Here is a 57,671-nt window from a genome sequence, read left to right as displayed (position 1 = left end):
CCCGGACAGAGGCTGCGGTATCTTGGTTTATTTCACGCCATCTTTACGAATTCGATTACAGAAAGGCTTGGTGACTATAGCAGGATAACGTTTACAATAGGCCGTGCCTCTGCCTTCGGTGAGGATATGGCCGTGGAGACTGTTATTACGCGCCCCAATCAGCCTGGTGCTAAGGTTCTGTGGATTGTCAAGCAGGCGAATGGCGATCCGAAAGTCGTGGATATGATCGCTGAAGGTGTAAGTTTGCGCTTAACGGAGAGACAGGATTATGTCTCTTTTATTGAACGGAATAACGGCAATATAGATATTCTGCTTCAGACATTGGCGCGCCAGCTCGCCCGGCACGGATAAGCTGGTCTGTCTGCACCTTCGGCGTGCCAGTGATGACTGGTAAGGATTATCGTGTAATCCCGGGGAGTCAGCATACGTGGCTTATCGTGTTGACCGTCTCGATAGCCAGAAATTCGAAAACGTTGCTGACGAGCTTCGGGAAAGAATGCGGACACTGAAGACCATTGCATCAATCCCTTACCGAAAGCAGAATGACGGCGATTATCAAATTCCAACGATGGAACTGAAGCCGGGCCTGGAAAAGCCAGAGGCGAGTGGCTTTGCACTTCATGTTCAGGCGGAATAAAGTTTTTTACTCGCGGTATGTTCTGTGAAGGCCGCTTTCGGACGGCCTTTTCTGTAAAACCGCCTGTCACGTCTTCCGTGTCCGGCATCGCCTGTCTGCTTCACGAATGTGAAGCAGAGCGGTGCGCTCTGGTGTTGTCAGGAAGCGGGGTGGTGGGAAGGGAGGGCTCTCTTGACTTACCAGCAGGCCCGCGCTTTGCTTTGACAAGGCATCGGGCATGAGCAGGGCTGGGCGTCTAAATAAAAAGAAAATCTATTTCAGTGCCTGAATTATTTTATGGCGATGTTCTAATGGAATTGATAATTTTAGGAATTCAATCGTGAAAGTTCCTGCCTTGTCCGGACTGGTTTCCTCATCACCCCTGAAATGGCTGGTTGCGGCAATCGCGGGATTGATTGTCGTGCTGCTTATCAATCCCTTTTATCAGATTTCCTCGGGATATTGCGGCATTCGCCTGAACTTTGGTTCTGTGCAGCCTGTGGCTCTCGACCCGGGGCTACATTTTGCCATACCGGTGTACCAGCGGATTGTGGCGGTTTCTACACAGCCGCAGACCATGTCTTCTGATGAACGGGCGGCAACGCATGACCTTCAGGATGTGCATACAACCGTCTCGGTCACGTTTCATATCAACCCGGTCGATGCGCCGGGCTTCTACCGCGATTTCCGTAATCTGGAGACACTGGGGCGGCGCATTGTCGGGCCAACAGTCTCGAATGATGTCAAAGCCATTACCGCCAACTATAATGCTGAGGAGCTTATCACCAAGAGAGATCTGGTGGACGGTCAGATCAAAGATCTGATTATCAAATCCCTGCTGCCGTATCATCTGAGCATTGAAGCCGTGAATACGGCCAACTTCGAGTTCTCTCGCGCTTATGCTCAGGCCATTGAAGCAAAGCAGGTTGCGCAGCAGCAGGCCTTGCAGGCACAATATACGCTTCAGCAGACCAGAATTTCCTCGCAGCAGCAGGTTGTTGAGGCGAAGGCACAGGCGGATGCCGCCGTTGCAACCGCTCAAGGGCAGGCGCAGGCTCTTCTGGTGACCTCGCAGGCGCAGGCCAAGGCAAACAGCGCATTATCACAATCCTTGACCCCGGCGCTTCTGCAACAGAAGGCGCTCGACCGGTGGAATGGAACGCTGCCGACTTATCTCAGTCCGGGCGCGCCGTTACCGTTTATCAGCAGCAACCCATTACAGGAAAAGTAAGCCGTATACGGGGTGTGGCCGGCAGGGGGGCGGGGATATCCCGCGCTCCACGTTGGACAGAACGGTCTTCGAAGGTGCTGGCCAAAGTGGCTGCTCTTTTATCAGGTGCATGAAGCCTCTCGACTTCTGGTGCGGATACTTCAGCCTGGCGCTATAGGCACGCGGGACGATTTCGGTCATCACGGGGGTGATGCAGCCCGGAAGCTGTTCATCTGACGCCATAGAGAGCGTGTTGTCTCAGATTATTTTTCTCTCATTCTGAAGGAGAGGAAAGAAGATCCCCATTTTTCTCATGCTGCCGGTTATGTTCTTTCATGATATCCGGGCGATGAGACACGCCCCAATCAGCCATTGACTGCATGACGGGGCGGAGTGTGTTGCCAAGTTCTGTCAGGCGATATTCTGTTTTTGGGGGAATGACGGGGTATTCCTTGCGGGAAATCAGCCCCCACGCTTCCAACTCGCGCAGTTCTTTTGTCAGGATACGATCGCTGATAGGGGGGCATGCCCTTCGTATTTCAGAGAAGCGCAGCGGTTCCTGCCGGATGATGGCCCATACGATACGGGCTTTCCAGCGGCCACTGAGAATTTTCGAGGTAAACGCGACAGGGCAGGGTGTGGTGAGTTGCATCATGAAACACTAACAAAAATATCCGCACTTGCAAAAAAGTAGGTCTGGCCACCTTGATACGTTCGGATTTTGACCCGGCAAGGGTCCTGTATGGGGAGAGAGTGTGTGATGAAAGCTGTTTGCGTTACGGAAACCCGTCAACTTGAAGTGCGTGATGTGCCAACCCCTGTGGATGTTCCGGAAGGGCATATTCTGGTGGATGTTGTTGCCGCGGCCATCAATCATGGGGACCGGTTTTTCCTGTCCGCGCCGATGAACAGTGCTGTGCTGAACGAGCGCCTTTATGGCATTTGGGGGGCTTCCGCTTCAGGCGTGGTGCGTTCCATCGGTCATGGCGTGCCGACCGAAGTTCTGGGGAAAAATGTGGCGCTTTATCGGTCGCTAACGCAGAGCCCCCATAGTATCGGGCTGTGGTCTGAGCGGGTGGTTGTCCCGTATACCTGCGCCCTGCGTCTCCCTGATACCGTCGATGCTGAAGAGTATTCAGGCTCTCTGGTCAATGCCATCACGGGCTATGCCTTTCTGGAAGAGGTGCTGGGGGAAGGGCATAAAGGTGTGATTGTTACGGCAGGGGCTTCCGCGACCGGGCGCGCCCTTGCGGCGATCGCGCAGCGGAGGAACATTCCCTTTATCTCTCTGGTGAGATCAGAAAAGGCGCAGGAAGAGCTGCGTGCTTCTGGTGTTGAACATGTGCTTGTGATCGGCTCGGAAGGGTTTGAGAACGATTTTGCCGTGCTTGCGGAACAGCTTGGTACAACTGCCGTTTTCGATGGTGTTGGCGGAGATTTGATAAATCGGATTGCCCCACTCCTGCCTGCCAGCAGCAGCATCTCGTTTTACGGGTTTCTGGGGGGTGCTGTGCCGGTTTCTGTATCGTCACGCCTGTTTATAGCAAAAGGCCTTTCCATGAAGGGTTTCAGTAATTTCAGAAGTGAAACAGTGAGGGACGTGTCAAAACTGCGTGCCGCGTTGGATGCTCTTTCTGCAATGATTGACGACCCCATGTTCAGGACGCGGTTGGGGCAGAGATTTACGTTTGATGAGATTGGAGAGGCAATGGCGTATGAACCGGCCTCTGGCGTAAAAGCGGTTTTGACGCCATCGCATGACCCTGCTGTAAACTGAAGAAACAGGATTTTCTCAGACACTTCCGGCAGGGATGAGTGCGGCGCGCGACAGAGATTACCCGGAAAACATGTTGTCTTCCACATTTCTGAGCCGTTGTGCATCCCGTGCCGGAGGCACACCGAACATGCGCCGGTATTCGCGGCTGAATTGGGATGGGCTGTCATATCCGACAGAAAAACCCGCTTCAGCGGCATCTACCGTGGCATTGAGAAGCTTCAGGCGCGCTTCCTGAAGGCGCAGGCGTGTGCGGTATTGCAAGGGGCTCATCATGGTCGCGGCGCGAAAATGCCGATGGAATGATGATGGGCTCATGCCCGCAATTTTCGCAACAGACGCAATATCGAAGGATTCCGCGTAATGGGTTCGGATCCACCCTATGGCCCGGTTGAGTTGGGAAAGGTTGGTACCCGCTGTGGCAATCTGCCGGAGCACATAGCCTTGTGGGCCGTGTAAAAGCCGGTACAGAAGCTCACGCACGAAGGCGCGCTGAAGGATGGGAATATCTTCCGGGTGTTCAAGCAGCCCCACAAGGCGGCTCACGGGGTCCAGAATCTCGTGAGTGAGCGCACTGACGGTCATGCAGGATGGGCAGGCCGCGTTATGGGAGGGAGGAACATCTTTCATTTCGAGCAGCAAGTCTGCAATCTGGGCGGGGTCCAGTGTCAGGCAGAGGGCCAGATAGGGCTTTTCCTGCGTTGCCTGAGTAATCTGCCCCGTCACCGGGAGGTCAACAGCGGTGACGAGATATTTGCTGGCATCGTAATCGAACAGCTTGTCACACAGCATGACCTGCTTTGAACCCTGCACGATCACACAGAAGCGGGGGTCGTAAATCACGTCCATGGGTGTTGTGGGGGCTTCGGCCCGAAACAACATCAGGCCCGGCACAAGAGTGCGGGTTGTTGGCGCAACGCAATGGCGGTCAATCGTGTTGCTAAGCCGTGACAAAAGATCCTGCATGAGAAGTGTTTCCGGTTTTTCGGTCAGTCACATAATCTATTGCATAGTTATGATCATGCCTGATCCATTCAGGGGTGCAAGAGGGGAGTTTGGTCGGATTGTGCAAGCATCTGATCGGATTGGGCATGTTTGGGCAGTTTGGTGCAGGTTCGTAGCGCTCAAAAGAGGCGGTTTAGCAGGGGCATCCCACGCTTTTTTGGAGGCGCAGAGTGGGGCTGCGTTCCTGCCTGGCAGGATTGTGCAAGTATCTGATCGAATTGCTCTACCGGTTGGGGCGTACAAAATTGCATGATCCGACCAAGCCCCGCACAGCGTTGATGCTCCCTCCCTGAGAACACTGGTCCCGGAGGAGCTGGAGCAGGCGTGGCGCGGTATCTTGTCATGGCGAAAAGCTTGCCGATTTGTCCGATGCACCCGGGTGCGCCGGACAAGCGGGGTACGGGTTTCGTGCTCCAAAGCCATCTGAAACAGAGACATTCAAATGGGGATCGTCGTCCTTGCGCTTCGACGGCCTTACACATTCCTTGTCGCAGGGATCCTGATCCTGCTTCTGGGCATTACGGCCGTCTTTCGAACATCTACCGATGTGTTTCCGAATATCGATATCCCGGTTGTGACCGTCGTCTGGTTTTATGACGGGCTGGACGCTGCTGAAACCGAAAAACGTATCAGTACTTATACAGAGTTCTCAAACAGCTTTTTCGTCAACAATCTCAGGACAATCGAGAGCCAGACAACGCCTGGCCTCGTTGTGGAAAAACTGTATTTCCAGCCCGGGGTTAATGTTGATCTGGCAATGGCCCAGACTGTTTCTGCAACAAACTCAATCCGGGCTTTTCTGCCGCCAGGAATTCAGCCCCCCATCATCATGCAGTACAGCGCATCCAGTGTGCCTGTTCTCCAGCTTTCCCTCTCTTCTGATAAACTGACGGAAAGTGATCTGTATGATTACGGGATCTATCGTATTCGCCAGCAGCTTGCGCCCATTCCCGGCACATTGTTGCCGCCGCCCTTTGGCGGCAAGATCCGTCAGGTCATGGTGGATATTGATGCCAACAAGCTTGCAGGCGTGGGGCTGACACCGCTGGATGTCTCCAATGCGATGAATGTCCAGAATCTGACACTGCCGGGTGGAACGGTAAAATTCGGCGCCACCCAGTATGATATCAGAATGAATGGCATGCCGGATGTTGCGGCGCGCCTGAACAGTGTTCCCCTGAAGCGTGATGAGAAAACAGGGGCGATAATCCGGGTTTCAGATGTGGCGCAGGTGCGCGATGGCACCGCCGTGCAGCAGAATGTCGTGCGTCGTGAGGGGCAGCGTTCGGTGCTACTGTCCGTCATGAAGGCAGGCAATGCCTCGACACTGGATGTGGTGAACGCCATTCGGAACGAGGTTCTGCCTGTTACGCGGGCGGCAGCTCCGGCGGGCATGAAAATCGAGGAACTGTTCGACCAGTCCCTGTTCGTCAAGGCGGCCATCAAGGGTGTTGCGTCTGAAGCCCTGATTGCAGGTTTGCTGACAGCTGCGATGATTCTTGCGTTCCTTGCAAGCTGGCGTTCGACCATTATTGTCGCCGTCTCCATTCCGCTGGCCATTCTCTCCTCCATTGCCGTGCTTTCATGGACCGGAGAGACACTGAACCTGATGACACTGGGCGGGCTGGCACTTGCTGTCGGTATTCTGGTGGATGATGCGACGGTCACGATCGAGAATATCCACCGTGTGCGTCACGACGGCGTGGAACTGCGGCAGGCCGTGCTCAGGGGGGCTGCGGAAATTGCTCTTCCGACACTGGTTTCGACGCTGGCCATCTCCAGCGTGTTCGTTTCGGTCGAATTTCTGGTTGGCCCTTCGCGCTTTCTTTTTACGCCCATGGCGCTTGCCGTTGTGTATGCCATGCTTGCGTCCTACGCCATCAGCCGGACACTGGTGCCGATTTTCGCAGCACTTTTGCTGCGTTCTGAGGAAGAGCATGCCGCACGCCGCCGTGAAGCGGGCCTGCCTCCTGGTCCAATCGCGCGGTTTGGGGTGGCTTTTGACCGCCAGTTTGAACGCCTGCGCGAGACTTATGTGCGCACCCTGCGGGGTCTTATTGCGAGCAGATGGAAAGCCCCCGCATTCGCCGGGATTATCGTTGTGGTTGCCGCTGGCCTTGCAACGCAGGTTGGTCAGGATTTCTTCCCGACAATCGATGCAGGTGAGTTCAAGCTGCATGTTCGTGCGCCCGAGGGCACGCGTATAGAAAGCACCGAACATCTGTTCGATCAGGTTGAAGATGTGATCCGAGAAATCGTGCCTGAGAACGAACGGGCTCTGATGCTTGATAACATCGGCATTCCTTTCCGGTATTCCATGCCTTTTGATGATGGCACCACGGTTGGACCGAATGACGGGCAGATCATGGTGGAGCTGAAGGAAGGGCATCGCCCGACCGGAGAGTATATCCGCACCTTGCGGACGGAACTGGCCCGCCGCTTCCCGCAGTGCGTGTTCTATTTCCAGCCCGCCGATATCATCACCCAGATTCTGAACTTTGGCCTGCCGGCACAGGTGGATATCCGTATTTCCGGGTATGATGCGGTCAATAACCGCAAGGTCATGCAGGAAGTGCGGGAGGAAGTCGCGCGTATTCCCGGCCTGGTGGACGTGCATCTGCACCAGCAGATTGCGGCACCCGAACTTGCCGTGGACATTGACCGCGAGCGCGCTCTGGATCTGGGCCTGACGCTGAATGACGTTGCGCGTAATGTGATGGTGTCTCTGGCCTCATCCAACACGGTGACACCGAATTTCTGGGTTGATCCGGCTTCGGGTATTCAGTATCCGCTTGCAGTGCAGACGCCGCAGTATCGGGTCAATAACCTTGGGGACCTGCGTAACACGGTTATTGCGGATGCAAGCGGCAGCCAGCATTCCTCCATCCTGCTGAACAATGTTGCCACCATCACGCGTGGCACGGCCCAGAATGTCATTTCACACAGCAATATCCAGCCAACGCTGGATGTGGACGCCAGTGCGGAAGGGCGTGATCTGGGGAGCATCGCCCGGGCGATTGATCAGGTGATTGCGCGCCATCGCGGTGAGCTTACAGCCGGAAACACGATCTCCGTTCAGGGGCAGATCGAGAGCATGCATTCCGCGTTTACCCGGCTGGGTATCGGTCTGATGGTTGCGGCTGTTGCGGTCTATCTGCTGATGGCGGTGAACTTCCAGTCCTTCATGGACCCGTTCGTGGTCGTGCTCGGCCTCCCGGGGGCGATGTGCGGGATTGTGTTCATGCTGTTTGTTACGGGAACAACCTTCTCTGTTCCCTCCCTGATGGGCGCGATCATGAGTGTGGGGGTGGCCAGCGCCAATTCGATCCTGCTGGTGACTTTCGCCAAGGAACGGCGCGCGGACGGGCTGAGTGCCGCCGAGGCTGCCATCGCGGCAGGGCAGGCACGCCTGCGCCCCATTCTGATGACATCCCTCGCGATGATTATCGGCATGTTGCCCATGTCTCTGGGGCTTGGGGACGGAGGCGAGCAGAACGCACCGCTTGGGCGCGCCGTGATTGGTGGCCTGATGGTGGGCACCTGCGCCACGCTGTTCATTGTGCCCTGGCTCTATACGCGCCTGAGAAAACGAGAAAGCCGCATTCTTGAGGAATACAGTCATGTCTGAACCCCACCTCTCTTCGCCCGATATCCATGAAGAACGGCGCGGCCTGCCGGTAACACCCCTTATCGTTCTGGGGGCTGTTCTCCTGCTGGGGTATGGTGTTTATGCGCATAGCGCGCGGGGCAATGCCGTCCGTGCGCTGGCGCAGACCCGCCAGAACCAGACCCCTGATGTCAGTTTCATGATGGTTCACAGGGAAGCAAAGCCGGTTATCCTTGATCTTCCGGGGGAGACAGTTCCCCTCGAAACAGCAGCCATCGGCGCGCGGGCCTCGGGCTATATTGCTGAGCGGCGCGTGGATATCGGGGCGCATGTGAAAGCGGGAGACGTTCTGGCGATCATTCGTGCGCCGGAACTGGACCGTCAGGAAGCGCGCGCAAAAGCCACCCTTGAGCAGGCCCGCGCCAATCTGGAACTTGCCCGGGTTACGGCACGGCGGACTGGCGGGCTTGTGGGCGGAGGGGCTGTCAGCAAGCAGAATTTCGATGCGGACCGTATTACCCAGCAGGCGCAGAATGCCGCACGTCTCGCGGCAGATGCGGCTTTGGCGGAAAGCGCACAGCGGCAGGCGTACACAACGGTAACATCCCCGTTCGATGGGGTGGTGACGGTGCGTAATGTTGAGGTGGGTGATCTTGTGAGTGCGGATAACACGCAATCCGCTCCGCTGTTTGTTGTGGCCCGCACCGACCGCCTGCGTGTTCGCGTGCCGGTGCCGCAGGAAGAGGCCGGAGCCGTGCAGGTGGGAACGCCCGCCAGCTTGACTGTTCCAGATCGCCCCGGAGCAAAATTTACAGGCACCGTGACGCGGACAGGGCACGCGCTGGATCGGGGGAGCCGCATGCTTCCGGTGGAAATCGAACTGGATAACCGGGACGGAAAGCTTGCCGCGGGGGTCTATGGAGCCATCCACTTTGAGCTGCCACGTCTGGTTCCAACCATTCTCATCCCAACGGAAGCCTTGATCTATAATGCGCATGGCTTGTCCGTCGCGACGGTGGAGGGGGAGAACCGCCTGCGTTTTCATGCGGTTACGGTCGGGCGCGATTATGGAGACCGGATTGAAATCCAGACCGGCCTGCCCGATGACAGCCGGCTTGTCCTGCATCCCCCTTCAGCCCTGAAGGATGGCCAGACGGTTGCCCCTCGTGATGTCAACGCTGCGAAGGGGGCGTGAGGATGCGTTTTTCCATCAGCCCGCTGACGATCTTGGCGGCCCTGCTGCTCAGCAGTTGCACGATGATCCCCGATTATCACCGGCCCGCCGCACCGGTTGCAAAAGCATGGCCGAATGAGGGCTCTGCAACGAAAGGGGCAGAGACGGCCAGCCTTGATAACTGGCGGACATTCTACCGGGACCCGGTTCTGCAAACGCTGATCGAGACGGCACTGGCGAACAATCGGGATCTCCAGATTGCCCAGCATCAGGTCGAGGCGTCCAGCGCACAGTTCGATATTGAAAATGCGGCACTTTTCCCTGCCCTGAACGGAACCGCGGGCGCGAATGTCCAGAAAATGAACTCCCGGATCTGGAGCCTCTCTCAGGGCAATGGTCCGTTCTATATGCGGCAATATGCGGTGGGCTTCGGTATTTCGGCTTACGAGGTGGATTTGTGGGGGCGGATCAGGTCCGCTTCCCGTGCATCGTTTGATCGGTACGTGTCTGACGCATTGGGGCGTGAAAGCATGCGCCTGAGTGTCATTGCGAGTGTTTCCACGGCAATGCTCAACTGGGTGGCCAATAATCAGGCGCTTCAGGTCACGCGCAATGTGCTTGAAAACCGGCGGCACACCTATGCTCTGGTGCAACAGACAGCGCAGGTCGGCACCGGCACCCAGCTTGATGTTGCCGAAGCGGAAGCCGCACTGCGGGATGCCGAGAGCACGCTTCAGGTCTATACGCGCCAGCGGGAGCAGGCGATGAACCAGCTTGAACTGCTGGTTGGCTCTCCCCTGAGCCCGACCACGCGCGCGGAGCTGGAGCGTAAGTCTTCTCTTGAAGATGTTGTGCCTTTTCCGGATGTGCCGGAAGGGCTGCCATCTGACATGATTGCCCGTCGGCCTGATATCCTCTCGGCCGAGCAGGCGTTACGCGCGGCCAATGACGATATCGGTGCGGCCCGCGCCGAGTTTTTCCCAAAAATCCAGATCACGGCGGCAAACGGCACAGCCAGCAACAATATCACCCGGCTTTTTCAGAGTGGCATGGGAGCCTGGAACGTTGCCCCCCAGATCACGGTGCCGCTCTTTGATGCAGGGCGTCTGACAGCGGAGCTTCATCAGGCGAAAGCCCGCAAGAAGGAAGAAATCTCCCGTTATGAGAAGGCCGTGCAAACAGCCTTCCGTGAAGTGGCGGATGCCCTCTCCGGACGCGCTACCTATCTGGGGCAGCTTGCGGCACAGGCCGCGCTTGTACACGCCAGCACACGCCAGTACGATCTGGCTCTGGCGCGGTTCCGGGGCGGGTATGATCCTTATCTTGAAACACTGGTCGCGCAACGCACACTGTACGATGCCCAGCTTGGCGCGATTACAACCCAGCTTCAGCAGATGTCCAACACAGTGACACTTTACAAAACACTGGGTGGGGGATGGAGCGAGACACTTGCCCCCCGGAAGGATGCTATCGTCAATCACCTGCTGTGAGGTGTGGCTGTTCATCCGCCGCAGTGACAACAGGTGTGAGTGAACGGAGGTGGGTTTCGGCCCACCTTCAGGCTCCTATACGCGCTAATATAAAAGATGCGTCTGACGCAGCGCGCGGAAGCGAGTCAGGTCTCTCGCCCAGGTGGCTTCCAGTGCCGGGGCGTCCGCCCCTTTATCCAGCAGGGGGCGGAGCAGATGGCTGCCGCAAAGCTGGTCGAATGTCTTGCCGTCTCCCCGCCAGAAGGAGGGGCCTGCCAGCCTGCGTGCGGTGCTCAGCAGGGTCATGCCTGTGGCTACGGGGTCAAACTGCGCGCGGTTCATAACGGCGCAATGAAGCCCGTGCAGCAATGTGTTTTTGAACGGGTCGGCCAATGGGGTGAACCACACATCCTGGAAGGCAGCGCCCGCACAGCCCGCGGCTGTGGCCTGCTCCGCCCAGATGCGGCCATCCACGCCAGAACTGCCCAGATACTGGAACGGCATGGTGGTGCCACGCCCCACGGAAAAGGATGTCCCTTCAAACAGGCAGGTGCCCGGGTAGGAGAGCGCTGTCAGAGGAGTGGGCATATTGGGGCTTGGCGGACACCATGTGAGGCCGGTGTCTTCAAAGAACATCTCGCGCGTCCAGCCTTGCATGCGCACCACGTCCAGTGTGGCGGCTTTGTCGGCCAGTGCGGGAATGAAGGCGGCATTGAACAGCAAGGCCAGTTCCGCCACGGTCATGCCGTGGCGCAGGGCAATGGGGGCTCGCCCCACGAAGGAAGAAAGGGTCGGGTCCAGCACCGGGCCTGATGCATCCCTGCCGGATATGGGGTTGGGGCGGTCCAGCACCAGCATTGGCAGGCCAAGCTGTGCGCTGGCGACCATACAGTCGAACAGGGTCCAGATATAAGTGTAAAACCGGGAACCTGTATCCTGAATATCAAAAACAAGGAGAGTAATTCCAGATTTTTTCAGGATGGTTTTCAGGGGCTCTCCAGTCTTGGCATAGATATCATAGACCGTGCAGCCCGTTTGCGGGTCCTGCGCTTGCGGTTCGGAAAATCCTTCACGCATGGAGCCGCGAAAACCGTGCTCCGGCCCGAAAACCGCCTGCATCTGCACGGAGGGGGCTTCATGCAGGCAGTCTACAATAGAGCGTAGGCTGGCATCCACGCTGGCCACGTTGGCAATAACCCCGACCCTGTGCCCTTTGAGGGGCGCATACTGGTCTTCACGAAGCTTTTCGAAGCCGGTTTTCACAGGACGAAGACGCTGTGCCGGGCAGGGGGTGGCATGCGCTGTGCTGCTGCCGGCGAGAAATGCTGCGCCAAGCCCTGTGGCAGCCTGAGATGCGCGGAGAGCCAGAGTGCGGCGGCTGAGAGAGCTCAAGATTTCGGCCTTATTCTGCAATACGGCACCAAGTATGCCGCCACGCGGGCAGAGGGACAACACGGGAGAGGGGCGTCTGTCTTTCAATTTTGTTGTGGTGTGTTAACAGTGTGTTGTCACATCATGACGACTCTCATCCTGTTGTGCCGTATGGATTGCATGGTGCACCCGAACAGTGCAGGCCGTGTGCGCTTCAGGAACACCGTGGTAACAGGAAGGATGAAACGCCCATCATGCGTTTACGTCAGATCGAAGTTTTTTATGCGATCATGTCCACGGGCTCCCTACGTCGTGCAGCCGAGGTTTTGCATGTCTCACAGCCTGCGGCCAGCAAGGTGCTGCGTTATGCGGAGCAGTCTCTGGGGTTTGCGCTGTTTGAGCGTACGGGGGGCAGGCTGGTGCCCACGCGGGAAGCACGGATCATGCTGCCCCACATCAACACAATTTTTGAAAAAATTTCCGATCTCAAGAGATTAACGGAAAACTTGCGTTATGCGCGGGATGGGCACGCCATCAGTATCGGGTGCGTGCCAAGTCTAGGGTTGAGTGTCGTGCCACGGGTAATCCAGCGGTATCACGCTGCGCACCCGGGGAATGAACTCACAATTGATACCCTGCACGGGCCGGAGATTGTCTCCCGTATTCTCAATCATGATCTTGATCTGGGGATTGTTTTTGGCACGTATGAGAAGCAGGGTCTTACCGCAAACCACATAGCGGATGTACCCCTTGTGCTGATAGATCTGAACGCCACGCAAGGCCCGGTGGCGTTGGAGGATATTGATCCGGCCCGCTATATTGGCCTCAGCGAGAATGACCCTACCGCCCGTCTGCTGGATATGGCGTGGGAGGAAGCAGGGCTTGCAACCGTGCCGGTTCTACGGGTGCGCACGCACTACATGGCGGCAGAACTGGTAAGGCTTGGAGGAGGCTGCGCCATTGTGGACGGGCTGACAGCCCGGCACCATCATGGTCTGCCTGCCCCCGTTTCGCTCAAGCCCGCTCTGGGAATGGCCTGCACGGTGCTCTTCAGGGCAGATTATGCACTCTCGCATATCTCACGCGATATTCTCGCACTTCTTAAAGAAGAGATCAAAAATGATCTCGCAGGGCTGCCTGCCCTGTAGTGCGCAGGGCAGGCGGTCTGGCATGGTCAGGACAGCCCCTTAACCGTTGGCTAATGTCGTGTGACGTTTTTGACATGGACAACCCCCATTTTTCTTCAGACCATTGCGAAATCGTATTTACATGGCAATGCGGGCTGGAAAGGGGCGTGGTATGCGTGGGTCAGGGGCTTACAAAAAGAGGCTGCTTTTTCTTGGTATTTCAGCGTTCTGTTACGGGTGGACGACTGAGGCCCACGCGCAGATCATTTCCCTGCCTGGTACCACCACGGGCAAAGCCATTACCAACAAGACATCCAAAAATTCCGTTTCTTCCGTAAAAACAAACGGGAAGGATGAAGCGATTACAGTAGTGGGCACGCATCTTGGCGCCGCGGAAACGGCCGAGGTTCAGCCGGTTACTGTCATTACGAGCGAGCAGATCCAGCAATCTTCCTCCATGACGACCGGCGATATTTTCGCACACATTCCGTCTATGGGATTTTCGGGGAACACCTATAGCAACGCTGGTGGCTCATGCCTGAATATCCGCAGTCTTGGAACAGCCCGCACGCTGGTTCTGGTTGATGGCCACCGTATGGTCAATGGCAATGGCGCGGTCGATTGCCCGGACGTGAACAGTATTGTTCCTGCCATGATTGATCGTATTGAAATCCTGAAAGACGGGTCTTCAACAACATATGGTTCTGATGCAATTGCAGGTGTTGTCAATATTATTCTGAAGAAGAATTTTACAGGCACAACACTGACCGCGAATGGCGGAATCAGCGAGTATGGAGATGATCAAACCACGGCACTCACCGCAGCGCACGGGTTTAATTTCATGCATGACCGAGGCAATTTCACGATTGCCGGGTCCTATAACTATCAGGCTCCCATGGCGGCTGATCAGCGCAAATGGGCCATGCAGGAAGCGAAAGTTAATAACCCGCCGGGTGAAGACCAGTATTACGGGTCCCAATATGGCGCACTGCCGGTCTATGCGGCCCTGAATGGCGGCCATCCCCTCGCTGCGTCCAGTGATGGTGTTGCGCACTCCGTTATTTCTGACGGAAACGGTGGATACAGGCCGTACAAATGGAGTGATAACTACGATTACTCCAAAGATAACCAGATTATAGCGGAACAGCAGGTCGGTTCTTTGGCCTCAACAGGGCATTTTGACGTCAACAGCAATCTTCAGCTTTATATGACGGCAAACTATAGCCATACGCATACGGCAAGCACGGGCACGCCGATGTATATCGCGACACCCGCCACAACGCTCACCGGGAATTCAGGCGCCATGGTTGTGCCGGCCGGTGTTCCGGGAAATCCGTTTGGTTCAGATGTGGCGCTATATCAGCGCATGTTCGGTATTGGCCGTGAATATGGGTACGAGAACATTGATTACTACCAGTTGACAGGCGGGGCGCGGGGAACATTACCGCACACGCATGGCTGGACGTATGACTTCTTCTTCTCCTACGGCAAAACCACGACAGAGGATAAAGGAACCGGGAGAGTGAACTGGCGCAATATGGAAAATGCGCTTGGCTTTCATCAGACAGGTGGCGCGGGATCCACTGAAGGATATTATGATCCCAACCTGTGTACCAATACGCCCGGTTGCGCGCCGTATAATCCGTTTACAGGCAGCATGACGCGTGCGGCGGCAAATTATATCGGGTTTACAGACGTCTATCCGTCCGCTCAGGAAATGCGCGATGTGCAGTTTACGGTTGCCAACAAGCATCTGGCGCGTCTGCCCTATGGTCCTCTGGGTATTGCACTGGGTGTGGAGCACCGGGGTCTGGATGGCTATTGGCATTCTTCCTGGCAGGACAGGCAGGGTTTGAATTCCAATCAGGTCCGCGGTGATACAGGGGGTGGATACAATGTTACGGAAGTGTTTGGTGAGCTGAGCATTCCCCTGTTGCGCAATCTGCCTGCGGTCAAGGCTCTGAATGCCGAGGTGTCAGGAAGATTTTCAAATTATAATACATTCGGGCAGGCCTATAACTGGCATGCTGGACTGATTTATGCACCGACGGATGATATTAAATTCCGGGCCAATATCGCAACGGGGTTCAGGGCGCCGACCATTCAGGATCTTTACAAGGCAAAAGTCATCAGCCTGACTGGCACGCGTGATCCGTGCGCGTATATTTCCACCTATCCAAGTGCTGTTCAGGGCGTGATAGCCTCAAACTGTCAGGCACAAGGGATTAATCCCAACACATTCAAGCAAACGAATGGCTCCCTGAAATATGAAACGGGGGGGAATATCAACCTTACACCCGAGATGTCGAGAACCTATACGATCGGTTCTATCCTTACGCCCCGATTTATACCGGGCTTTACCGCAACAGTGGACTATTTCCATACGCATATTACGGAAACAATCGGCTATCCCTCGCTCTCTACCGAACTCAACGGGTGTTATGAAAGCACGGGTCTGTCCAGCAGCTACTGCTCCATTCTCAATGGGCGGGATGTGAACGGGCAGCTGTATCCAGTAGCGCGTCTGCATGAAAATACCGGGGCGTTTATTGAGGATGGTCTTGATATCAATGCCTCCTATCAGGTTCCGATTGACTATAATAATGCATTGTCATTTGGGGCGGATATTCAGGACATCATGTCCTACAAGGCGCAGAGTCAGGATGGCCAACCCCTCATCTCCTATTTGAGCACGGATGCGGGGGTGCCCAAGTGGGTTGCCAATGGTTCAGCAACATTCACGCACGGACCTTGGAGTGTAACCTACATGCTCCGATTTATTGACGGGTTCACATATTATCCGGGCACGTCTTACGGGCCTACAGTTTCGGAATGGTGGAAAACCAATCAGGCATGGTACCATGACCTTATGCTGACGTATCATGGAGACATGTATAACGTGACAGCCGGTGTCAAAAACCTTGCTGGCCGTGATCCGAATTTCTACGCGAATGGCGATTATAATACATCTCCCGGCATGTATGATTATACAGGTCGCTATGTTTATCTGAAGGCACAGGTTCATTTCTAGGTCTGGAATAGAGGCGGAGGCCATCCAGCCTTCGCTCTCCTCCCGCATTGTGTCTGTTGACATCCTGCGGGGGGTGACTGTCGTCTTCATGATTATTGTCAATAATCCGGGAGACTGGAGCAAAATCTGGCCTCCTTTGGAGCATGCTGCATGGAATGGGTGTACTCCTGCGGATCTTGTTTTTCCGTTCTTTCTTTTTCTCATGGGATGCGTCATTCCGTTTGCGTTTGACAGACGCCTGAAGGAAGGAGCGCGGCGCGGGCAGGTGATGGCTCATATCGCCTGGCGTGGTCTCGCACTGGTGGGACTGAAACTCCTGCTTAGCCTGTATCCATTTTTTCATTTCAGCCATTTGCGCTTCTTTGGTGTTCTGACACGCATAGCCCTCTGTTATGTCACGGTGGCGGGGCTTTATGTCTGTTCACGCAGGACCGGCTTTCTCTTGTCCGTTATGGGTGGCTGCCTGCTGGGGTACTGGGGCATGCTGTATGCCATTCCTGTTCCGGGTCTGGGGTGGCCGGGGCATGATTTTGCGTTTCTTGACCCTGAGAAAAATCTGGCGGCGTGGCTGGACCGGGAATTTTCCGGGTGGTGCCAGGCGTGGCTGCATACGGGAGTTTTGTACGAGAAAACATGGGACCCGGAAGGATTTCTGAGCACAATACCGGCTGTTGCCACCACCTTGTCCGGCGTGATGGCGGGCCAGATTTTCAGAAGGCGGGATATCCCCGCAGCCCGCAGGCCCTGGCTGTTTATGTGTGCCGGGATGTGCAGCACTCTTCTGGGAGTGTTGTGGGGAACTGTTTTCCCGCTTAACAAATCCCTGTGGACAAGCTCTTTTGTGCTGTTCACATCCGGGATTGCGCTGTGCAGCCTGAGCCTGTGTGACTATGCGTTCGATGTGCGGGAGATTCAGAAAAGCAATGTCGTTGCACGGTATGGTACGGAATTTTTCAGGATATTCGGCATGAATGCAGTCTTTGCCTTCCTCTTTTCAGGGGCTGTGGCAAAAACGCTCCTCGCGCTGCCATCTCCCTCTGGCGGGAGTGTGTCCCTGCAGGGGTGGCTCTATCAGGCTGTACGGGCAGGCTGTCCGTCTACCGCATTTACCTCCTTTCTGTTTTCCGGCGCTTTTCTCATGGTTGTTTTTGCGCCACTTTATGTTCTCTCTCGTAAAAACATCCTTATCAAACTCTAGTTTCCTTCAAATGTTCTTCAGGCTTCCCTCACAGGTGTTCATCACAATGCGGCAAAAACAAAAAAAACCGAACCATCATGCAGGCGTTGTTGTGCAGTGCGGCACGGTTGCGGCAGTGCTCATGGCGCTGGCGGGAGCGCCTGCTCACGCAGCGACAACGGCTCTGCCCGAAGGCCTGTCAGAACAGCAGATTGATGATGTTGTGAGCAGAACACAGAAGGTGTTTGGTGTTCCCGGCGTTGCGGTTGGTGTCATCCATGATGGCAGGATTGTTTTTGCCAAAGGATATGGCAGCAAGGCGGAAGATGGGAAAAGTGGGAAGGTGGATAACACAACCCTGTTCGCCATTGGCTCCAACAGCAAGGAGTTTACGGCCACAGCACTTGCCACCCTTGTGGATGAAGGCAAACTGCACTGGACTGACCGTGTCAGTGATGTCATGCCCGAGTTCAAGGTGTCTGACCCATGGATCACGCGGGAGTTCCGCGTGAGTGATCTGCTCACGCATCATAGCGGCATGGGGCTGGGGGCGGGAGACCTCATGCTGTTCTCCCACAGCACATTCACGCGCAAGGATGTTCTGGCGGCACTTCCCTATATGCCGTTTACCGGCCGCTTTCGGTCAGACTATGCGTATAACAATCTGCTGTATGTGGTAGCGGGCGCGCTGGTGGAAAAAATTTCCGGCCAGACGTGGGAACAGTATGTGCAAACTATGCTGATTGACGCCGCGGCTCTTCCGGCGTGCCAGAGCACAGCCCCTGTGCGGGGGCAGATGGATGTTGCCACAGGGCAGGGGGGAGACGGTGCCCTGCCTGAGCGGGCGACGCTCAAGCCTGACGCCATGGCCCCGGCGGGTGGCGTGTGGTGCAGTGTTAACGGGATGAACCGCTGGGTGCAGACCCTGCTGAACGGGGGGAAGACGGTCGATGGTCGGCAGATTATCAGCCTTGCCCAGCGTGATGCGCTCTGGAGCCCTCAGGCGCTGCTGCCTATGCCGGACAGTGCGGCCAAAACGCAAAGTCACTTTCGCGCTTATGGGTACGGGTGGTTTATGGAGGATTTCTTTGGCCTGAAGCGTGTCTGGCATACAGGTACCGTGAACGGCATGGTGAGTTACGTGTCCATGCTGCCGGAGAAAAACACCGGTCTGGTGGTGCTCACCAATCATGATGATTATCACGCAACCTATTCCATAGCCCTGACCCTCAGCTCCCTTATCGCTACGGGTAAAAGTGAAAACTGGGTGAATTACTTTCAGAATGTGGCCAAGGCGGTGGAGCAGAAGGCTGCGACGGAGGCGTCCACCACCGGGCCGGGCTCGCCCGCACGGCCCTTCATTTCTCTACCGGTTTCCGATTTGAAAGACTATGTCGGGCTTTATCATGATGCATGGCGTGGAGACATTCGCCTTTCCATGAAAGGAGGGGCACTGTTGATGAATTTTAGTAAGGCTGATGGGTTGTCCGGCACATTGCAGGCCCTCCCGCATGATCTGTTCGTGGCCAGATGGCAGGATCGCGCGGATGATGCGGGGGATGACAGTTATGTGCAGTTTGAGCGGAATACATCCGGCAAGGTCACAGGGTTTCATATGCAGGTGGTAGGGTCTGACTTCAGCTTTGATGTGCAGGATATGCATCCCCTCAAGGTTTCCGATCAATGAGCGCCGGGTTCTCTCCTTTCCCCCGTAGGGCTTTCCTGCAGGGAGCGTCTCTTCTGCTTGTGCAGGCCGGTGTTTCCGGCTGCCAGACATCGCGTGCGGATAAGAGGTTCGCCAAGGCTGACGGGTTGATACAGCAGGCCATTCTCAACGGGGAGTGCCCCGGTGCGGTGTGGGGTGTTGGCCAGCATGGGCGGTTGGTTCACCGTGGTGTGTTTGGCGCACGCAGTCTCGTGCCCGAACGGGAAGCCATGACATGGGATACTGTGTTCGATATGGCCTCTCTTACCAAGCCGATGATAACCGCGCTGGCCGTCATGCAGCTTGTGGAAAAGGGGCTGGTGGATCTGGACGCGCCCGTAGCCCGGTATCTTCCGCAGTTTGCGGCGGGGGGTAAGGAGAAGATTACGGTGCGGCTGCTGCTCACGCATTATTCGGGCTTGCAGCCGGATCTGTCCTTTACGCCGGACTGGTGGGGGAGGGATGAGGCTGCAAGCCGCATCATGCATGCGGTGCCAACGCAGCCACCGGGGAGCAGCTTTATCTACAGTGATCTCAATTTCATAGCCCTTGGCCTGCTTGTTGAGAAAATGACAGGGCAGAGGCTGGATGCGTATGCCCGGGAGCATATTCTGCTCCCGCTGGGCATGACGCAGTCCGGTTTTTTGCCGCCGGATGCCGAGCAGGCCCGCATTGCCCCGACCCAGTATGATGAGCACGGCCACATGCTGCGTGGCGTGGTGCATGACCCCACAGCCCGGCGGATGGGGGGTGTTGCGGGCAATGCGGGACTGTTTTCCATAGCGGAGGACGTCGTGCGTTATGCGCAGGCTCTGCTGGACAGGCAGGCAGGACGCCCCAGCCTCTTTCCCCTTGAACGCGCAACGCTGCTGCGCATGATTACGCCGCAGCAGCCAGCAGGCCAGAAAAGCCTGCGCGGTTTGGGGTGGGATATTGCCTCGCCCTATGCCACGCCAAGAGGAGAGCGGCTTTCCAGCCATTCCTTCGGACACACCGGGTTTACTGGCACATCCCTGTGGATAGATCCTGATAACGACTGCTATGTTTTTATTCTGACCAACCGTGTTCACCCCAGTGGCGGGCATAGTGTGGTGCACCTGCGGCACGCTGTTGCAACGGCTGCGGGGGAAGCTCTGGGGCTGCCGCTTATCGTGCCCTGACAGGCGGAAAGACCCTTGGTGTTAACCTCAGGTTATGAGCGGGGGGCATTTTTTAAATGGTATCCCGCCATATCTCTTTTTAGATTTTTGTTGAGGAATACCCCGGAGCATCATGCGCAGGCATGGTCCGGCGGGGTTGGGCGCTATTAAAAGGGTTGGCGGTTTTTATGCCTGTAAAGCGGACAATCATGGTGGTGGGGGGAGGCGTTATTGGCCTGACAACCGCATATGCCCTCATTCAGGCCGGACACAGTGTGACGCTCGTGGAGCGGGATCAGGATGTGGGGATACAGGCCAGCTTCGGGAATGGCGGCCAACTGAGCTACCGTTATGTGAAGCCACTGGCGGATGCAGGGATACCGCTGGAAGCACTTTCATGGATGTTCCAGAGTGAGTCTCCTATTTCCTTGAAACTCCGTCTGGACTGGCACCAGTGGCGGTGGCTGGCGGATTTCCTGCTGGCCTGCAATGCCAGAACAAACAGGGCCAATACCACCCGGCTTTTGCAGCTTGCCTTGCAGGGGCAGCAGGCCCTGCACCAGTGGCGGCAGGAGGGGCTGGCGGATTTCTTGTGGCGGCAGCCGGGGAAACTGGTTGTTTACCGGAATGCACATAAATTTTCCAAAGCCGCCGGAGCGGTCAGTAATCCGCAGCAGGAGCGGGTGTTGACCCCGAGGGAATGTGCGGAAGTGGAACCAGCCTTTGCCGGGCTTGCGCCTGCCTTGGCTGGAGGCATTTTTTCCCCGGATGATGAAGTGGCGGACTGCTATCTGTTCTGTCAGGCGTTGCTCAAGGCCCTGCAACAGAGCCCGGAGTTTCAGCTTGTAACTGGAGAGGCTACGTTTGAAGAGGGGGGCGCGGAGCGGTGCCGCGTGCGTATTGATGGCGTGCCACAGCAGACAGATGTGGTTGTTCTGGCCGCAGGGCTTGCATCTCGCAGCATGATGCAGCCTCTGGGGAGGACGCTGCCCCTGTACGGCCTGAAAGGATACAGCCTGACTGTGGAGGCGGACCCTGCCGTGCTGCCGGATGTAAGCGTGACGGATTATGACAACCGCGTGGTTTATGCGCGCCTCGGGCGGCGTCTGCGTGTCGCCGCCATGGTTGATATTGGTGCGCTGGATGCCTCTCTTGACCCACGCCGCATTGCCGGCCTGAAACGTCTGGCGGAGGAAACCCTTCCTGCCGCAGGGCCATATGGTTCCGCAGCCACATGGGCGGGCATGCGGCCCGCCACCCCCACTGGAGTGCCGCTTGTAGAGCGGACACAATGGCGTAACCTGCTTTTGAACGTGGGTCATGGCGCCTTGGGATTTACACTCTCCTGCGGCTCTGCCCTGACAATCCGCGATCTTGTTGAAGGGATGACCCCGTAACATGAGACACCACCCCGCTGTTCTCTCCCGCCGCCGCGTTCTGCTGGGGGGTGTGGCTGGTGCCCTTGCGGGCCGCCACGCCCGCGCTCTGGCGCAAAAAGGGGCGGCTCCCGGCATGACGATGCTGGATGGGCTGGAAGCGCCGGTCGAGGTGTTTGAAGACCATTGGGGTGTACCGCATGTGCGTGCGGCTTCGGTGCCGGACGCCTTCTTTGCCAATGGGTATCTGATCGCTCGGGACAGACTGTGGCAGCTTGATTTCGAGTATCGGCGCGCGCTGGGTCGGCTGGCGGAGGTGTTTGGCCCTGATTTTGTGCCATCAGACACGGCAAACAGGCTTTTCCTGTTCAGGGGAGATGTGCACGCGGAGTTTGCGGCGCTGCCGCCTGTCGTGCAGGCCTGTGCCAAAGCGTACGTGGCGGGGATCAATGCCTTTCTTGAGCAGATCGCATCAGGAGGCGCGGAGCTTCCGGAAGAATTCCGGATTTTTTCCTGCCAGCCGCTGGCGTGGCAGGTGCTTGATCTGGTGCGGATCCGGGCGGAAGCAACGGGCAACACCAAGGCTGAAATCCGCCGTGCCCGCCTCGCGGCGCAGGATGCGCTCGCCTATGATGCCCTGATCATGCCGCTGCGCCCGGCGCATACGCTCAGGGTGCCGGAGGGGCTGGATGTGCAGGCTGTAACCGAGCAGGATCTTGGCCTGTTTGGCGTGTTGCAGAATGATCTGCCGCTCTCAGGCCTGCATGTGCCGCCACCGCCCGGCGAAGGGGACCACCGGCGCGCCAATGAGGGAAGCAACGCTTGGGTGATTGCTCCGGCCCGCACCGCCACGGGCCGCCCCATTCTGGCGAATGATCCGCATCTTGAGTTTGGCGCGCCGGGGCCTCGGTATGTTCTTCATCTGACTGCACCGGGGCTGGATGTTATCGGCGGTGCCTCTACCGGCATGCCGGGTGTCATGCAGGGCCATAACGCGCATTTTGCCTTCGGGCGGACCAACTTTCATATTGATCAGGAAGACCTGTTCATCCTGCGGACGCACCCCTCGCGGCCTGACCATTATTTTCATAAGGGCCGCTGGGTGGAGATGGCGCAGGAGGAGGTCAGTATTGCCGTGCGCGGTGAGCCCGCGCGAAAGGTCACGCTGCGCTATGCGGCGCAGGGGCCGGTTGTTTCTGCGGACGCTGCGCGGAACAGGGCGGTGGCGGTTGCCGCGACATGGTTGTATCCGGGTGCGAACGGCATGCTGGCCAATATCGGCATTAATCTGGCGCATGACTGGAGCAGTTTCCGTGAGGCTTTGAAGCTCCATACCAGCCCGACCAATTTCACGTATGCTGATACGGCAGGGAATATTGGCTGGCAGGCTGCGGGTGGGCTGCCGCAGCGTTCGGGCGGGCATGATGGCCTGATGCCTGCTCCGGGTGAGGGACAGTATGACTGGAAAGGCCTCCAGCCGCTTGAGGCGCTCCCCAGCAGCTTCAACCCGGCCTGTGGCTGGTTTGGCACGTCCAACGAACTGAATCTGCCGCCGGATTATCCTTACGAGCAGCGGTGCGTCAGTTACGAATGGAAAGACCCTTACCGCTACCAGCGCGTGGCGGAGGTTCTTCAGGCCTCCCCTCATGCCACTGTGGCGGGCAGTGTGGCCCTGCAGCATGATACGCTCTCTCATCTGGCGTTGTCCGTTGTGCAGCTTCTGCCTGAAGTCCCGGCCCGAGTGCAGCCAGAAGCAGCCTTGCTGCGGCAGTGGAACGGGCGCGTGGAGGCATCCAGTGCCGCCGCTGCCCTGTATGAAATCTGGTGGACGCGGCTGAACAGCCTGTTTTATCAGGCTCTGGTGCCGGAGCCTCTGCGCCCGCTTCTGCCCGCGTCACTCAATGCATCCGTCCTTCTGGCTTTGCTGCAAAAGCCTGATGGACGATTGGGAGATAAACCGGAAGCACAACGGGATGCCCTAATGCTCAGGGCGTTTCAGCAGGCTGTTGAGGAGATCCGGGATCGTTTGGGGCCGGTTGCTGCTGGCTGGCAGTGGGGCAGGCTGCATACCGTGCAACTCCGCCACCCGCTTTGCGCGGTGAAAGCCATAGCAGAGGCGTTTCTGCCCATAGGGGGAGAAGCTGCCGGGAGTGGCGGGGATTCCTACACGGTTATGGCGCGCTGGTATAATCCTGACCTTTCCCCAACAGCGCTTGCACAGGGGCGTAACCCTTATGCGGTGACAGGCGGAGCCAGTTATCTGATGGTCTGTGATGTCGGGGCATGGGATCATTCAGTGTTTCTCAATTTCCCCGGTCAGTCTGCATCGCCAAAGAGCGGGCATTATCAGGATTTTCTGAAGCCATGGCTCAAGGGGGAGATGCAGCCTCTGGTTTTCTCCGCGCGTGCGGTTCAGGCAGCGTCCAGACATCACACCATGCTGTATCCAAAAAGGAAAACACCATGACCTATAAGACAGTATGCCTAACAGTATCTTCTGCTCTGGCTCTGGTGCTTTCCATCACGCCAGCTCTGGCGCAAAGCCGGACAGACAAAGCTATGGATGCCGTGATGAGCGCGGCCGAAGCCCGGCCTCTGGCTGCTCTTGCAGCGGTCAAACTGCAGAACGGCCAGCCTGTCTACCAGTATTATGGCGGATTTGCCCGGCGTGATGGCGCGCAAACCGTTCCGGTTAAGCAAGAAACGCTTTTCCGTATTGCCTCCATCTCCAAGGTGGTGACGACGATTGGCCTTATGGAACTGGTGGAGCAGGGCAAGATCAATCTCGATCATGATGTGTCGGACTATCTTGGCTTTCCGTTGCGGAACCCTGATTTTCCAGAAACGGCCATTACCGTGCGGATGCTTCTGAACCATACCTCCACCATCCGGGATGCAGATGTCTATGTTCTGCCGCCCGGCAGGGCAGTGCGGGAGTTTTTTGATAAAACCCACAAACCCGGCGCAGAGGACTATCATTTTTCCTATCATGATGGCCATGCTCCCGGCACGTATTTTACATATTGCAACCTGTGCTACGGGCTTGTGGGAACCATTATCGAACGCGCCAGCGGGGAGCGGTTTGACCGGTATCAGAAACATCATGTTCTGGAACCGCTGAAAATTGACGGCGGCTATAATGTGACGGAGCTTGACCACCCGGAGCGGGTCGCGACACTGTATCAGCACCTCCCCGCGGGGTATGAGGCCACGGTGGACAGTCCGCCCTTCAAGGGCTGGAATAAACAGGCGCTTGCAGCCTACAGAATTGGCCAGAACGGAACCCTGTTTTCCCCGCAGGGCGGGCTGCATATTTCCCTTCAGGGGCTCACGCGTCTGGCGCGTTTCATGATCCAGCGTGGCACGCTTGATGGTGTCAGAGTGCTCACGCCGCAGAGCATTGAGGCGATGGAAACCCCCACATGGGTGTTTGACGGGAAAAACGGCACCTGTCCTTATCCGCTGAGTGCATATGGCCTGAGCATGTTTGTGCTGAGTGGCGCAAAAGACACCAATGGAAAGCCGGACAGCCCCTATGCAGGCTATAAAGGCGGGCTGCGAGGACATCTGGGGGATGCGTACGGATTGCATTCCGGCTTCTGGTACAATCCGAAAAACGGAGAGGCCTACCTGTTCGCGGCAGATGGTTTCCCTGATTATGATCAGGTGCGCCCCGGCCAGTATTCGTCTTTTTCCCGAGTTGAAGAGAAAATTTTCACAGCGTTGGCAGGGGTGCAGCCATGATGCGTCGTTTTTCATTTGCAGCCGCCCTTCTTGCGGGTGGGGTGTGCTTTGCCCAGCCTGTTGGCGCGACACCGCTTGATGAGGCCGGAGCCCGGCAGCAGATCAAGGCGCTTCTGGCCATGCCTTTTGCCAGTGGTCTGGTGGGGGCAAGCAAGGCCAGCCGCTTTGCGTGGGTGGAAAAGCGCAGTGGTGTGCGCAATATTCTGGTGGCCGATGCCACAGGAACGCCTGAAGCCCTGACCCATTTCACGCAGGATGACGGAACGGATTTATGGGGGCTGGCTCTCTCTCCCAATGGCAGGACGCTGGCCTATGTGGAAGGAGGAGACCCGGAATATCCGGATGATCCGTCACCAGCCCCTAACCTTCCATCCTTCGGCACCCGCCAGACCGTGAGTATCGTGCTGGAAGGCGGCAGGCAGATGCAGGTGGGAGAGGGCTGGAATCCCACGTTCTCTCCAGATGGGCGTATGCTGGCCTTTATCCGCAAGGGGTCTTTGCTTCTCGCACCCGTCGGCGGGGTGGCCAAAGAGGTCATGAACGTTCCGGGGCATCTGACATCGCTTCAATGGTCGCCAGATGGCAAGGCCGTGGCCTTCACGCTGGACCGTGGCACGCATGCGTTTATCGGGTTATGGCGTGTCAAACAGGGCGCTATGGCGTTTCTTGCGCCAGCGCTGGGGCAGGATAGCCTGCCTGCGTTTTCACCTGATGGGCGTTCTCTCGCGTTCGTGCGCGAGCATATGCCCATCGCGTATCAGAAAACCGAAAAAGCCTCGTTCTGGGCGCTGCATGTTTATGATCTTTCGAGCGATACAGACCATGTTGTGTGGACAGCGCCAGCAGGGCAGGGCGCACGGTTTTTTGCGCCGGAAGGCAGTGGCCTGCTGTGGGCTGATAACGCGCATCTGCTCTTCCCGTGGGAGGGGAGCGGCTGGATGCGGGTGTGCACCGTGGAGCCTGCAAAGGCCGGGCCGGTGCGATGCCTGACGCCGGATAAGGCGGAGGTTTCCTCTTATCGGCTCTCTCAGGATGGCAGGACGCTTTTCTATACCAGTAACGCCGGGGATACAGATCTCTGGCACGCATGGCAGCAACCTCTGGAGGGGGGCGCGCCACAGCGTTTGACTCACGCGGAAGAAATGGAGACAGATCTTGCCGTTGCGGGCGGGCGTGTGGCGCTCATGGCCACCAGCGCCACGCAAACGGCGCATCCGGTTGTGGTGGGGCAAAGTGGTGAGAGCCATGCGCTGGTCTCCCCGCAAGCCCCTGCATCTGTGCATTTTGTGACACCACGGACAGTCATTCTGCACAGTGCGGATGGTGAGGTGGTGCACGGGCAGGTGTTTGCGCCGGAAGGCGGTAGTGCGGCGCCTCATGCCGCTCTGGTGTTCGTGCATGGCGGCCCGCACCGGCAAATGCTCCCTGCCTTTAACAGCATGGGGTATTACTCCAACGCCTATGCCATGAACCAGACACTGGCGGCCCAGGGCTATACGGTGATTTCCATCAATTATCGCAGCGGAACCGGGTATGGCGAGGCGTTTCGCAACGCCCCTGGCATTGGCAGGGAGGGGGCCAGTGAATATCGGGATATTCTTGCCGCGGCCACGTATCTGAGAACCCTGCCGGATGTTGACACTACCCGCATCGGCATATGGGGTGGCAGTTGGGGCGGTTACCTGACGGCGCTCGCGCTGGCCCGCAATAGTGACATCTTTGCCGCCGGAGCTGATTTTCATGGCGTGCATGATATGACCGAGCCCGACAAGCTTGGCCTTTCCCCCGCGCAGAACAAGGCTGCGCATGATCTGGAATGGCAGTCTTCCCCCGCAGCGGATATTGCGCATTGGCGCGCACCTGTTCTGCTGGTGCATGGTGATGATGACTATAACGTGGAATTTGAGCAATCCACGCTTCTGGCAAGGCTGCTTTCAGAACAGGGGGTGGCGTATGAGGAGCACGCCTTTCCCAATGAACGCCATGCTTTTCTGCGGATGCAGGACTGGCTCACGGCATATATGTGGATGGATGCATTTTTCGGCCGCACGCTGGCTCCACGCCAGCACTGAGTGTTCAAACGGAGTTTCTGGGGAAGGGGGCGTATCGGGATGTCAGAAAAAAAGCAGGATGAGGCCTGTCCGGGAAGGGGCAGGGGCGTTTGGTTGAAAAATCTGAGATCCTCTACGCTTTTATCCAGCCTCTTTCTGGCTGTGGCCAATCTGCCCTGTGCGCCCGCCAGCGCGGCCTCTGTCGCGGGGGGTGAAGCTTTGCAGCAGAGTATCGCCAGAACAGTTCAGGCGGCTCCCGGGCATTTTGCTGTTTATGCCGCCCGGAGTGGTCAGGCCCCCGATGTGTGCCTGAACTGTGATGATCTCATCAACGCAGCCAGCACCATCAAACTGTTCGTGCTGGATGCCGCCTATGCGGCATTTGCAAAAGGCCAGTTAAGCCCGGAAGAAACCATAACGGTTCACAATCATTTTCATTCTCTGGTTGGGAGCGGCACGTTTGCCTTGCAGCAGAAAGAGGATTCTTATGATCCGCTTTATGCACAGGCAGGCAAGCCTGTGCCGGTTTCAGAACTCCTGCGGGTGATGATCCAGTACAGCAGTAATCTGGCCACCAATCTGATGATTGAAAAGCTGGGTGTGTTGCCTGTCCGCTCAGTTGTGAAAGCTCAGGGGCTGAACGGAATTTTTTTCGGGCGCATGATTGAAGATTTTGATGCGAACGATCAGGGGATCCGTAATCGGGTTTCAGCGCGCGGTTTGGGCGGCTTTTTGCAAAAGCTGGATAGCGGGCGGATTGTGGGCAAGGCACAGAGCCAGAGCATGGTGCAGATCATGCTGGGGCAGACATTCAATGATATCATTCCGCCAGGTCTACCAGCCGGAACGCCTGTTGCGCACAAGACAGGCTGGGTCGATGGTGTGCGCAATGATGCGGCCCTTGTGACCCTGCCTGACGGTACGCGCTATATTCTGGTGCTGCTGACCTCTGATCTGCCGGATGAGCAGGCGGGGATCAAGGTTCTGAATGGCCTGTCTCATCAGGTTTACGGGTATTACCTGAAACAGGCTCACCCCGCCCCCTGATAGAAGATCATGCCACGCTGGCTTCGCCGGACCTTCGCTCCAAAAATGATGACGGAGGCCCTTACGCGCGCCTGACAGGCAGAGTGATGAATTCTGTTTGACGTGATGTGAAGTGGGGAAGGGGACGTCGTGACTTTCAGGGGGATTGTCGTGCGTAGCACGGCCTTATACCTGCGAGATCAGGATACTTCTGCCTGAGAGCGAAAACGTCGGGAGTTGACCGATACGGCTTTCCCGCCAAATCGCATCTGACATCTGACATCTGACATCTGACATCTGACATCTGACATCTGACATCCGACACGGCGCACGGTTTTCAGGAGCACTACAGGTTAAATCCTGTAGCCATGGGCACGAGCCCGATGAAATCCTGCATGATGGTGTGTTTTTTTGAGGGGGAAGAGCAGGCCTGCTATTGGAAGTGTCTGGCAGGCATCAGGGGAAGGGCTTGGCGGGGAAGTTTCGTGTTCTCCTGAAGACTATGCCCCAGAGATGCGTGGCGTTTGACAGGAAAAAGGGCCTGCCTCTCGAGAGAGAGACAGGCCCTGTGGTTCATTTCAGAAACTCAGAAGTGCGCGCCAATCTGCATCTGGAAGGAACGACCCAGAATGGCATCGTAGTATCGTGCCAGGCTGACTGTCCCGACATCTTTGGGGAGAGCGTCAAACACATTGTTCATCATGAAGTTGAGGTTCAGATTTTTTGTGATTTTATAACCGATTGTTGTGTTGAAATAGAAGAAATCCGGTCGGTTGTTGTCCGTATTCGCATATTGTCCGGCGGTTACGTTAAATTTTGAGGGGCCATAGTAAATTGTCTGCCACTGCACAAAAAGTGGCCCGCGCATATAGTCCAGATTGGCTGTAAAGGAATCCTTGGGTGATCCGGTACCGCCGACTTCCGGGTATGTCGTGCCAAGGAATGTCTGCGTGTTTTTGACGTAATGGTTATAGTTCACGCCAAGATTGAACGCACCCCAGTCAGCAAACCGGTCTCCAAAGCGCCTGAGCGGAAGGGAATAGTTCAGGGTTCCTTCAAGCGCCTGCATATGCTGGTTGGCGATATTCACGAAACCTTCTTCATATCCTGTGACCTGATGGGAGCTGGGGTCACGGCTGAACATTCCGCAATACTGGTTGGGAAACGCTTTTGAATCGTAACAGGCACTCATGATGTCACTGATGCCCAGATCCTGAATCTCGTTGCTGATTTTCACGTCAACAAAAGAGGCGTCAAGCTGCAAACCGGGAACAAACCGCGGCATGAAATGGAACGAACCCGTGTAGCTGTGAGAAACTTCGTTCTGTAGGTGCGGGTTGCCACCATCCGTTCCATAAATGCCATAGTTGACGATATTCGAGACAAATCCTTTGGGAATACCCTCTTTGGCGCAGTTGGCCGCGCGAATGGCGGGGCTGGGGCCAGACGTAATATCTTCCGCCGCGCAGGGATCACTGGCCATGGTGTTCACACGGCTTTGAGGGGAAAACAGTTCTGTGACAGACGGATTACGAACGGACTGCGCATAGTTGCCGCTGAATCCGAAATCCTGCGTGGGCCACCAGCTGCCGCCGAACATGTAGGTCCAGTAGCTGCCTGTCATGCTGTTGTGAATGTAGCGTCCGTTTGCCGTGGCGGAGATATGGTAGGCACCGGGCACGTGCATGCCGGGGGAGACAATGGGGACATCAAGTTCACCAAAGGCTTCATGCGTTCCGTAGGCACCATTGGTGTTGGGGGTGGGGATTTCATCCCCATACTGGCGGCGGCTGCCATCAGCCAGAACTTCACCGTTCAGAATGGACCCTGCATTGAAATCGTAAGATTCCCGCCGGTGCTCGTATCCCAGATCCCAGCGCACGTTGCCTGCGGGCAGTTTTAGAACGGTGCTGTGAATTTCTGCCTGTATATCGCGCTGCGTGTTCTTGTTTTTCGGGTTCACCCACGAGGTAATGTAGTTGAGAGCCGCAGGACTTTCCTGATTGCGCCCGAAAACATTGAGCGGAGCACAGGTTTCGCTCCGGGTTCTTGCTGTGGAGTTGATGTAGCCCGGCGCGCACCCGATGCTGCCATCGCTCAGTGTAACAGCATCAAGAGCGTTGATGAGGTTGTTCGTATCCACCATCAGGGTGCGGGTATTGCTCAGATAGGCGCTGTATTCCCCTTTGACATTCCATTCAAAATGCCGCCCCAGCGTATCAAAGTCACCATTCAGGCCGCCTTGAAAGCGGTACATCTGGTTTGTTGTCGTAAAGGCGCCTTCGCCAAAATCCTGATTGGCGCGGGACAGATAGAAAGTATCCGTTGGCTGCCCGGCGGCTTTCAGGGCGTTGACAATGGTTGAGCGTTCACCAGACGTCAGGAACGGATTGGCTGTGTTCAGAACAAGATTGCCGTTCACGTAACTGGCGGGGGCTGCGTCAAAATCGGCGCGTGTCAGAGGGTCGCCCTCAAATGTGGCGGAGTAATACAGGCTCTGGTTGACGGAGCTTTTTGCCTGCCCTCTCTGATACCAGCCCTGCCAGGTTGCGTGCAGATGCGGTGTCAGATCGTAATGCCCCAGCGTTGTCAGGTTCAGGGAGTCCTGCGGAGTATAAAGCTGGTCATAGTCTTCAAAGGAAAGACCATTGCCTCCGGCTGTATAATAATTGCTCCGTGTGACCGTTCCTGTCAGCGGCGTCAGGGATTTGCCATCCGTGCTGAACTGGAGCACGCCACCGCCAGGTGCGGCAATACCGCCTGAAGCGCGCCCGTATCGGGACGGGTTGAGATACCCGTTTACAAGCGGAATACCGGTTGCGCTGAGCTGGCTGAACCGTTCATTGCGCGTCAGAACATAGTAGTAAGGGGAATCACTCGTCTTGGCGGGCCAGAGATAGGTTTCCGCATTGCTGCCGATGCTGTTCCGGCGGTCATTATAAACCAGGCCGTCTGCATTGCGGTATTCCACATCGAACACCACACCGCCTTTGTCATGGTCAAAGCCGGTGCCGTATTTCAGGTAGATTTTTTCCTTTCCGGCATCCAGCTTCTGCGTCCAGTCTCCCTGTGCGCTGAAATCAACGCCCTTGAAATGGTCATCAAGCTGATAGTTGACCACACCGGCCACGGCATCCGCGCCGTAAGCGGCCCCTGCGCCGCCATAACGTGTGTCAATTTTCTTCACCAGAGACGTCGGGATGGTTCCCACATCGACCTGCGACCCACTGCCCGCGCCATAGAGCGATGCTGTAGCCCCGCCAACCATGCGCATGCCATCAACCAGTGTCAGAGTGCGCTGGTCTCCCAGCGCCAGCAGACCGGAGAAGGTCTGCCCGGCACCCCACGCCCCCTGTGACCCGATCGGGGTGTTGGACGGGAGCGAAAATGCCGGGTTTTCCCGCAGGAGGGCCAGCCCCAGATTGGAATAGCCGCGCGCCTGAAGCTGCTTGGCATCCAGAGTGGTCCCGGCGGTCACGTTGCTCAGGCGGGTCTGGGAAAGACGGGTGCCGGTAACGGTCACATCTTCATTGCCGCCCGGCATGGCGGATGCGGCATTCAGAATGGCTGCGGACTTCTGGCTGCCGCTGCTCTGGCTTGTGGCGGCAGCACCTGTCTGGGGTGCTGCGGGCGTGGACGGCGAAGCAACGGCCTTGGGGGCTGTTTTTTTCTTTTTGCTTTTAACGGATACGGCGGTTCCGGGGCGTGCCTGTTTGGCCTTGGCGGCTTCCGCAGAGTGGGCGCTGCTGCCAACAATGAACGCAGCGGCACCAACCAGCAGCATGGTTTTCAGGCCCGGCTCAAACAGCCCCCCCCGGTAAGTTCTTCGATGAGATCGCAGATCAAGACGCATTCCATAACACTCCCCATGCCGCCACACTGGCCATTCCGAAAGCGTTATGATCTCATTTTGCGTTGTTTTTTGTCGATTTCCAAAACATGGCAACGCATTAACCTGTGGTTAAGGTGCTGATATCAAGTGCTGGGGGCTGGAGTTTGTTTCAGGCGTCCCGCGTTGTGCCTTGTGCCGGCATGGGTACGGCCCTGATGCGCGGTAAAACGCAACAGGGGCGCAGGGCAGGGGTATTTCAGGCTTTATTGGCGGTATTGGCGGTGTAGTCCAGTTTTGTGTTTCCGCGCACCAGCCAGTACGCGATGCCCAACGCCAGAACCGCGGCGGAGAGGGCCAGAACCTCAAGAACATTGACGTCACTGAGGTCCAGCACGATGAATTTCCGCACGGTGGCCATCATGCCGATAAGCAGGACAGAGCGCATGCGGACCAGACTGTGTGAGGGGGTTTCCGGCAGCACAAGAATGGAGTGCTTGAATTCAAGCGCGATCAGAACCGTGAAAAAAAGTCCGAAAAGACCCTGCAGAACAACCGGGTTGGTTGGCGTCAGGTGGGCCGTGCGTACAGCCTCGTAAACGGCAAAGACAACATGAATGAGGCCCAGTGTTGCAATGACCATGATGCACAGGGTGAGGACCAGCATCGCGAACTCTTCAAAAAGATCAAAAAGCAATGAGATCTTCAGGAAACCTGGGATATTTTTGATCATGTCGCGAATAAGTCCTTTTAGGCTGTCATGCAGTGGGCCCCTTGTTATCAGAAACCCATTACGGCATCAGCCCCGAAAGTGAACTGTCCTGTGTTTCTGGAATTATTGAAGGGGGTTGTGCCGTTCAGGGAGCGGTCAAACCGTATTTCAGGGCGGATTTCAAACACCTTGACATGGTGGCCGAGTGTCGGCTGCCACGTTGCGCCCAGTGTCAGGGCTCCATAGGTTGTGGGGGGAGCGGACTGGGTTACTGTTGGCTTGCCAAGTGTTGACTGCATATAGGCGTTATCCGCAATAAAGGACGTGACAAGCAGCCCGGTATTGTCGCGATAAATTTCGCCGCGATAGTTCAGTGTGAGGGTCGGCGTGAGGTGATAGGACAGGTAACTGACAAAACTGTAGGTATCCGCCCGTAATCCTTCGTCATGCATCACATTCAGCTCGCCGGTGAATGAGAGTTTGTCCGAAATCTTGTAGGTGCCGCTCAGGTCATTCCAGAAGCGCTGGGCGGTGTTGGCCGTGTGCCCCAGGGAGCGAGTGGCATCTTCGGGGCCAACGCGGCCAAGATACGTCAGGCTGAGCCTGCCGTTGGCCAGCCCCGATGCGGAGAGCCCGAAATACCCGGCTGCGGCGTGGTTATTGTCCCCCGCCCCGAAGGATACCTGATTACCGGTATCCACACCGAAAAGGGCATCGAGATGGTCGGTCAGGTGCCACTGGAACATCGCGCCGACATGTTCGAACGGCGTGGAATACTGGGTTGTGTAGGACAGGGTATAAAAAGGCCGTAGGGTGGGGTCGAGCGATTCAACGCCCATGGGTGATGCCAGAATACCCACCTGCATATCCAGCCCATGGCGGGTCAGCCAGGGCAGGTGCACGTCAAGATGTGCCTGGGGAATGATGAACTGGTAGCGGGTGTTCATCATGCGGTCCGTAATGCCGGCGATATTGAAGTAACGCCCATCGGCGCCATAGAGACCGCGGACAAGGAAGCCGATGTCATAGTGAGATGAGGTCGTGTCCACCGCGCGCGCGACCGTCAGCGCGAGCTGGTCGAGCTGGGCCTGATTGGCCCTGTCCCCAATCAGTTGCCCGAAATTGACACCGTTTGAAGGGCGCGCGGGGTTGGCGTTGATGCCGCCTTCTATCTGCGCGCCCAGCGTCACGCTCTGAAGCCAGTTCTGCGGTGTTTCGGCCTGTGCCGGTTTGCAGCCCAGAACGGCTGTGACCAGCGCAAGACCGGCGACAAGGCCGGGGCATCCGGCGGATTTGGACCAGTGTTCGAAAGGTGTTTCGAATCGGTTCGATATCTTCATCATGATGAGGCTCTTGTAAAATGAGGCGGTTGCCGGAAAAAGGGTGTGGGGTGCCACGCTCTCCGCCCGGCGACGTGACCGAGCTATGCCCCGGGAGTGCCCTGCTGCAAGACGCAGACCAGCCAAATCCCGCGCTTTTCACCAAATTCCTATGAGTTTCCTATGAAGCTCGCCGTAGCTCCCTCTGTCATTCCTATGTCCTTCAGCCGGATAATTCCCCCGACACCAAAGGGAGCATTTTTGTATGCTGGATATTTTGTATCTCGCGCTGGGGATGGCAGGCTTTTTGGCCTGCACCGGCTATATCTTCATCTGCGCGAGGGTCTGACATGACACCTGAACTCATTATGGCCGGTGGCGTCACTCTCGGTCTTCTTGTGTATGTCACAGCCGTTCTGTTGCGCCCGGAGAAGTTCTGACAATGTCGATTTCCGGTTGGGTCACGATCGCGGCCTTTCTCATCTGCGTCATTGCGATGACAAGGCCGCTTGGCGGCTTTCTCAAACGCGTTCTTGAAGGAGAACGCCATCTGCTGGGCCAGATTTTCGGGCCTTTTGAACGGGCGATCTATCGTATTGCAGGGGTCCGGGCGGATGAGGAGCAATCCTGGTCACATTATGCCTTTGCGATTATCGTTTTCAAAATCGCCTGTTTTGTGGTGGTTTACGGCCTGCTTCGCCTGCAGGCGTCTCTGCCCTTCAATCCCAACGGGATGGGGGCTGTCGCACCGGATCTGGCCTATAATACAGCCATCAGTTTTCTGACGAACACGAACTGGCAGAGCTACGGTGGTGAGACCACTATGAGCTATCTCAGCCAGATGCTGGCGCTCACGGTGCAGAATTTTGTCGCCGCAGCCGCAGGGATTGCCATTGCCGCTGCTGTCATAAGGGGGTTTGCACGGCGCAGTGCAGCCACAATCGGCAATTTCTGGGTCGATCTTGTGCGCGTGACACTGTATGTCCTCCTGCCGCTATGCGTTGTTCTGGCAGGCTTTTTCGTGTTCGAAGGTGTGCCGCAGACCCTGCTGGGCTCCGTGACGGTCTCCACGCTGGAAGGCGCGCATCAGACCATTGCTCTTGGTCCTGTTGCCTCTCAGGAAGCAGCCAAGCTGCTGGGCACAAATGGTGGTGGCTTCTTCAACACCAATTCGGCGCATCCGTTTGAAAACCCGAATGCCCTGACAAACTTTGTCCAGATGCTGGCTATTTTTGCACTGGGCGCCGGGCTTACGAATATGTTCGGCCGTATGGTCGGCAAGGAACGGCAGGGCTGGGCCATTTTCTCGGCAATGTCAGTTCTTTTCCTTGTGGGTGCGAGCGTTCTCTACTGGTCTGAAGCGCACGGAAACCCGCTGCTTACATCGCTCGGGATTGATCCCTCTCTTGGGAACATGGAAGGTAAGGAAACACGCTTTGGCGCCATTGGCTCCGCATTGTTCGCGGCAGTCACGACAGATGCCTCCTGCGGTGCGGTCAACGCAATGCATGAGAGCTTCCTGCCGCTTGGCGGCATGATCCCGCTTATCAACATGATGCTGGGTGAAGTGATTATCGGGGGCGTCGGGGCAGGGCTTTACGGGTTCCTCCTGTTTGCAATCATCTCCGTCTTCATGGCGGGTCTGATGGTCGGGCGCACACCTGAATATCTGGGCAAGAAAATCGAGGCGCGCGAGATCAAGATGACAATGCTGGCGGTGCTCTGCCTGCCACTTGTCATGCTGGGTTTCACGGCTCTTGCGGTTGTTCTGCCTGCCGGTCTTTCAGCACTTTCCGCAAGTGGGCCACATGGTTTTACGGAGGCGCTCTATGCCTATACCTCCGCCGCGGCCAATAACGGGAGTGCGTTTGGTGGCCTGACCGCCAATCCGTTCTGGAACATCACGCTTGGTCTGGGCATGATGATCGGGCGCTTCTTTGTCATCATTCCGGTTCTGGCCATTGCGGGCTCCATGGCCGCCAAGAAGATTGGTGTTCCGACCCCGGGAACCTTCCCGACCGATACAGGTCTTTTCATCGGGCTCGTCATTGGCGTGATCCTCATTGTCGGCGGCCTTACCTTCCTTCCTGCACTCGCTCTCGGGCCGATTGTCGAGCATCTCGCGATGCTGCGCGGCACGCTGTTCTAAGAGGCGCATTGTTCATGACACTTCATTCACACCGTTCGGCCGCCCCACAGGGCGGTCAGGCTCCCCGCCAGCGTGAAAACGCCGGTATGATCCGGGGCGATCTGCTGCTGCCCGCCGTGGTGGAGAGCTTCCGCAAGCTTGATCCACGCATCATGTGGCGTAATCCCGTCATGTTCGTGGTGGAAGTGGTTACAGTTCTGACCACAGTCCTGCTCGTGCGTGATCTTGTAGCCGGGGGAACGCATCCCGGCTTTGCCATCCAGATCAATCTCTGGCTCTGGTTTACCCTGCTGTTTGCCAACTTCGCCGAAGCCGTTGCGGAAGGCCGGGGCAAGGCGCAGGCCGACAGCCTGCGCCGCACCCGGACGGAAACACGCGGCAAACGCCTGGTGATTGATGCGGATGGCCGCTTCACGCCAGAAGGCCTGTATGATGAAGTTCCGGCACCGGAACTCGTCGTGGGGGATGTGGTACTTGTCCAGGCTGGAGATTTCATCCCCAGCGATGGCGAGGTGATCGAAGGGATTGCCTCTGTTGATGAATCCGCCATTACAGGGGAGTCCGCTCCTGTTATTCGTGAAAGTGGCGGGGATCGTTCTGCCGTAACCGGCGGCACCCGCGTGCTTTCGGACTGGGTGATTGTCAGGATCACGGCAGCGCAGGGCTCGACATTCCTGGATCGTATGATTTCACTGGTGGAAGGCGCGCAACGCCAGAAAACCCCCAACGAAATCGCTCTGACGATCCTGCTTGCCGGGATGACGCTGATCTTCATTTTCGCGGTCGCGACCATTCCAAGCTTCGTGCACTACGCGGGCGGCCATATTTCCGTTCTCATTCTGGTTGCGCTGTTCGTCACCCTTATCCCCACAACCATCGGGGCACTGCTCTCCGCCATCGGGATTGCCGGGATGGACCGGCTGATCCGCTTTAACGTGCTGGCCATGTCCGGTCGCGCTGTTGAGGCCGCGGGGGATGTGGATACGCTGCTGCTCGACAAGACAGGCACCATTACCATCGGGGATCGTCAGGCCGCCGCGTTTGTGCCTGTTATGGGGGTCACGGAGCAGGAACTGGCGGATGCCGCGCAGCTTGCCTCCCTTGCGGATGAAACACCGGAAGGGCGCTCCATTGTTGTGCTCGCAAAGGAGAAGTTCGGCATACGGGGGCGGGAGATGAATGCGCTCGATGCGCATTTCGTTCCCTTCACGGCGCAGACCCGCATGAGTGGTGTGGATATTGGTGACCGGCAGATCCGCAAGGGCGCTGTAGACAGCGTGATTGCCAGCCTTGGGGAGAGGAACGCTGCTGCCGGGCAGGTGCGCGAGATTGCCGCGGGCATCGGGCGGCAGGGGGGCACACCTCTGGCCGTGGTGGATAGTGGGCGTCTTCTGGGTGTTGTGCATCTGAAGGACGTGGTGAAAGGTGGTATTCGCGAGCGGTTTGCCGAGCTGCGCCGCATGGGGATCCGCACGGTCATGATCACGGGGGACAACCCGCTGACAGCCGCCGCAATTGCTGCGGAAAGTGGCGTGGACGATTTTCTGGCTCAGGCAACACCGGAAGCCAAGCTGGCGCTCATCCGCAAGGAACAGGCTTCAGGCAAGCTTGTGGCCATGTGTGGGGACGGCACGAACGATGCTCCGGCCCTCGCTCAGGCGGATGTGGGCGTGGCCATGAACACCGGCACGGTCGCTGCGCGTGAGGCCGGGAACATGGTCGATCTTGATAGTGACCCGACAAAGCTGATCGAGATTGTGGGCATCGGCAAGCAGTTGCTCATGACGCGTGGCGCACTCACAACGTTCTCCATCGCTAATGACGTGGCCAAATATTTTGCGATTATTCCCGCAATGTTTGTCGGCTTCTACCCGGCGCTGTCCACCCTGAACATCATGCATCTGGCAACGCCGGAAAGCGCTGTGCTCTCGGCCATTATTTTCAACGCCCTGATTATTATCGCGCTGATCCCGCTTGCCCTGAAGGGTGTCAGCTATCGTCCCGTCGGGGCGGCGGCCCTGCTGCGGCGCAACCTTCTGATTTACGGTGTTGGTGGCCTTATCGTTCCGTTTATCGGCATCAAACTCATCGATATGCTCGTTACGGGCATCGGTCTGGCCTGAGGAGACTACCATGGCACTTTTTCGTCAGATCCGTCCTGCAGTGACGATCTTCCTCTCTCTGTCCGTCATTACCGGGCTTGCCTATCCGCTGGGCATGACCGGGCTTTCAAAGCTTGTTATGCCCGAGCAGGCGCAGGGGAGCCTGGTCCGTGTGGATGGGCAGGCGGTGGGGTCTGCCCTGATCGGGCAGAACTTCACCCAGCCCAGATATTTTCATGGTCGTCCGTCCGCCACCACAGGGCCGGATCCGGCAGATCCTTCAAAAACAGGGCCGCTGCCGTATAATGCGGCGGCCTCTGTCGCCACAAACGCCGGGCCAACGTCCAAAGCGCTGGTGGACCGCGTGACAGCAGCCGTGGCCCAGCTCAAGGCGGAAAATCCTGAAGCTGTTGCCGCTGGCCTGAGTATTCCGATGGATCTTGTCACGACATCCGGCAGTGGGCTGGACCCGGATATTTCGCCACAGGCGGCGATGTTTCAGGTCAAGCGTATTGCCCGCATGCGCAACCTTTCTGAAGATTCCCTCAAGAATCTTGTTGACGATATGACGGAACGGCCCCTGATGGGGTGGCTTGGCGTGCCTCATGTCAATGTGCTTGCACTCAATATCGCTCTGGATACCCTGCATAACTGATGGATACACGTCTTGACCGCCCCGACCCGGACGCCCTGCTGCGGCAAACCTCTACCGAGGGGGAAAATCGTGCACGCGGCCGCCTGAAAATCTTCCTTGGCGCGGCTCCGGGGGTCGGGAAGACGTTCCAGATGCTGACAACCGCGCACCAGTTGCAGCGGGATGGGGCGGATGTCCTTGTCGGCATTGTGGAAACCCATGGGCGGAGCGAGACGGCAGCGCTTGTTGAGGGGCTGGAGGTGCAGCCCCGGCGCGCCATCCGGTATCGCGGGCAGACCGTCTATGAGATGGACCTTGATGCCATTCTGGCGCGCGCCCCCGGGATTGTTGTGGTGGACGAGCTTGCCCATACCAACGCGCCGGGTTCGCGCCACCCCAAACGCTGGATGGATGTCGAGGAACTGCTGGCGGCCTGTATTGATGTGCTTACGACCGTCAATATCCAGCACCTCGAAAGCCTGAACGACATCATTGCGTCCATTACGCGGATCCGTGTGCGGGAGACGGTGCCTGACCGCGTGATCGAGCGGGCGGATGAAGTCGAACTGATTGATCTGACGCCAAACGACCTGCTGCAACGCATGCGAGATGGCAAGATCTATGCCGAGCACACGGCTGGCCGTGCGATGCTGCATTATTTCTCCCCCGGCAATCTCACGGCCCTGCGTGAACTTGCCCTGCGCCAGACGGCGCAGCAGGTGGATGCGCAGCTTGTGGACCATATGAAGGCCAATGCGATTGCCGGGCCATGGGCGGCGGGTGAGCGCATTATGGTGTGCCTGACCCTGCAGGATGGTGATGCCAGCCTGCTGCGTTACGGCAAGCGTCTGGCCGACCGGCTTCATGCGCCGTGGATTGTCCTGCATGTGGAAACAAGCCGTGACCTGACGGATACGGCGCGTGCGCGGATGGCCTCGCAGATGCACCTCGCACAGTCCCTCGGGGCTGAGACGGTAACCATCCCCGGGCAGGATGTGGCGCTTGATGCCGTGGCGTATGCACGGGCGCAGAATGTGACGCAGATTGTTGCTGCCCATCCCGCCGGGCGGGGCTGGAGCGGGCGTGTGCGGCAGTGGCTGGGCCGCGCGACCACCGAGCGCCTGATCCAGTGTTCTCAGGGTTTTCCGGTGCATGTCGTGCCGCGCTCTTCAACAGAGGATGTGGCGGCAGAAAGACCACGGGATGCCGGGCCTGTGCGCGTCGGCCCCTATGTGGCGAGTTCCCTGATTGTGATGGGCGCACTTGGCGTGGCTCTTCTGCTGCGCCGCGGGCTAGAGGTCAGCAATGTCTCGCTGGCGTTTCTGACAGCCATTCTGGGGGTGGCGGTGGCCTATGGGCTCTGGCCGTCTCTCTGGGCCTCACTGCTGGGGATGCTGTGCTTCAATTTCTTTTTTCTTCCTCCCCTTTACACCCTGACAATCGCGGCTCCCGATAATGTCGTGGCGCTGTTTTTCTTTCTGGCCACCGCGCTGATTGCGAGCAATCTTGGCGCCCGCGTGCGCAATCAGGCGGTTGTGGCGCGGCACCGTGCTGATATCACGCAGTCTCTCTACCATTTCAGCCGCACGATCACCGGCATTATCAGGCTGGATGACCTGCTCTGGTCTGTCAGCCACCAGATTGCGACCATGCTCGAATGCGATGTGGTGATGCTGCTGCCCGAGCATGGGAAGCTGACAGTCAAGGCATCCTATAATGCGGGCAAGCTGATCGGGGCGGAGGATCTGGCGGCGGCAGCCTGGGCGTGGAAGCACAACAGGGTTGCCGGGCGCGGGTCGGATAACCTTCCGGGGGTGCGCTGGCTGTTTACCCCCCTGCGCACCGGGCGTGGGCCGGTTGCGGTGATTGGCCTTGATACGGAAAGGGACGGGGCCATTCTCGATGCGGAACAGCAGCGCCTGCTGGATGCACTGGCTGATCAGACCGCCTCGGCCCTTGAGAGTATTCTGCTGGCCAGTGAACTGGATCAGGCGCGTCTGGATGCGGAGACAGACAAGCTGCGCGGCGCGTTGCTTACGTCCATCTCTCATGATCTGCGCACGCCACTGGCGTCCATCCTCGGGGCGGCATCCAGTCTGGACAGCTATGGGGATACACTGGACGAAGCTGCGCGCAAGGAGCTTCTGGCCACCATTCGTGATGAAGCTGAGCGCCTGAACCGTTTTGTGGCGAACCTGCTGGATATGACCCGGCTGGAAGCCGGCGCGCTGCACCCGCGCAAGGAGCCTGTGGATGTTGTTGAGATTATTGCAAGCGCCCTGAGCCGCGCGGCGCGCCTGCTGGTGGCGCATCAGATCGACATGGTGGTTGAGCCTGATCTGCCCATGTTGCGGCTGGATGATGTGCTGCTGGAGCAGGCGCTGTTCAATATTCTGGATAACGCAGGCAAATATACGCCACCGCATACGAATGTAACCGTTGTGGCTTCCGCCACGGCTGAGCATCTTGTGGTGCGTGTTCTGGATGAGGGAGAAGGCTTTTCGGGGGGAGACCCGGAACAGGTATTCGCCAAGTTCACGCGCTTTACATCGGCTGATCGCTCACGCGCGGGCACCGGGCTGGGGCTTGCCATCACACGCGGTTTCGTTGAAGCAATGGGGGGAACAATTACGGCGAGGAACCGGCAGGACCGTCCGGGCGCCGAATTTGTCATGATGTTCCCCCTGGGCATGAGAGAGACGGTATGAGTGATCCTGCGGTTCTGATTGTTGATGATGAACCCGCCATCCGGCGCCTTATCAGGACAACGCTTGCCAGCCAGAACTGGCGGATTACCGAAGCCGGAACAGGGGAGATGGCCCTGCGCATGGTCATGGAGTCCCCCCCGGACATTGTTCTGCTTGATCTGGGGCTGCCGGACCGGGACGGGGTGGATGTGCTGCGCCGTATACGGGAGGTGAGCCCGACGCTTCCGGTTGTCATCCTCTCGGTGCGTGATGATGAACGTGGGAAAGTCGCGGCGCTGGAGGCCGGCGCGGATGATTACGTCACCAAGCCGTTCAGCATGGCCGAACTGGTGGCGCGGCTGCGCAATGCGCTGCGGCATGCCTTGCAGCAGGAAGGGACCATCCCGCTTTTTGTATCGGGTGATCTGAGTGTGGACCTCGTGCGGCGGCAGATTTTTCGGGATGGTACCGAAATCCGCCTTTCACCGCGCGAGTGGGATATCCTGCGCATGCTTGTCCGCTATGCCGGGCGGGTTCTTACGCATCAGACAATCATGGGCCAGTTGTGGGGTGCTACCGGAGATGTCCAGCAGCTCCGGGTCTATATCCGGCAGATACGCCAGAAAATAGAAATTGACCCGGAGCGGCCGCGCCATATCCTGACTGAAACCGGAGTGGGATACCGGCTGGTTCAGCTCTGAACCCTGCTAGTCGTCCACCCGGCTCAGGGCCTCGCCTTTGTGATAGGCGATGTGTCCGGTTTTCAGGCTTTCAATTTCATATTGCGGGTTTTCAGGCGTTGCATGGTGCTGGTAGCCGTTTACAAGGAACGGGCTTGTATGAAGCGCACGGATCTGACCGGTTACATACCCGGCTTCAGAGTTCCATGAGACAATTTCGCCAATATGGAAAGGGTGTGATGTCATGAAAGAAAGCACCTTCTTTGAGGAGAGCGCAAAGAGTGCGCCGAATGGATTTTTGCATCCGTTTTACACAATAGGCCATTCAACGCATCCGCTGGATGTATTCATAGCATTGCTCCAGCATTACGGTGTTACGTTTATTGCTGATATCAGGGCCTTTCCTTATTCACGGCGCAATCGTGATTATGATGGAAGTCACCTTGTCACGACACTGGGTGAGCAGGGGATAGGATACGAGCATTTTCCGGCATTGGGCGGAAGGCGGCCCAGATCAAAGACTGTTGATCCGCACAGGAATGCATTCTGGCGTGTCCAGAGTTTTCATAACTATGCGGATTATGCCTTGGGGGCCGAGTTTCACACGGGGCTGGTGCAGCTTATGGAAAAGGGCCGGACCGAGACAGTAGCGCTCATGTGTGCGGAAGTTCTCTGGTGGCGTTGCCACAGGCGGATTGTCACGGATTACCTTCTGGCTAATGACGTGCCGGTCTTTCATATTCTTTCCCTGACAGAAGCGCAGCCAGCTCTCCTGACACCATCTGCTCTTCTGGTGGATGGGGGAGGGATTGTTTATCCCGCGTCTCCCGAAAAGGAAGCGTGATTATTTTCTGTAAAAGGAGAGGATGAGAGTATTCGCGGGGGCATTATTGTTTTAAACTCAAAACAAATCTCAAAATATATATTCCTGTGCTTTATTAAATCTATTTTTAAGTGTTGAAAATTGTGATGACGTTTTGATGTAGCGCATGGCGGTTCCCGGAAAATATGCATATTAAATGCACCTTAGTTGTTCGTTTCCAGTTTCTCGGGATTCTTGCCAGTCATGAGCCAGCTTATCGACCGCCTTCTGTTCTTTAAAAAATATCAAGGCAAGTTTGCAGACGGTCACGGCGTCAATACAGATGAAAGCCGTGCGTGGGAGGACGCATATCGCTCGCGGTGGGAAAGCGAGAAAATTGTCCGCTCCACCCATGGTGTAAACTGCACGGGGAGCTGTAGCTGGAAAATATATGTCAAAAGCGGGCTGGTAACATGGGAAACGCAGCAGACGGACTATCCGCGCACCCGCCCCGACATGCCCAATCACGAACCGCGCGGCTGCCCGCGTGGCGCGAGCTATTCGTGGTATCTCTACAGCAGTAACCGCATACGCTATCCGTTGGTGCGCAAGCAGCTCGTGGCGCTCTGGCGGGAAAAGCGCAGGACACTGGATGCTGTTTCCGCATGGAAGGCTATTCAGGATGACCCGGAAACACGGCGTGGTTACCAGAAGCAGCGCGGCCTTGGGGGGTTTGTGCGTGTCTCATGGGATGAGGCGAATGAACTGATTGCCGCGGCCAATATTCACACAATCAGGAAATGGGGGCCGGACCGCGTGGTCGGGTTCTCTCCCATTCCCGCCATGTCCATGCTGAGCTATGCTGCGGGCACACGCTATCTCAGCCTGCTGGGCGGGACATGCCTGTCCTTTTATGACTGGTATTGTGATCTACCACCTGCGTCGCCTCAGACGTTTGGCGATCAGACAGATGTGCCGGAAAGTCTGGACTGGTATAATTCGGGCTATCTTCTGGTCTGGGGTTCAAATGTCTCCATGACCCGTACCCCAGATGCCCATTTTTACACGGAAGCGCGGTATAGGGGGGCAAAAAGCGTTGTTATTGCACCGGATTATGTAGAAGTGGCCAAATTTGCCGATCTCTGGCTTCACCCCAGGCAAGGGACGGATTCCGCGCTGGCGCTGGGCATGGCGCATGTCATCCTGCGTGAGTTTTATCTGGAGCGGCAGGTTCCCTATTTTCAGGAGTACGCGGCGCGCTATACGGATTTACCTTTTCTGGTCATGCTGGAGCCCGCGCAGGATGGCGCGAGCAAGCCCGGCAGACTTCTGCGGGCCTCGGATCTGGCGGAGGCGCGGTATCAGACCACTGAGGCAGACTGGAAGCCCCTTGTGTGGGATGCGGGGCAGAACTGCCCGGCCATGCCCCGTGGGTCTGCCGGTTTCCGGTGGGAGAAAGGCGGCCGCTGGAACCTTGAGCCGTTTGACGCGGTCACTGGTGAACCCTTGACACCGGCCCTCTCTCTGGCCGGAAACACGGAGCAGGCGACTGTCCTGTTCCCGTATTTCGGGAATGAAGGCCGCTTTGGTCTGAATGAGGCCGCTCCCGTAAAAGCCAGCACGGTGCCAGTGCGGAGCGTTACGCTCAGGACGGGAGAAACCGTACGGTGCGCAACGGTGTTTGACCTCATGGTGGCGCATTATGGCTTGTCGGCCAACCCGGAAGAATGGCCGGATTATAATGCCAATGTGCCGGGCACACCTGCATGGCAGGAGCATATCACGGGTGTTCCGCGTGACAGGTGCATTGCTGTTGCGCGTGGCTTTGCCCGCAATGCGGAGGCAACGCAGGGGCGCTCCATGGTTATTCTGGGGGCGGGGCTGAACCATTGGTACAATATGGACATGACCTACCGCGCCATTCTGAACATGCTCATCCTGTGCGGCTGTATCGGCCAGAATGGCGGGGGCTGGGCGCATTATGTGGGGCAGGAAAAGCTGCGGCCTTCCGCCGGGTGGGGGCCTGTGGCCTTCGCGGGGGATTGGGGCGGCCCGCCCCGGCGCATGAACGGCACCAGCTTCTTTTATGCGCACACAGACCAGTGGCGCTATGAGCAGATGACCCCGCAGGCGCAGCTTTCTCCGCTGGCATCCTCGGTTGCGTGGCCCCGCACGGTTTTGGACTGTAACATTCAGGCGGAGCGTATGGGCTGGCTGCCCAGCGCGCCTCAGCTCACCACCAACCCCCTTGATGTGGGGAAGGCTGCCAGAGCGAGTGGTCAGGACCCGGTGGCATATGTGAAAGAGGCCCTTTTTTCCGGCAAGGTGAAACTGGCGTGTGAAGACCCGGATGCGCCGGAAAACTGGCCCCGCAACATGTTTGTCTGGCGCTCCAACCTGCTGGGAGCCAGTGGGAAGGGGCATGAATATTTCATGAAACACCTGCTGGGTGCGCCCAACAATGTGATGAATGAAGAGAGTGAACAGCGGCCCGCTTTTGCAAAATGGCATGAGCAGGCACCGGAAGGGAAACTCGATCTTCTCATCACGATTGACTTCCGGATGAGCACCACGGCCATGTTCAGTGATGTCGTGCTGCCGACAGCAACATGGTATGAAAAGTCAGACCTCAATACGTCTGATATGCATACGTTTATCCACCCGTTACAGGCAGCGGTGAACCCGGCATGGGAAGCCCGGACAGACTGGAGCATCTTCCGGGGGCTGGCAGAGGCTTTCCAGCGGCTGGCTCCCGGCACTCTGGGGGAGGAAACGGATGTGGTCTTCTCTCCCCTGCAGAAGGACACACCGGCAGAACTCGCGCAGCCCTATGGCGGGACCGATTGGCAGACGGATAAGTCCTTTGCCCCCGAGCCGGGTAAAACCATGCCACAGATCACACTGGTGTCCCGCCGGTATGACGAGGTTTATGACCGCTATATCACGCTTGGTCCGGTCCTTGAGAACAAGGGGAATGCGGACCATGGTCTGAATTGGGATACAGTGGCGGAAATCACGGAACTCAAGCAGACACATCCGTCTGTTTCCGGAAAATATCCTGAACGTTCATCGCTCTTTCAGGATACTGATGCGGTTGAAACTGTCCTGATGCTGGCACCGGAAACAAACGGAGATGTTTCCGCCAGAAGCTGGAAAGCGCTTTCTGAAAAAACCGGGCGAGACCTGTCCCACCGGCTTGGTGGCCGGGAGGGGGACCGCATTACGTTTGCCGATATTATCACGCAGCCGCGTCAGGTTATTAATTCGCCCGTGTGGAGTGGTGTTTCCTCCACGCAGGAAGCCTATACGGCAAACTGGCTGAATGTGCATGAATATGTGCCGTGGCGGACATTGACAGGCCGCCTTCAGTTTTATCAGGATCATCCGTGGTTGCGGGATTTTGGTGAGACATTTGCAACCTACAAGCCGCCGGTTGAAACCTATTCAACTCCGGATGCACTCGGGGCTGAGCACTGCAATGGTAATCCGGTTATTTCCCTGAACTTTCTGACACCGCATCAGAAATGGGGAATTCACAGTACCTATGCTGAAAACCTGATTATGCTGACACTCGGGCGCGGCGGGCCTGTTGTCTGGATCAGTGAGGAAGATGCCGCCAGACTGCATGTTGCGGATAATGACTGGGTGGAAGCCTTTAATCGCAACGGCACATTGGTGGCGCGCGCGGTTGTCAGCCAGCGCATTCCGGCAGGCGCGGCCTTCATGTATCACGCGGCGGAGCGGACAGCCAATGTTCCGGGTAGCGAAATTACGGGGAAAAGAGCGGGGATCCATAACTCCGTAACGCGGGTGGTCATGAAGCCGACGCATATGGTTGGCGGCTATGCGCATCTTTCCTGGTCATTCAATTATTATGGCCCGGTAGGCTCCAACCGTGATGAGTTCATTTTCCTGCGTAAAATGAACAAGGTGAACTGGTTTGATGGCACGGATAAAGGGCAGGAGACGTCGGTATGAATTCGTGCATTCTCCTCCCTGTGTGGCTGATAGGTAACTGACCGTGAAAATACGTGCACAAATAGGCAAGGTTCTTAATCTTGATAAATGCATTGGCTGCCATACATGCAGCGTGACATGCAAACAGGTATGGACCAATCGGGATGGTGTTGAATATGCATGGTTCAACAATGTTGAAAGCAAGCCGGGTGTAGGCTTCCCGCAGCAATGGGAAAATCAGGAGCTGTGGCACGGGGGCTGGCAACTGGGGAAGGGGGAGTCCCTGCGCCCGAAAATTGGCGGAAAGTGGCGTATTCTTTCCAAGATTTTTGCAAACCCCAATCTTCCGCAGCTTGATGATTATTATGAGCCGTTTGATTTTGATTACGCCACACTTCAGGACAGCCGGAGCGAGCAGACCGTGGCGTCTGTCAGGCCCTATTCCCGCATTACCGGGCAGGTGATGGAGCGTATCGAGAAAGGGCCAAACTGGGAGGAATCTCTGGGGTCCGAGTTCGAGAAGCGGTCCAGAGACTATAATTTTCGCAATATTGAAAAAGAGATATACGGGCAGTTTGAAAACAGCTTCCTGATGTTTCTGCCCCGTCTGTGTGAGCACTGCCTGAACCCGACCTGCGTTGCAGCCTGCCCCTCCGGTGCGATCTACAAGCGCGAGGAAGATGGCATTGTGCTGGTAGATCAGGAAAAATGCCGTGGCTGGCGGATGTGCGTCAGCGGGTGCCCGTACAAGAAAATCTATTATAACTGGCATACGGGGAAATCAGAAAAATGCATTTTCTGTTATCCGCGCATTGAAAGTGGCCAGCCAACAGTCTGCTCGGAAACCTGTGTGGGGCGCATCCGCTATCTTGGCGTCATGCTGTATGATGCTGACAGGATTGAAGCTGCCGCGGCAGCGAAAAATCCGGAAGATGCGTATGAGGAGCAGCTGGCGCTTTTCCTTGATCCGCATGACCCGGAGGTTATCGCGCAGGCGCGGCGGGATGGCGTGCCGGAGGCGTGGATTGAAGCGGCCCAGCGTTCGCCCGTGTATCGGATGATCCGTGAATGGAAAATTGCGTTCCCCCTGCATCCTGAATATCGGACCCTGCCTATGGTCTGGTATATCCCGCCACTTTCCCCCATTCAGGAGGCGGCCTCGGCAGGGAGCCTGGAAACGCTGAACGGCATTCCGGATATCAGCAGCCTGCGCATTCCGGTGCAGTATCTGGCCAATATGCTCACGGCGGGAGATGAGGCACCGGTCAAGGCCGCGCTGAATCGGCTGCTGGCGCTGCGCGCTTATATGCGGCGTTTCCAGATTGAAAATGTGCGCGATGCGTCCCTGCTTGAAACAACGGGGCTTTCAGAGCGGCAGATTCAGGACATGTATCGTCTTCTGGCCATTGCCAATTATGAAGATCGTTTTGTTGTGCCCACGGCGCATAAGGAAGAGGCGGAAGACCCCTACCATCAGCGCGGCATTGCGGGGTTCCATTTCAACCAGACAACCACGGCGGGAAAAAGCCGTTTCAGCCTGTGGGGGCAACAGTCTCACAAGCCTGAAGTGCGTCGTCATGGAGGGAAGGGAGAGTAACATGCCGCAGTCCCTCTCATTTTTATGTCAGATCAGCGCCATTCTGCTCCGGTATCCGGATGATGTCCTGATGCAGGAAGGCAAGGCTCTTGAGGCGGCTGTCATGCAGTCCGGGCTGGATGATGCCGTGAAAGACGTCCTGTGCTCATTGTGCCAGAGCATTACGCAGTGCCCCTTGCTGGATGCCCAGAGCCAGTATGTGCAGCTTTTTGATATGTCGCCCTCGCTGTCCCTGTATCTGTTCCAGCATGTGCATGGGGACTCTCGCCTGCGCGGGCAGGCCATGGTGGACCTGCTGGAGGAGTATCGCGGCGCGGGGCTGGATATGCAGGGCAATGAGTTGCCTGATTTTCTTCCGGCCTATCTGGAATATGCATCTCTCTGCCCGGCGGAGAAGACGCAGGCTTTGTTGACGGAGGTTGTTGATATTCTCTCCGTTCTGGAAGAGCGCTTGCGGAGCAGGACGTCTGCCTATGCTTCTGTTTTCACGGCATTGCGCGCCGTGTCCGGCCGGGTACCGGATGAGGAGATTGTGGAGGCGCATCTAAGAGACACCGCCGTGATGGATGATCCGTCCCTGCTGGATGCCCGCTATGAGGAAAAACCGGTGACGTTTGACCATGCCTCCGGGCAGGCAGGCTGCCAGACCGGGTGCGGGTCAGGGAGGCGGTCTGCGGATCAGTCAGCGGGTCACGCAACCCCTGCAAACGAGATGACAGGAGGTGAGCCATGAACTGGGTTGAATATTTCTTTTTCCAGATTTATCCGTACCTGTGTCTGGTTGTTTTTGCGATCGGGTGCTGGGCGCGTTTTGACAGAAGCCAGTTTTCATGGCGTGCGGAATCAAGTGAGTTTCTTGAAAAACGCACGTTGACGTGGGCCAGTAACCTTTTTCATATCGGCGTTCTGGGGTTGCTTATGGGGCATGCTGCAGGTTTGCTGGCGCCATCGCAGATCACGGAGTTTCTGGGCCTGAGTGCGCATGCGCACCAGCTTCTGGCTGTCGGGGCGGGGAGTGTGTTTGCTGCCTGCGCTGCTGCCGGCGGCGGGGGGCTTCTCTATCGGCGTCTCTTCAACACCCGGGTCAGGGCAACGGGGAGGCCGACAGATCTCTTCATTCTTCTGTTTGTTTACATGCAGCTATGGCTTGGTATTTTCGGGCTGCCACACTCCCTGATGCATTCAGATGGCACAATCATGGAGACATTGGGAGCATGGTGCCGGGGTGTGATCACGTTCCAGCCGGATCTGCCTGCGCTACTGGTCAACATTCCGTTGATTTACAAGCTGCACCTGATAACAGGCATGACTCTGTTCCTCCTCACCCCCTTTACACGACTGGTTCATGTTATCTCTGCTCCCATCTGGTATATTTTCCGGCCGGGGTGGCAGATTGTCCGCAGGAACAGACATGTCGCCAACGAAGAAACCTGAAGCCTCACCATGACTCTTTTAACAGCACCTGCTGAACACACTATTCTGGTTAATGAGAGCGTTATCTCCCCGGCTGATGTGCAGGAGGAGATGCAGCATCACAGGGCGGCCTCACCGCAGGTTCAGTGGCAGGAGGCCGCACGCGCTCTGGTTGTGCGTGCGCTGCTGCTTGGCGAAGCCCGCAAGAAACTCAAGGCACCGGGCTTTGAGGATATTGCTGATGAGGAAGCGTTGATTCAGGCTCTTCTGGAGCAGGAAGTACGGGTGCCAACACCTACGGATGCCGAGCTTGAACGCTGGTGTGCGGCCAATGCGGAGCATGCCCGCACGGAGCGTGCTGCGCATGTCCGCCATATTCTGGTGTATGCTGACAAATCCCTGCCGGGCTCACTGGAGAGTGCGCAGAAAAGAGCCGGAGAGTTTCTGGAGTACCTCAGGGATCATCCTCAGGATTTTGAACCGTTTGCCGCCCGTTATTCAGAGTGCCCGTCTGCCAGCCGAGGTGGGGATCTGGGCATTGTTGCCGAGCAGGATCTTCTGCCAGAGTTCAGGTCTGCTCTGGCGGAAACGGAAGAGGGTGCTTTTTGCGCTCATCCCGTGGAAACCCGCTATGGTGTGCATGTTGTGCAGCTTCTCAGGCGCTTTGCCGGGCAGGACGCGTCCGGGCTGGGCGAGGAAGAGAAGCACCGTATCCGCGTGTTTTTGGAAGATACAAGCTGGAAGCAGGGGGTGCAGAATTATATCACCATGCTTGGTGCTCAGGCCCGCATCAAGGGGTTTGACCTTTTCGGAGGGACAACGGCGCAGGCGGACAGCCAGAGCTGGCCGGATGGAAAGTCCTGCACAGGGAAAAAATAAGGACGTTGGAAATCAAACGTCTTTCAGGTGGTTTTCCATGTATGCCGAGGGTATCTGATGTCACTGGATCTATTTTATAAAACGCTTGCAGCTTTTGTCACAGCGGCCGCAATGGGTGTGCTGGCGTATGTGACACATCTCCCATTGCTCTTTCCAAGCCTTGGTCCGACCATTTTCATTCATATTGTCACCCCCCAGCAGGAAGCTGCCAGAATCTGGAATACCCTTATGGGGCACGCAATAGGGATTCTGGCTGCGGTTTTTTCCCTGTGGCTTTTTGGTGCGTTTGATCTGCCTTCCGGGATGAGTATTGACCACATCACATGGAACCGCATGGCTGCGAGTGTCTCGGCTATTGCACTCACGGTGTTAGGGCAGGGCGTGTTGAAAGCAAACCATGCTCCCGCTGCGGCAACTACCCTGCTGCTCAGTCTGGGTGGATTTCACGCAGATGCCCGGACGCTGGCTATTATTTGCGCCGGGATCGTGATTTGCACAGCTATTTCGGAAATTTTTCAAATTCCTCTGTCAAAGCGGCAATGATCACAAGGCTGCTTTGGTCTTTCAGGTGGGAGCTGGAAAACTTCTCACGCTATCATGGTTATCTGACAGGAAGCTGAACAGAGCAGAGGATGCCCCAGAAATAAATATTATTGAAAATAGTTCGCACTATTAAAGAATTTTACCTGTTGCGGCCTCTATCTCTTCCTTTTAATCCTGTGACGGTCTTATCAAAACGCACAGGGTGCCTCATGTCCCGCCTTCATCCTCAGGCCGAACGTCACACTATTGAAAAACTGGGGTGGCTGCGTGCTGCTGTTCTCGGCGCGAATGACGGAACGCTCTCAACCGGGAGCCTTATCGTCGGGGTCGCCAGTTCGCATGCGGCGCGTGGCAGCATTCTCATTGCAGGCCTTTCCGCGATGGTGGCCGGTGCGCTCTCCATGGCGGCGGGGGAGTATGTTTCTGTCAGTTCTCAGGCGGATTCAGAAAAAGCTGATCTTGAGCGGGAAAAGCGGGAACTCGCAACGGACTGGGAGGGAGAAGTGACGGAACTGGCCGGCATCTATCAGAAAAGGGGGCTGGATGCGGACCTCTCCCGGAAAGTTGCCGTGGCCCTGATGGATCATGATGCTCTGGGCGCGCATGCCAGAGAAGAGCTGGGGTTGTCTGATCTCACGGCGGCGCGGCCCATACAGGCGGCGTTTGCCTCAGCCATGGCATTTTCATCCGGTGCGGTGCTGCCGGTTCTGGCCGCAGTCTTTTCCCCTCAGAGCTGGGTTTCGTGGAGCGTCTCTCTGACATCCATTCTCGTGCTCGCCATTCTGGGTTTTGTTGGCGCGCTTGCCGGTGGGGCGGCCCCGTTTCGTCCGGCGGTGCGGGTCACGTTCTGGGGGATTGTCGCCATGATTGTCACAAGTGGGATTGGCCGTCTGTTCGGGGTCTGAAGCCCCACAGGCCTGAGTTCTCGGCAGTCGCCAAATCTGTCTGTCTGGGCAGGCGTTCCAGCCCCCGAAAAGCCAGTTCTGGCGGCAGCCATGGGCCGCCAGAACTGTACCGTGCGGTTAGTCTGCGAAGGTGGTGTCAACAAGAATGAGTTCACTGTCTTCAAGGGCGGTTATCGTGAGGTCATCACTCTCAGAGATTGCTGCGCCATCCCGTTCGTGAATGACTTTTCCATCAATCTCAACCGAGCCTTTTGCAACCACCAGGTACCCCAGTCGCGTAGCCCCGAGGTGGTAGGTCGCTTTTTCATCCTTGCGCAACGTGGCCCCCAGAACGCGTGCATCCGCATGAATGGGGAGAGCCTCTCCGTCCGTCTCGTATCCCGAAGCGAGTGTGACAAACCTGCCCGCACGCTCATCTTTCGGGAAAGTCTGTGTTCCCCATGAAGGCGCATGGCCGGAGCGGTTCGGCATGATCCAGATCTGGAAGATCCGGGTTGTGACATCCTCCAGATTATACTCACTATGGCGGATACCGGTGCCCGCGGACATTACCTGAACATCCCCCGCAACAGTACGCCCTTTATTGCCAAGGCTGTCCTGATGCGTGATGGCTCCTTCCCGCACATAGGTGATGATCTCCATATTCTCATGCGGGTGAGTTCCAAAGCCCGTGCCCGGTGCGATCGTGTCATCATTCCAGACGCGGAGGGCACCCCAGTTCATCCGGTTGGGATCAAAGTAGTTTGCAAATGAAAAATGGTGTTTTGCGTCCAGCCAGCCATGATTGGCATGACCGAGGCTTTTGAAGGGGCGGATTTCAATCATTTTTTCTCTCCTGAGAGCAGGTGTCGGATACTCTTTCTGGTTCTGATCATAAGCGGCCTCATTGCGTGCAGTATACGGCAATAATGGAAAGCCATCGTTTCCATTTGTTTGATCATTGGATAATGTCAGGGAGATAAAAACAGCGGTGCCATCGGCACGAGGGGAAAGAGGATGCGGCTACCGGATTTTGAGGCATGGGCGATTTTCGCAAAAGTTGCGGAACTTGGCTCCTTTGCCCGCGCAGCAGAAGAGATACAGCTCTCAAAGCCGACAGTTTCCAAAGCGGTCAGCCGGCTTGAGCAGTCATTGGGCGTTGCGCTGTTCAATCGGAATTCCCGCCATATGTCACTTACAGACACAGGGCGCAGCCTTCTTGGGCATGCGGTGCGCATTCTTGCCGAGGCAGAAGCGGCTCAGGCTGAAGCTCTTGGCGGAATGCAGCATCCTTCAGGACGTATCAGGATTGCTGCTCCCATGACATTCGGGATCAGGCACCTCTCTCCCGTGCTTCCGGCCTTTTTCAAGAAATATCCTGATATCGATATCACGGTCGATTTTAGTGACGCCACGGTCGATCTTGTGGCCGATGGCTACGATCTTGCCCTGCGTATTGCCTCTCTGGCGGATTCCTCCCTGCGTGCCCGAAAGCTCTGTGATGTTCGCCTTCTGCTTGTGGCGGGGGCGGGATACCTTGAGCGCATAGGTCGCCCATCGCACCCCAAAGAAATCGAACATTTAAAAAGCTTTGTTTATACAAATACATCAGCACCGGGAATGATCCGGTTGAAGCAGAAAAAGACCCAGAAGGAGTTCGTTCTGGCGCAGGTGCCGCGTTTCAAGGCGGATAATGCTGAAGCTTTTGTGCCCTCTCTGGAAGCAGGGCTGGGTTTTGGTCTTTTCCCGGATTTTCTTGTGTGGGAAGGGCTTCAGTCCGGGCGGCTGGAACAGATTCTCCCGGAATGGGAGGCTGCGTCTATCGCCCTTTATCTCGTAACACCGCCCAATACCCTGCGGCCAACCCGGGTGAATGTTCTGATTGATTATCTGACTGAGTCGTTTGTGCATCCTCCCTGGGAAAGAAAAAGCCAGAGCGCGTGATGGCGCGGCGTGCAAAGCCAGCCTGAACGCCGTGATCAAGCCTGCGTGTTTATGCTGTCATAAAAATGTAAAAAAAGAGGGATGTCTGTATTGAGAGCAAACCCGGCAGGGGTTTGTTTCATAATTTGAGCGGTTCATACTTTAAGAATCACTTGCGGCGAAGTTGGCTGCGCCTTCAGGTGGCGGTGCAGGATCATGATCCTGCACCTGAAGCCTGTCTCACTTTCAAGAAAAGCATTTGACCCTCTTGCAGAGTCAAGGTCATTCCGCCGATATGGCGCGCCCTTGAATGCATTCGGGTCTTGAGAGTTTTCAGGGGGCATTTTGATAAGGTTTTAAGGCGTCCACTGATCATGCAGCATACAAAAAATATTTCAGTTTTGATGTTTTTTGGATTTATCACGTTATCCGCAATTTCGGCATTTTATGTTTCACTGGAAAACAATGTCTATTATTGGGATTATTTGACATATTTCAATCGTGCGACAAAATTAAACGCTCTTTATCATGGTCATCTCTTCAAGGCGATTGGTAAAATATTTTCCTCTGTCTGGAAATCTGATTATAATTATTTGCCTTCTATCATCTTGTCATTTTCTATAGAACTCACACAGAACCATCGGCAGAGTTATATACAGACTATTCTCTTGTTCTATTTCATGCCGTTCGCAGCGTTGTTTGTCGCCATATTCTCAAAAATTACACGCGTTTCACACTGGAAAGACCTCCTGCTTCCTTCCATGCTGGTCCTTACAAACATGGCTCTCATAGGCCCGCTTCTGCGCGGCTTTCCTGATGTTGGAGGGATGATATTTATTGAATGCGCCATTCTGCTTGCTATGGTGAATGACTATTCAGAAAGCATCAGTTTCAAAAAATCCATTCAGTTGGGCGCAGTATTATGGGGAGCGTTCCTTTTTCGGCGCTGGTATGCGTATACAGTTGTAGCGCTTTATGTTTCTCTTCCTGTTTTCAATTATTTTTATTTCAATTCAAAAATTTGTTATGAAAGATTATTGAATACGACAAAGAGTTTTTTGATCTCTGGTGTGTCTTCTATTATTTTTGTTCTCGTTTTCCAGTTTGGTCTTCTGCTGAAAATTCTGAGAACGGATTATTCAGTCGCGTATTCCGCGTATCAGAAGCCGATGATGGTTTCCATCAATGCCATTTTTGGTGCTTTCGGGCTTTATCTTGTGCCTTTTCTGGCTCTTGGTGTGCTGTTTTTAATCAGGGAGAAAGATAAGCGGCTTGCGCTCTCTCTGGCCTTTTGTCTCTTCAATCTGATTTTTTCCGCTTTTCTGTTTCTTAGAACCCAGTCTCCCGGTATCCAGCATATCATTCCATTTTCCTTCTGGATGCTGATGCTCACGGCATACGGTGCCACGCGCCTGTTTCATTCTTTCAGGTGGGGCAGCGTTTTTCAGGTGATTTCCTGTATTATTTTGCCGGCTGTCCTTCTTGTGGCACTTTTTTGTGACCGTCCGTACCAGATCCCGTTTCTTCGGGAGATGCTCCCCCTCCGTCTTGCGCCGATAACGACAGAAAATTTTCAGATTTATCAACAGTTGGTGGATGATCTGGAGCATGTCTACAAGCCTCAAGGCTCGGTTGCCATCCTGAGTTCAAGCTTCGTCCTGAACGAAAGCATTGTGGAGAATATCAGTAATTATCGTCTGGTGACCGAAGATGTCGCGCATGTGGACTTGCGGGATCATTTTAAATCAACGCTCTTGAATGCTCGATATGTGGTGGTTGTAAGCCCCGTGCAGACCCATCTGGCACTTTCAGACCAGCGGGTGATCACTGTTACGGCGTATGAAATTCTCAATGGGGAGGGTGTTGGGAAGAATTACAAAAAAGTTGGCCGCAGTTATGAATTGAAGCCCGGTATCTACGCTTACATCTATAAAAAAACAGAACCGTTTTCCGCGGATGAAATCGCGTGTCTTAATGGAGAACTGTATAAATATTATCCTGATTGGAAAGCCAAGGGGTTTGGCTATACGGATAAATAAGCACTGTGTCTGGGCGTGTTTTCGGCGTTATCGCGCTCTCCCGGAGTATGGCTCCGGGAGAGGTGAAACCATCAGGCGAGTTTTTTGGTCATGCCCGCCACATGCTGGCCAAGGAACCTGGCGCCATCCAGTTCATTGGCGCTGGGCTGGCGTGAGTCGTCACCGGCGGCGATTGTTGTAGCGCCGTAAGGCGAACCACCAGTGACGTCATCAAGCTTGAGCTGCCCCTGAAAGCTGTAAGGCAGACCGCTGATGACCATGCCGTGGTGCAGCAGGTTCGTCATCAGGGAATAGAGGGTGGTTTCCTGCCCGCCATGCTGGGTGGCTGTAGAGGTGAACACAGCCCCGACCTTGCCGATCAGCGCGCCCTTGAGCCACAGCCCACCGGTTTGATCCCAGAAATTTGCCATCTGCGCCGGAAGGCGGCCGAAGCGCGTGGGGGCACCCAGAATGATGGCGTCATAGTTTTCCAGCTCATCGGTGGTGGCGACAGGAGCACTCTGCTCTGTCTTGAAAAGATGGGCCTTGGCGACGTCTTCCGGCACCAGTTCCGGCACGCGCTTCACATCGGCTTCAAGGCCTGCTTCACGCACACCTTCCGCAATAGCGTGCGCCATGGTTTCGATATGGCCGTAAGAAGAATAATAGAGAACGAGAACTTTTGGCATTTTCGTGTTTTCCGTTGGTGTTGCAAACAGTTTCCGCACGCTTTCCAGAAACGTCATGACGATACGTCCTGTGTATGAAGGGGCCAGCTCTAAATCGGAAATGCTCTGTTTCCGATTTAGGCATGGCGGACTATCAGGACTTGGAGGGATCGAAGAACCGTTGATTGATGTGCTTGGCCAGTAATTTCTGGGTTTTGGCGATTTGATTGACGGTTTTCTGGAGAGCTTTTGATCTGCGTTTTGAGCAGATCA

At 56.5% G+C, this 57,671-nt stretch carries 42 protein-coding genes (1 of these 42 running past the window's edge); 33 read left to right on the top strand and 9 right to left on the bottom strand.

From position 1 onward, the window contains the following. From GOB82_RS09955 to GOB82_RS09945, 3 genes are all read left to right on the top strand, one after another. Nucleotides 1-351, top strand: the 3' portion of a protein-coding gene (locus GOB82_RS09955; RefSeq protein WP_166122639.1) for an MlaC/ttg2D family ABC transporter substrate-binding protein. 267 nt of this gene lie to the left of the window's left edge; 351 of the gene's 618 nt are visible here — the last part of the coding sequence; its start codon lies off the left edge, out of view; the stop codon is at nucleotides 349-351. Nucleotides 352-427: 76 nt separating this feature from the next. Next, the gene (locus GOB82_RS09950; protein ID WP_242007328.1) at nucleotides 428-637 is read left to right on the top strand and encodes a hypothetical protein; all 210 of its coding nucleotides are present in this window, start codon (nucleotides 428-430) and stop codon (nucleotides 635-637) included. A 319-nt stretch (nucleotides 638-956) separates the two neighbouring features. Further along, nucleotides 957-1,847 carry an SPFH domain-containing protein gene (locus GOB82_RS09945; RefSeq protein WP_166122637.1) on the top strand — a complete coding sequence of 297 codons (891 nt, stop codon included), beginning with the start codon at nucleotides 957-959 and terminating at the stop codon, nucleotides 1,845-1,847. A 253-nt stretch (nucleotides 1,848-2,100) separates the two neighbouring features. Here the strand turns inward: GOB82_RS09945 and GOB82_RS09940 are convergent, their stop codons facing one another. Next, nucleotides 2,101-2,481, bottom strand: coding sequence for a winged helix-turn-helix transcriptional regulator (locus GOB82_RS09940; RefSeq protein WP_166122635.1), 381 nt, complete (start codon nucleotides 2,479-2,481; stop codon nucleotides 2,101-2,103). Between the two features lie 102 nt (nucleotides 2,482-2,583). Here GOB82_RS09940 and GOB82_RS09935 point away from each other — a divergent pair, with 102 nt between their 5' ends. After that, nucleotides 2,584-3,603 (top strand): quinone oxidoreductase family protein, encoded by a 1,020-nt coding sequence (locus GOB82_RS09935; RefSeq protein WP_198911966.1) that lies wholly within the window; start codon nucleotides 2,584-2,586, stop codon nucleotides 3,601-3,603. A 57-nt stretch (nucleotides 3,604-3,660) separates the two neighbouring features. On the opposite strand, the gene GOB82_RS09930 is transcribed toward GOB82_RS09935, so the two are convergent. Next, nucleotides 3,661-4,566, bottom strand: a complete 906-nt coding sequence (locus tag GOB82_RS09930; protein WP_166122633.1) for an AraC family transcriptional regulator — start codon at nucleotides 4,564-4,566, stop codon at nucleotides 3,661-3,663. Nucleotides 4,567-5,047: 481 nt separating this feature from the next. Between GOB82_RS09930 and GOB82_RS09925 the strand changes: the two genes are divergently transcribed. The 3 genes from GOB82_RS09925 to GOB82_RS09915 are packed head-to-tail and all read left to right on the top strand — an operon-like array spanning nucleotide 5,048 to nucleotide 10,876. Further along, complete coding sequence (locus GOB82_RS09925; protein ID WP_166122631.1) at nucleotides 5,048-8,233, top strand: efflux RND transporter permease subunit; 3,186 nt, start codon at nucleotides 5,048-5,050, stop codon at nucleotides 8,231-8,233. After that, nucleotides 8,226-9,407: an efflux RND transporter periplasmic adaptor subunit gene (locus GOB82_RS09920; protein ID WP_166122629.1), complete on the top strand. Its 1,182-nt coding sequence runs from the start codon at nucleotides 8,226-8,228 to the stop codon at nucleotides 9,405-9,407. Before GOB82_RS09925 ends, GOB82_RS09920 begins: the two co-directional genes overlap by 8 nt. A 2-nt stretch (nucleotides 9,408-9,409) precedes the next feature. Next, nucleotides 9,410-10,876: an efflux transporter outer membrane subunit gene (locus GOB82_RS09915; protein WP_166122627.1), complete on the top strand. Its 1,467-nt coding sequence runs from the start codon at nucleotides 9,410-9,412 to the stop codon at nucleotides 10,874-10,876. Nucleotides 10,877-10,960: 84 nt separating this feature from the next. On the opposite strand, the gene GOB82_RS09910 is transcribed toward GOB82_RS09915, so the two are convergent. Then, nucleotides 10,961-12,247: an exo-beta-N-acetylmuramidase NamZ family protein gene (locus GOB82_RS09910; RefSeq protein WP_166122625.1), complete on the bottom strand. Its 1,287-nt coding sequence runs from the start codon at nucleotides 12,245-12,247 to the stop codon at nucleotides 10,961-10,963. 233 nt (nucleotides 12,248-12,480) lie between these two features. Between GOB82_RS09910 and GOB82_RS09905 the strand changes: the two genes are divergently transcribed. The 10 genes from GOB82_RS09905 to GOB82_RS09860 all read left to right on the top strand — a co-directional run bounded on the left by GOB82_RS09905 (nucleotide 12,481) and on the right by GOB82_RS09860 (nucleotide 28,623). After that, entirely contained in the window at nucleotides 12,481-13,374 is an 894-nt protein-coding gene (locus tag GOB82_RS09905) for a LysR family transcriptional regulator (protein WP_166122623.1), read from the top strand. Nucleotides 13,375-13,525: 151 nt separating this feature from the next. Then, entirely contained in the window at nucleotides 13,526-16,384 is a 2,859-nt protein-coding gene (locus GOB82_RS09900) for a TonB-dependent receptor domain-containing protein (protein ID WP_166122621.1), read from the top strand. Nucleotides 16,385-16,433: 49 nt separating this feature from the next. Continuing rightward, nucleotides 16,434-17,582, top strand: coding sequence for a heparan-alpha-glucosaminide N-acetyltransferase domain-containing protein (locus GOB82_RS09895; RefSeq protein ID WP_166122619.1), 1,149 nt, complete (start codon nucleotides 16,434-16,436; stop codon nucleotides 17,580-17,582). A gap of 46 nt (nucleotides 17,583-17,628) precedes the next feature. Further along, complete coding sequence (locus tag GOB82_RS09890; protein WP_194300452.1) at nucleotides 17,629-19,248, top strand: serine hydrolase; 1,620 nt, start codon at nucleotides 17,629-17,631, stop codon at nucleotides 19,246-19,248. Further along, nucleotides 19,245-20,426 (top strand): serine hydrolase domain-containing protein, encoded by a 1,182-nt coding sequence (locus GOB82_RS09885; protein ID WP_166122617.1) that lies wholly within the window; start codon nucleotides 19,245-19,247, stop codon nucleotides 20,424-20,426. Before GOB82_RS09890 ends, GOB82_RS09885 begins: the two co-directional genes overlap by 4 nt. Nucleotides 20,427-20,593: 167 nt before the next feature. Continuing rightward, a complete protein-coding gene (locus GOB82_RS09880) occupies nucleotides 20,594-21,802 on the top strand; it encodes an FAD-dependent oxidoreductase (protein WP_166122615.1) in 1,209 nt (402 codons plus the stop codon). Nucleotide 21,803: 1 nt separating this feature from the next. Further along, nucleotides 21,804-24,248, top strand: coding sequence for a penicillin acylase family protein (locus GOB82_RS09875; protein WP_166122613.1), 2,445 nt, complete (start codon nucleotides 21,804-21,806; stop codon nucleotides 24,246-24,248). After that, on the top strand, nucleotides 24,245-25,525 hold the full coding sequence (locus GOB82_RS09870) for a serine hydrolase domain-containing protein (protein WP_166122611.1): 1,281 nt from the start codon (nucleotides 24,245-24,247) through the stop codon (nucleotides 25,523-25,525). The genes GOB82_RS09875 and GOB82_RS09870 overlap by 4 nt, the downstream gene beginning before the upstream one ends. Next, a complete protein-coding gene (locus GOB82_RS09865; protein WP_166122609.1) occupies nucleotides 25,522-27,597 on the top strand; it encodes a S9 family peptidase in 2,076 nt (691 codons plus the stop codon). The genes GOB82_RS09870 and GOB82_RS09865 overlap by 4 nt, the downstream gene beginning before the upstream one ends. A 93-nt stretch (nucleotides 27,598-27,690) precedes the next feature. Continuing rightward, on the top strand, nucleotides 27,691-28,623 hold the full coding sequence (locus GOB82_RS09860) for a serine hydrolase (protein ID WP_242007327.1): 933 nt from the start codon (nucleotides 27,691-27,693) through the stop codon (nucleotides 28,621-28,623). 565 nt (nucleotides 28,624-29,188) lie between these two features. Here the strand turns inward: GOB82_RS09860 and GOB82_RS09855 are convergent. The 3 genes from GOB82_RS09855 to GOB82_RS09845 form a co-directional block, all read right to left on the bottom strand. After that, nucleotides 29,189-32,455: a TonB-dependent receptor domain-containing protein gene (locus GOB82_RS09855; RefSeq protein WP_242007326.1), complete on the bottom strand. Its 3,267-nt coding sequence runs from the start codon at nucleotides 32,453-32,455 to the stop codon at nucleotides 29,189-29,191. 235 nt (nucleotides 32,456-32,690) lie between these two features. Next, nucleotides 32,691-33,164 carry a phosphate-starvation-inducible PsiE family protein gene (locus GOB82_RS09850; protein ID WP_166122605.1) on the bottom strand — a complete coding sequence of 158 codons (474 nt, stop codon included), beginning with the start codon at nucleotides 33,162-33,164 and terminating at the stop codon, nucleotides 32,691-32,693. 47 nt (nucleotides 33,165-33,211) lie between these two features. Further along, the gene (locus tag GOB82_RS09845) at nucleotides 33,212-34,486 is read right to left on the bottom strand and encodes an outer membrane beta-barrel protein (protein WP_242007325.1); all 1,275 of its coding nucleotides are present in this window, start codon (nucleotides 34,484-34,486) and stop codon (nucleotides 33,212-33,214) included. Between the two features lie 326 nt (nucleotides 34,487-34,812). On the opposite strand from GOB82_RS09845, the gene GOB82_RS13675 reads away from it, so the two are divergent. From GOB82_RS13675 to GOB82_RS09815, 6 genes are read left to right on the top strand one after another with little or no spacing between them, the layout of a single operon-like run. Then, a complete protein-coding gene (locus GOB82_RS13675) occupies nucleotides 34,813-34,902 on the top strand; it encodes a potassium-transporting ATPase subunit F (protein WP_166122603.1) in 90 nt (29 codons plus the stop codon). Nucleotides 34,903-34,904: 2 nt separating this feature from the next. Then, nucleotides 34,905-36,611 carry a potassium-transporting ATPase subunit KdpA gene (gene kdpA, locus GOB82_RS09835; RefSeq protein ID WP_166122601.1) on the top strand — a complete coding sequence of 569 codons (1,707 nt, stop codon included), beginning with the start codon at nucleotides 34,905-34,907 and terminating at the stop codon, nucleotides 36,609-36,611. A 14-nt stretch (nucleotides 36,612-36,625) separates the two neighbouring features. Beyond that, nucleotides 36,626-38,734 (top strand): potassium-transporting ATPase subunit KdpB, encoded by a 2,109-nt coding sequence (kdpB, locus tag GOB82_RS09830; protein ID WP_166122599.1) that lies wholly within the window; start codon nucleotides 36,626-36,628, stop codon nucleotides 38,732-38,734. Nucleotides 38,735-38,744: 10 nt separating this feature from the next. Continuing rightward, entirely contained in the window at nucleotides 38,745-39,368 is a 624-nt protein-coding gene (kdpC, locus tag GOB82_RS09825) for a potassium-transporting ATPase subunit KdpC (RefSeq protein ID WP_166122597.1), read from the top strand. Continuing rightward, a complete protein-coding gene (locus tag GOB82_RS09820; RefSeq protein ID WP_166122595.1) occupies nucleotides 39,368-42,055 on the top strand; it encodes a sensor histidine kinase in 2,688 nt (895 codons plus the stop codon). Before kdpC ends, GOB82_RS09820 begins: the two co-directional genes overlap by 1 nt. Then, the gene (locus tag GOB82_RS09815; RefSeq protein WP_166122593.1) at nucleotides 42,052-42,735 is read left to right on the top strand and encodes a response regulator; all 684 of its coding nucleotides are present in this window, start codon (nucleotides 42,052-42,054) and stop codon (nucleotides 42,733-42,735) included. Before GOB82_RS09820 ends, GOB82_RS09815 begins: the two co-directional genes overlap by 4 nt. A 6-nt stretch (nucleotides 42,736-42,741) precedes the next feature. Here the strand turns inward: GOB82_RS09815 and GOB82_RS09810 are convergent, their stop codons facing one another. Further along, nucleotides 42,742-42,960: a hypervirulence associated TUDOR domain-containing protein gene (locus tag GOB82_RS09810; RefSeq protein ID WP_166122591.1), complete on the bottom strand. Its 219-nt coding sequence runs from the start codon at nucleotides 42,958-42,960 to the stop codon at nucleotides 42,742-42,744. Between GOB82_RS09810 and GOB82_RS09805 the strand changes: the two genes are divergently transcribed. From GOB82_RS09805 to GOB82_RS09770, 8 genes are all read left to right on the top strand, one after another. After that, nucleotides 42,959-43,558 carry a DUF488 domain-containing protein gene (locus tag GOB82_RS09805; protein WP_166122589.1) on the top strand — a complete coding sequence of 200 codons (600 nt, stop codon included), beginning with the start codon at nucleotides 42,959-42,961 and terminating at the stop codon, nucleotides 43,556-43,558. The two genes, GOB82_RS09810 and GOB82_RS09805, sit on opposite strands and share 2 nt — an antisense overlap. 222 nt (nucleotides 43,559-43,780) lie before the next feature. Continuing rightward, on the top strand, nucleotides 43,781-47,494 hold the full coding sequence (locus GOB82_RS09800; protein WP_166122587.1) for a nitrate reductase subunit alpha: 3,714 nt from the start codon (nucleotides 43,781-43,783) through the stop codon (nucleotides 47,492-47,494). 43 nt (nucleotides 47,495-47,537) lie between these two features. Next, complete coding sequence (gene narH, locus GOB82_RS09795; protein WP_166122585.1) at nucleotides 47,538-49,070, top strand: nitrate reductase subunit beta; 1,533 nt, start codon at nucleotides 47,538-47,540, stop codon at nucleotides 49,068-49,070. A gap of 1 nt (nucleotide 49,071) precedes the next feature. Then, nucleotides 49,072-49,803 (top strand): nitrate reductase molybdenum cofactor assembly chaperone, encoded by a 732-nt coding sequence (gene narJ, locus GOB82_RS09790; protein ID WP_166122583.1) that lies wholly within the window; start codon nucleotides 49,072-49,074, stop codon nucleotides 49,801-49,803. Then, nucleotides 49,800-50,504 carry a respiratory nitrate reductase subunit gamma gene (narI, locus tag GOB82_RS09785; protein WP_166122581.1) on the top strand — a complete coding sequence of 235 codons (705 nt, stop codon included), beginning with the start codon at nucleotides 49,800-49,802 and terminating at the stop codon, nucleotides 50,502-50,504. The genes narJ and narI overlap by 4 nt, the downstream gene beginning before the upstream one ends. A 9-nt stretch (nucleotides 50,505-50,513) precedes the next feature. Continuing rightward, the gene (locus GOB82_RS09780) at nucleotides 50,514-51,362 is read left to right on the top strand and encodes a peptidylprolyl isomerase (RefSeq protein ID WP_166122579.1); all 849 of its coding nucleotides are present in this window, start codon (nucleotides 50,514-50,516) and stop codon (nucleotides 51,360-51,362) included. A gap of 57 nt (nucleotides 51,363-51,419) precedes the next feature. Next, entirely contained in the window at nucleotides 51,420-51,905 is a 486-nt protein-coding gene (locus GOB82_RS09775; RefSeq protein WP_062274735.1) for an HPP family protein, read from the top strand. A 209-nt stretch (nucleotides 51,906-52,114) separates the two neighbouring features. Continuing rightward, nucleotides 52,115-52,810: a VIT1/CCC1 transporter family protein gene (locus tag GOB82_RS09770; protein ID WP_166122577.1), complete on the top strand. Its 696-nt coding sequence runs from the start codon at nucleotides 52,115-52,117 to the stop codon at nucleotides 52,808-52,810. A 117-nt stretch (nucleotides 52,811-52,927) separates the two neighbouring features. Here the strand turns inward: GOB82_RS09770 and GOB82_RS09765 are convergent, their stop codons facing one another. Continuing rightward, nucleotides 52,928-53,635, bottom strand: coding sequence for a pirin family protein (locus tag GOB82_RS09765; protein WP_166122575.1), 708 nt, complete (start codon nucleotides 53,633-53,635; stop codon nucleotides 52,928-52,930). A gap of 171 nt (nucleotides 53,636-53,806) precedes the next feature. On the opposite strand from GOB82_RS09765, the gene GOB82_RS09760 reads away from it, so the two are divergent. Beyond that, nucleotides 53,807-54,733, top strand: a complete 927-nt coding sequence (locus GOB82_RS09760; protein ID WP_166122573.1) for a LysR family transcriptional regulator — start codon at nucleotides 53,807-53,809, stop codon at nucleotides 54,731-54,733. Nucleotides 54,734-55,086: 353 nt separating this feature from the next. Continuing rightward, nucleotides 55,087-56,751, top strand: a complete 1,665-nt coding sequence (locus tag GOB82_RS09755) for an ABC transporter permease (protein ID WP_166122571.1) — start codon at nucleotides 55,087-55,089, stop codon at nucleotides 56,749-56,751. 71 nt (nucleotides 56,752-56,822) lie between these two features. Here the strand turns inward: GOB82_RS09755 and wrbA are convergent, their stop codons facing one another. Beyond that, entirely contained in the window at nucleotides 56,823-57,419 is a 597-nt protein-coding gene (wrbA, locus tag GOB82_RS09750; RefSeq protein ID WP_166122641.1) for an NAD(P)H:quinone oxidoreductase, read from the bottom strand. Between the last annotated feature and the right edge of the window lie 252 nt (nucleotides 57,420-57,671).

It is taken from the genome of Acetobacter farinalis, from assembly GCF_011516935.1.
GTDB classification, from domain to species: Bacteria; Pseudomonadota; Alphaproteobacteria; order Acetobacterales; family Acetobacteraceae; genus Acetobacter; species Acetobacter farinalis.
The sequence above is the reverse complement of the archived record's forward strand: the minus strand, read 5'-3'. Positions and strand labels throughout refer to the sequence as shown.

Excerpts from the sequence above, each read along its gene's own strand:
- GOB82_RS09930 (WP_166122633.1), bottom strand. The coding sequence starts at position 4,566 with ATGCAGGATCTTTTGTCACGGCTTAGCAACACGATTGACCGCCATTGC.
- GOB82_RS09755 (WP_166122571.1), top strand. The coding sequence starts at position 55,087 with ATGCAGCATACAAAAAATATTTCAGTTTTGATGTTTTTTGGATTTATC.
- GOB82_RS09770 (WP_166122577.1), top strand. The coding sequence starts at position 52,115 with ATGTCCCGCCTTCATCCTCAGGCCGAACGTCACACTATTGAAAAACTG.
- GOB82_RS09880 (WP_166122615.1), top strand. The coding sequence starts at position 20,594 with ATGCCTGTAAAGCGGACAATCATGGTGGTGGGGGGAGGCGTTATTGGC.
- wrbA (WP_166122641.1), bottom strand. The coding sequence starts at position 57,419 with ATGCCAAAAGTTCTCGTTCTCTATTATTCTTCTTACGGCCATATCGAA.
- GOB82_RS09875 (WP_166122613.1), top strand. The coding sequence starts at position 21,804 with ATGAGACACCACCCCGCTGTTCTCTCCCGCCGCCGCGTTCTGCTGGGG.
- narI (WP_166122581.1), top strand. The coding sequence starts at position 49,800 with ATGAACTGGGTTGAATATTTCTTTTTCCAGATTTATCCGTACCTGTGT.
- GOB82_RS09885 (WP_166122617.1), top strand. The coding sequence starts at position 19,245 with ATGAGCGCCGGGTTCTCTCCTTTCCCCCGTAGGGCTTTCCTGCAGGGA.
- GOB82_RS09870 (WP_166122611.1), top strand. The coding sequence starts at position 24,245 with ATGACCTATAAGACAGTATGCCTAACAGTATCTTCTGCTCTGGCTCTG.
- GOB82_RS09800 (WP_166122587.1), top strand. The coding sequence starts at position 43,781 with ATGAGCCAGCTTATCGACCGCCTTCTGTTCTTTAAAAAATATCAAGGC.
- GOB82_RS09920 (WP_166122629.1), top strand. The coding sequence starts at position 8,226 with ATGTCTGAACCCCACCTCTCTTCGCCCGATATCCATGAAGAACGGCGC.
- kdpC (WP_166122597.1), top strand. The coding sequence starts at position 38,745 with ATGGCACTTTTTCGTCAGATCCGTCCTGCAGTGACGATCTTCCTCTCT.
- GOB82_RS09820 (WP_166122595.1), top strand. The coding sequence starts at position 39,368 with ATGGATACACGTCTTGACCGCCCCGACCCGGACGCCCTGCTGCGGCAA.
- narJ (WP_166122583.1), top strand. The coding sequence starts at position 49,072 with ATGCCGCAGTCCCTCTCATTTTTATGTCAGATCAGCGCCATTCTGCTC.
- GOB82_RS09760 (WP_166122573.1), top strand. The coding sequence starts at position 53,807 with ATGCGGCTACCGGATTTTGAGGCATGGGCGATTTTCGCAAAAGTTGCG.
- GOB82_RS09845 (WP_242007325.1), bottom strand. The coding sequence starts at position 34,486 with ATGATGAAGATATCGAACCGATTCGAAACACCTTTCGAACACTGGTCC.
- GOB82_RS09900 (WP_166122621.1), top strand. The coding sequence starts at position 13,526 with ATGCGTGGGTCAGGGGCTTACAAAAAGAGGCTGCTTTTTCTTGGTATT.
- GOB82_RS09780 (WP_166122579.1), top strand. The coding sequence starts at position 50,514 with ATGACTCTTTTAACAGCACCTGCTGAACACACTATTCTGGTTAATGAG.
- GOB82_RS09865 (WP_166122609.1), top strand. The coding sequence starts at position 25,522 with ATGATGCGTCGTTTTTCATTTGCAGCCGCCCTTCTTGCGGGTGGGGTG.
- GOB82_RS09805 (WP_166122589.1), top strand. The coding sequence starts at position 42,959 with ATGAAAGAAAGCACCTTCTTTGAGGAGAGCGCAAAGAGTGCGCCGAAT.
- GOB82_RS09925 (WP_166122631.1), top strand. The coding sequence starts at position 5,048 with ATGGGGATCGTCGTCCTTGCGCTTCGACGGCCTTACACATTCCTTGTC.
- GOB82_RS09905 (WP_166122623.1), top strand. The coding sequence starts at position 12,481 with ATGCGTTTACGTCAGATCGAAGTTTTTTATGCGATCATGTCCACGGGC.
- kdpA (WP_166122601.1), top strand. The coding sequence starts at position 34,905 with ATGTCGATTTCCGGTTGGGTCACGATCGCGGCCTTTCTCATCTGCGTC.
- GOB82_RS09850 (WP_166122605.1), bottom strand. The coding sequence starts at position 33,164 with ATGATCAAAAATATCCCAGGTTTCCTGAAGATCTCATTGCTTTTTGAT.
- GOB82_RS09915 (WP_166122627.1), top strand. The coding sequence starts at position 9,410 with ATGCGTTTTTCCATCAGCCCGCTGACGATCTTGGCGGCCCTGCTGCTC.
- GOB82_RS09855 (WP_242007326.1), bottom strand. The coding sequence starts at position 32,455 with ATGCGTCTTGATCTGCGATCTCATCGAAGAACTTACCGGGGGGGGCTG.
- GOB82_RS09775 (WP_062274735.1), top strand. The coding sequence starts at position 51,420 with ATGTCACTGGATCTATTTTATAAAACGCTTGCAGCTTTTGTCACAGCG.
- GOB82_RS09810 (WP_166122591.1), bottom strand. The coding sequence starts at position 42,960 with ATGACATCACACCCTTTCCATATTGGCGAAATTGTCTCATGGAACTCT.
- GOB82_RS09940 (WP_166122635.1), bottom strand. The coding sequence starts at position 2,481 with ATGATGCAACTCACCACACCCTGCCCTGTCGCGTTTACCTCGAAAATT.
- kdpB (WP_166122599.1), top strand. The coding sequence starts at position 36,626 with ATGACACTTCATTCACACCGTTCGGCCGCCCCACAGGGCGGTCAGGCT.
- GOB82_RS09890 (WP_194300452.1), top strand. The coding sequence starts at position 17,629 with ATGCGGCAAAAACAAAAAAAACCGAACCATCATGCAGGCGTTGTTGTG.
- GOB82_RS09815 (WP_166122593.1), top strand. The coding sequence starts at position 42,052 with ATGAGTGATCCTGCGGTTCTGATTGTTGATGATGAACCCGCCATCCGG.
- GOB82_RS09765 (WP_166122575.1), bottom strand. The coding sequence starts at position 53,635 with ATGATTGAAATCCGCCCCTTCAAAAGCCTCGGTCATGCCAATCATGGC.
- GOB82_RS13675 (WP_166122603.1), top strand. The coding sequence starts at position 34,813 with ATGACACCTGAACTCATTATGGCCGGTGGCGTCACTCTCGGTCTTCTT.